Below are 57,671 nucleotides of genomic sequence, written 5' to 3' on the forward strand. Positions count from 1 at the left end.
GGCGGTCGTGGAGGCGGATCAATATGCCTGCTTCTTCGGCTGAAACACATAACCAGTCGCTCGAGTTCGCTCCGGCCCTGGCCGGGCCTGCGCCGGACGGGCTTTTCGCTTCGCTCCAAGCCCGCCGTTCAGCTCGGCGTTAGATGCCACTTCGACGCATGGAAGGGAGGATAAGATGAAAATAAAAGCCGTAACCGTGAATCGGTTTCGAAGCTACTCAAGCCCGGTGACTGTACAGGTTGATGACCTTCTCGTTCTTGTTGGTCGTAACGACATTGGAAAATCAACGATTCTTGAAGCATTGGACATCTTTTTCAATGAAGGTAAGGGATGCGTCAAGATTGACAAGGACGATATAAACAAAGATTGCCTTTCTCAAGGACAGGATTGCATTGAAATCGGGGTCGAATTTACTGACCTTCCTCCAAATATCGTTATTGACGCCACGAACCAAACGACACTGCAGGAAGAATACCTGCTAACGTCGGCGGGAACTCTGCATGTCATAAAGAGATACCCAAATGCAGGAAAGGAGAAGGTGTTTATTAAGGCTAATCATCCCACAAATCCAGAATGTGCTGACTTGCTACTGAAGAAGCACGCTGATCTCAAGAAGATATTGGAAGCCGGTGGTTATGATTGCCCGGATAAAAGCAAAAATGCTGAGCTGCGCAAGGCTATCTGGCGTGGGCAGGAAAATTTGCAGCTAAGCGACTGCGAAATTGAAGTAGCCAAGATTGACGCCAAGAGCATTTGGGAGCAGCTCAAGGCTTATATGCCGCTGTACACGTTGTTCCAATCTGATCGAAAAAATAGTGATTCTGACGATGAAGTTCAGGATCCAATGCGAATTGCTGTTAGAGAAATACTCGGTGATCCGGAAATTCAGGCAGACTTGGCACAGATCACGGACACGGTGAAGGCACGTTTAGATGAGGTGGCTCAGAGGACACTGCAGAAGCTTGGTGAGTTGAATCCTGCCATAGCCAATTCGCTTGACCCTCGGCTTCCTGATTTTGCCAGCTTGAAGTGGACAGATGTGTTCAAGAACGTCTCTATTGCCGGCGATGATGATATACCCATCAATAAAAGAGGGAGTGGAGTAAAGCGCCTCGTTCTGATCAGTTTCTTCCGTGCAGAAGCTGAAAGGAGACAAAATGAGGCCAACTTGCCCAATATTGTATACGCCATTGAAGAGCCTGAAACATCTCAACACCCAGAGCATCAGCGCGCATTGACTGATGCACTTATCGCTCTCTCTGAAGCGCCAAACACCCAGGTGTTGCTCACGACACACAGCCCAGAGATCGTAAAGCGTCTCAGGTTTGAGAACATCATCCTGATTTCAGATCAGGCTCAAGAACGAGTGTCACCCGTTCTTGAGCACGAACTACCTTATCCAAGCCTTAATGAAGTGAATTTTTCGGCGTTTGGCGAGGCTTCCTATGAATATCACAATGAACTATATGGGTTCATTGAGGCAGAAGGGCGCTTGACGGAGTACAAAGCTGGCAAACCTCAGCGTCCGTACATTCGTATTCGGCAGGATGGTTCTACAATATCGCAGCAGATCGTTCTCACCGAATACATTCGCCATCAAATTCATCATCCGGAGAACGACCACAATGTATCGTTTACCGCAGAAGAACTCACAGAGTCGATCGAAGCTATGCGGTTGTTTCTCCGAATTTGAGGCGTTGGGAGAGGCGGCATCTAACAAGGCGCTGCACTCGGACAAATTTTCCGCTGCGCTCCAAATCTGCCGGTGAGCGCGGCGTTAGGCTTACTAAGGAGAGTGTGTGAAATTTCGTATTATAGGTGCAATATTAATTAGTGCTATATCATTTGGTTGTTTCGCTACAGCTCAAATCCCCGATACTATTGAAATTAATGATGTTAAATACCGTTTAAACACAAATCCGTTAAAAAAATACCTAACGGAGATCAAATGGGAAAAACCAGAAAATGCTTCCGTATCATCTGCAAACTGGAGGGGTTATCTAGCGGCTTGGAAAGTCGAGGCCGGAAACTTACTTTTAACAGATATGACAATTAGTGTTCACTCGGAAACTGAAAAGCACAGTTACGATGATGTTAGTATCTTGAAAGATGTGTTCCCAGACAAAAAAGAGATTGTTGCTGTTTGGTACAGTGGAGCCTTAATAGTACCTTATGGTGAAATGACTAACTATGTTCATATGGGTTACGGCTCAAGCTATGAAAACTACATTGTTTTAAGAATAAGCAAAGGAATTGTAATTGAGCACCTAGATATGGTGGCAGCTGAATTCGAAACATATAAAGATCGAAAGTTCCAAACTTTTATGGAAACTAAAGAATTCCAAGAAGAGCTGGAAAATCTAATGAATGGTGAATACAAGTGGACAGAAGAGCAAGCACTAGACTTTATGCAAAGTTTTCATGCCGAATATTATCTATCTTTGTAATAGTAAGCCTAACAAGTTACTCAAAAGGACGCAAAACGCTTGGCTTGTGCTCCTTCGTCGCTAATTTTAGCCAAGCATTTATGCGCCCATTAGTAAGGCGTTATGGCCTAAAGGAGTAGATTTGGAAAGCTTCAATATTTTTAATGCTTTAGCTGGGATGGCCTCTGTAATGGGGGCCGTGGCTGTATACCAATTCAAACTGTCCCAGAGCAAGAAAGCCAGGGCAGATCTCTTAGCCCAATTGGATGACTCGATTGCACAAGAGAAGAAGCACTCGACCGGCGAGCTCTTCTATCTGCTACACGGCTTAAGAATGAACTTTGAGGATATCAAAGCAATCTGCAGTGATGGCAGGAGCGCGAAGATTGTGCACGCACTCAGAAAAACACCAGGAATAGTTACTCACGAGAATGGTCGATTTAAGTATACGGGTATATTTGAGAGACTCTGGGTTCGTCAGATCAATAAATTTGTTATGAGACTGCTTGCTTACGTGATGGCGGCTATTGCTTTGGTTTCGATCATCCTGATGGGTTTTTTGGATGGCACTGAAGCTTTGGCACTACTGATTGTAGTTGCGCCTTTGGCCGCCTTTTTCGGTATGCAGGTAAAAGATATTCGGCATGACGACATGGTAGAGAGTCTAGTGGGTTCGAACGAACCATAACGGGCGGTTAACCGGACACCAAAAGCGTACCGCTTTTGGCTCCCTCCGCTGGCGTTTACCTAAGCGTTTTGGCCTAAGACTAATTAGCATTATTGTACGTCCTTCAAATATTGAAAAAAGGATAATTTTTAGTGTCTATATCATTTCAAAAACTAGCCAGGGGTGGGTACGTTCCTAATCAAGCTCGTAATACTGCCTATCTACAAGCTGATAACTGGGATGATTTTGGATATAAGACGCTATTTAGCCTTACCATTTTTGATGGAGAAGGCAATAAGCACTCAATCGGTAGCGTAAAAATAGGTTTTACCGGCCAAGTTGGAGGCTGGACTGAAGAACAGATTCCTCAAAATTTCAATGTATTGCAGGAAAATTTCTATTCGTTGGGGCAGGACCCCGACTATTATAGAAATCTTTTAGATTTCCTTTCGGCTGAGATGGTAAACAGTGTGCTGATGGCGCTAGGGGACGTTGCTCATAATCCTGACCGTTTGGCGATAGCTGAAAATGAAGGGGCTTTTAATACTTCATTAATGAGGAATGTTAATCGCTCCACTATCGAGCAGCAGTTTCGACGCATCTTGCGCGGAGAAGCACCTCTTACAGACTATGACTTCTTTTATGAAAAGGCTGCCAATGATTACTACTCCGGAATTAAGGTTGAATTTCAAGTAGAGCCAAACGCCAAGCCGTCTTCGAATATTCACATATTGATTGGCCGAAACGGTGTTGGGAAAACAACCCTTTTGAACAACATGGTTGATGCACTTCTCCCTCACAGAGGTGCGGTAGAGGAGACCGGCTATTTTGCCACCAACTCCATATGGGGGGGGGCTTCCGCACTCCAAAATAATTATTTTGCCGGGGTAGTCTCTGTATCTTTCAGTGCATTTGATCCCTTTACTCCACCTGATGATCAACCTGATGCAACTGCAGGGATGCGATATTACTATGTTGGCTTGAAAAAGCGTGTGCCTGAGAACGATCTGAATCAATGGGTTCTGAAAGATAAATTCGATCTATGTCGAGATTTTACTGAGAGTTTAAAGCTCTGTCTTTCATTGACATCCAAAAGTAATAGGTGGGTTAAAGCTGTTAGGAAGCTAGAATCAGACTCTAATTTTGCTGAAATGGATCTATGTCAACTCGTTAACGTGTACGCTAATGATTTTTCCGATTCTAAAGGACAATTTTCTGAAAAGGCGTCCGCACTATTTGAAAGGATGAGCTCAGGACATGCGGTTGTCCTACTATCTGTAACAAAGCTCGTTGAAACTGTTGAAGAAAAAACCTTAATCCTTCTTGATGAGCCAGAAAGCCATCTTCATCCACCACTACTTTCCGCGTTTACAAGAGCGTTGTCGGACTTACTTGTTAATCGTAATGGTGTTGCAATTATCGCCACGCATTCGCCAGTTGTATTGCAGGAAGTTCCTAAGTCATGTGTATCTATTCTAAGAAGAACTCGATTGATTTCCAAAGTAGAAAGGCCGGAAAATGAAACCTTTGCTGAGAATGTAGGCGTTTTGACGCGAGAAGTGTTTGGGTTAGAGGTATCCAAATCCGGCTTTCATGACCTACTGGAAAGCTCAGTGAATGAAGGTAAGAGTTACGAAGAAATTGAGCAGGAATACCAAAACCAACTAGGTTTTGAAGGTAAGGCGATACTGAGATCGATGGTAACTAATAAGATAATGCAGACGAGGGCCGGAGAATGAGAAGTATCTCCGCCCCCAATGAAGACCCCAAAGAAGTTTTTGAGTTATGCGTAAATAGTATTTCAGACAAACGTTTACGCTGTCGTCTCAGTGCCGTTTCTGATGTTGTCGCTGCCGCTGCATATCAATATTGGAAGAATGGTATTGAAAGTACACTGTACAGCCTTCCATCCAATGACTGCAAAAACGAAGAAATAGTCATAGGCTCGGTGAATAAACAAGAACTAAAAGATGTTTATAGCGTTCATATGGTAGGCAGGGCGAAGCCTGCAAGAAAAATATATGACTCCTTGTTATCTAGAGCACCACACGGTAGGTGTCCATTTTGTGGGATCGGGAATGCCTCGACTTTAGATCATTACTTGCCGAAAAGTAGGTATCCAACTCTTTCGGTTGTTCCACAAAACCTTGTACCTTCTTGCAAAGATTGCAACACTGGAAAAAAAGCCAATATTTCTACCGTTGCTGAAAAACAAAGTTTGCATCCCTATTTCGATAATAGTTCTGTTATTAGTGAACAATGGATTTTCGCTGATGTTGAGTCAACATATCCTGAGACAGTCAGGTTTTTTGTTCGCGCACCCGAAGATTGGGATGAAACATTAAAAAAACGCGTCCATTCGCATTTCGAGGACTTTAACCTAGCTAATAGGTTCTCAATTGAAGCCGCCGACGAGCTCGCGAATAAGAGGTACCTGCTAACTGAGTTTGAACGAAAGAATGGAGCTCAAGCACTGATTGATCTGCTCTCAGATGAAGCTGACTCTCATTTTCGTGTACATAAAAATTCGTGGCAGACTGCATTCTATCAAGCGCTCCATGAACACTATATGGTGTCGAAAAAAAGTCAAAACCAAGCAACCAAAGTATGTCCAGTTTGTGAGGGTGAAGGCGTATTCGTCAATTATTTTTGTCCATGCTGTAGTGGAAATGGGATTGTTTCAGGTCATATGGAAATCAATGACTCTGATTATCAGAGGTTAAAGTGCCCAGAGTGTGATGGCCGTCCAGGATGTCGTTTGTGTGCAGGCTCAGGAGTGATTCGAAGGGAAAAAGCACTCCAGTTAGCTCGAAGCAGGCCATAACAATCGGCTGCACAGCGACCGATTTTCCGCCGCTTGGCGGCTCCAAACCGGCGCGTGAGCCGGGCGTTACATGCGTAAGGAAATTGAGATGTATAAGCTACTTCTAACTGTATTTATTTGTTTGGTATTGTCCAGTTGTAGTTCCGTTCCAGAAAGTAGTGCGGAAAGCCAAACTGACACAAAGGCATCACGCACTTGCAAAGAAACAGCGTTGGATATCTATAAAAACCTAGATCAAGAAAGCATCAATACGCTACAAGAAACAGAGAAAGAAGATCTCATACAGTTTCATTTTGGGTGGGGAATGGGAATCNCAATGCCAAGCACTTCGCCCCAGCGAAGCTGGGGCAGGACCTCGCTGCGCTCGGCCTGTGTTGGCGGCGTTATGCATCATGAAACGAGTTCTCGTTCTAGCCATTTTTTGCAGTATTCTGGGATGCTCTTCTATAAAGGAGCAGCCTAAACTATCTGAGTTTGAGCCCCAGCCTTATGCTGATTATTTGGCTACTGGGTGGACACTCTCTGAGCCTTTGACTGTGCTAGGAATCGAAGAAATGGCTATGGATGAGCGCCGCCGCTATCGCGAGCAACCTAATGCTCGAAAAGATGTTCCATTTGTTCCTTTTGGCTTTGCAAACGAAGAGTGGGAAATATTCAAAAATAAAATGAAGGGGGGCGATGAAATCCGCCGTATGTCGTCTCCTCCGGGTTCTTGGTCCAGATTGTCAGGCTGGGAAGGGTATGTATTAATTAGGGGACAAAACATAATTTGGCAAATGGTCACGAGAATAAACTAATGCATAACAAGGTGGTCAAGTTCACTCCGGCCGCAAAAAACGCGGCCTGCGCGGGACAACCTACACTGCGTTTCGGTTGCCCCTTACCACGGCGTTATGTTTCCGCTCTACAGAAAGCTAGGCCAGATATCTAAAGGATATATTATGAGATTCTTCCATATTGTTGTTGAAACTAATGACAAGGATAAAAATGGGCAATTCATTAAGGTTATTGAATGTGACCGTACGGACCTTGAAGAAATTAAGGATGAGGTGATTCGACCTTACGTTCTAAGAGATGAGATTCTTGTTGATGGCGCCTATCTTGAATTTAGCAAAATACGCTCGCTTAAGATTAAGGAAACAGAGGGAGATGCTTCAAAAACCGTTGATGCTGCAAACAACAACATCCCTTCCAATTTCATTGTATTTCTTTCCACCGAAAATGTGATAAGTGGTGATGGATATACCACTGACCTGACGCGTAGTTTGATAAAAGAGGTGAGAGAATCTATCTCTGATGAGTCCAAAAAAGAAGCTCCGCCGGTAAAGCTAGCTTCGGATAATAAGAAAGTATTTGTTGTTCATGGTCACGATGACGCAGCTAAATCGGAAATGGCTCGTTTTCTCGAAAAGGCTGGATTGGAACCAATTGTGCTACACGAAAAAGCAAGTTCAAGTCGAACGATTATTGAAAAAATCGAGGCCAATAGCGATGTTGGATACGCGGTTGTTTTGTATACGCCTTGTGACATAGGTGCTAAAAAATCCGAATCGCCCGAATTAAAATCCAGAGCCAGGCAAAATGTTGTATTCGAGCATGGATATTTTATCGGTCGGCTTGGGCGCCCAAGAGTTTCGGCTTTGTTGGTGGACGGTGTTGAAGCACCCAATGATATAAGCGGTGTTGTCTACATTGATCTCGATCTTAGAGGCGCTTGGAAGCTCGATCTAGCCAAGGAGTTGAAAGAAGCGGGTTATACAGTTGATCCTTCTGCTCTATTGTAAACATAACAAGCGCGTCAATTAGGACGCTCGCAAGCTCACGCCTATTACGTGGGCGTTACTAAGTGTGCTGGTTGGATGCTTACTTTCAGCCTAAGTTTAGGCGCGCTGTAATTGAAAATGCCCGCGCATTCATTGCAGCGGGCGTTTTGTAAGTAGGCCTAGCCCCCTGCTCAGGCTATTTTTTTATGGGACTCTAAAACTTTGGCTTTCATGATATAAGGCTTCATATGCTGAGCGATAGCCGCAAACATAGGTACAATTACTGAATTACCAAACTGTTTGTATGCTTGTGTATCTGAAACGGGAATTTTGAACTCGTTACTATTCGGAGAGCTAAAGCCCATTAGACGAGCACATTCCACAGGTGTTAAACGACGTGGGCGATTAACAAGGTTGGCCTTATCCGTAATTGGTTTATTAAAATCCCAACCTCGATCAATAAGAATTTCTGAGCCATCTTTGTAATAGCGGGCCGATAGGGTTCTAGTTCTATCATTAGGGCCAACTAGGCCAAAACCAAATCCATTTCCTTTTGCTTGGTGTTTTTTAGCGTAGTTGAAAAGGTACTCCCAAAGCTTAGGTGTCAGGATATATTTGTCATCTACTTCAAGCTCTAAAATATCACCAAGCGTAGGTGTGTTATCCGGTATTGGCAAGTCTTTAAGGGTGAAGCCATTATGTACATTTAGGTCTTTGCGAAAACCAACTAAAATAATACGTTCTCTATTTTGTGGTACCCAGCTCGAGCCATTAATGATTTTAGGGTCCTTGACGCCAGTGTGTTCTGAGTCTGCAACCCAATAACCTAGCTCATCAAGCGCCTTCATGATGGTTTTAAAGGTTTTGCCGCGGTCATGACTTTTAAGGTTTTTAACATTTTCAAGCACAAAGGCAGCAGGGCGTTTTGCTGCAATAATTCGCGCAACATCGAAAAAAAGAGTCCCTTGAGTATCACATTCAAATCCGTGCTTAACACCTAAAGAGTTTTTCTTAGATACACCTGCAAGTGAAAATGGTTGGCATGGAAAGCCTGCTAGCAGCACATCGTGGTCAGCAACAACTTGATTGATATTGTCGTACGCTTCTTGCTCTGATATTGATGGATCAGCACTCAAGGTTACATCACGAATATCTTCGTTGAATGTGTGAAAAGACTTATCGCAAGCGAAATTTGCTTTGTAGGTACGGGTTGCGAACTTATTCCATTCGCTAGTAAATACACACAAACCACCTTGGTCTTCAAAGCCTTTACGAATTCCGCCGATCCCTGCGAATAAGTCGATAAACTTAAAATCACAGTTTTCAGGGGTCACAGCAGGCTTAGGTAATAATGCTGTTAGGTGATCGTATTCTGTTTTGCTGAGTTTTGGTGAGGCTTTGCCTTTAACCCAGCGATTAATTGTCTCTCGGGTCCAGTTATTGTTGGGTATTGTATTGAGATAATCAGCTAAGAACTTTTGGTCATAAATGTCCAATAGCTTTGAAATAACTTCAAAGTCAGTTTGCCCATTAAAGCTGACTTCGGGGCAGTCAAATTCTAACTGGTTCATGATTTAATCCTCTGGGTATTTCGTGTGATATATAGTCACACATTCGTTCCTTTTTATCAAGAGGCTGTATTTATATACAGTATAATTTGTTTTTGTAATTTTGCAAAAAATAGATGTTAAAGGCGGTTATTGCTTGTGTGGTTCCCATTGCTGAAAGTGGTTGGTATGCTGTTTGTGCTAATAAATACTATTGATATAAAGGGGGGAGCTTGAGCGAATATCAAATGCTTGTCGATAAAATGATGATTCAAGGTGCGAAGCGAATTTTTATTAAGCCTCTGGCGAATAACGATAACTCTAAGCAGCAAATTTATTTGGGTTCTGACTTTGAAGTGGCTCGTGTTATCCCTTCTGGTAATGTTTCTTCGGCAGGCATGAGTAAAAAAGGCGCTATATTTAAAGCACCACTTGATTTCTACTGGATTAGTCTTGATGGGGCTACAGACTTGGCTCCAAATGCTCAAATTATCCTTTACCCTAAATATCCAGAGACACGATTATCTGGGTTTCTGAGTGGCTGTAGTCGTAAAAAAGCCATTGCGCCTAGTCATTTGATGAAGCCACCAACAGCAGAAGAACGGTCTGCACGTCTTAATACCAAGCGTTACTTAGTTCTTGGCGTAGATGAAAAAACAGTTTGGGCACACTGTAGTGCTTGGGATGGTACTTTGCATGATCAACTTAAAGCGATTGTTGAGAGTGATGAAACACAGTTGGTTGCTTCGGTTTTTTATCAGTATTCAGCGACACGAGAGCCCAGCGAAGAGAAGTTACTAAGAAAATTAAAAGAGATTTACCAGCAAGGACCTATTGAGTCGTGCCGTCTCAACTCTGAAGGTGAGTTGATGACTTATAAAGCACAGAACGGCGCAGGTTATACCTTAGAAGCTCAGTTTGGGATTACGCCAAACGGGTCCTCCGCTCCTGATTTTATGGATTGGGAATTAAAGAGCCACTCTAGTGGTGCGGTGACGCTCATGACACCAGAGCCAAATGTTGGCACCTATCTTGATGATTTAGAGGTGTTTCTTCGTACCTATGGTACCAGGATTGAACAAGAGAGGATGGACTTTGCAAGCCGCCATAATGTTGGCGAGAAAAATAAGACGACTGCCTTAACTATGCATTTTGAAGGCTATGACCCGGACAAAAGAGAAATTCTTGAGCCGTCCGGTGGCTTAATGTTGCGCGATGAGGACGGTGTACTCGTCGCAGGTTGGAAATTTGAAAAGCTCATTTTGCATTGGAAAAAGAAACATGCCAACACTTGTTTTGTGTCGTATACAGCCATTCGAGAAACACCGCCAAAGTACCAGTATGGACCAAAAGTTGTTCTGGGTAAGGGGACAGATCTTAAATTGTTCTTGAATGCTTTGTATTTAAGCACTGTTTACTATGATCCCGGCATAAATATGAAGTTGGTTAAAGGTAAGTGGAAGCCTAAAAAGCGTAACCAATTCAGAATCAGCTGGCGCAATATAGACAATTTGTATGTGGAATTAAAAAACGTAGATTTAGAAGCTTTGGAGTAGCATTTATTAGTACCTACGGAGCGAGAGCAAATAAAAAAGGCGCTACCTTTCGGTAACGCCTTTCTTATTTGAATGTGGTGGAGCTGGGGGGATTTGAACCCCCGTCCGCTATACCGCCACTCTCGGTACTACATGCTTAGCCGTCTCATTTAGTTAACCGTTCAACCGCCGAGGGGCAGGCTATTGAAAGGCGAGCTCGATTAGTTTTAACGGTTCAGCTACGAGCGAAGCATCCGCGCGAGTCTATAATTATGACCATCCGAACCTCTGCTTATAGACGAAGCCTGAGTGGATGGTTAGCGGGTCTTAAGCCGCTAAAGCGTAGTTGTTATCGTTTGCAACTATTAGTTTGAGGCTTTTTACGAGGCCAGCCCCACCTCGGCATGCACCTAAAGCTTTATGTATCTCGTCGAATCCAAATCAGCCCCAGATTTCTTACGTGGTAATTCTAACACATAACAGGCCTGTTTTGCTAGTTATGCTTTCTTACTTAAGTTTTCACGACAAACTTGCTTACACATTATATATGGGGCCTAGGGTTGGTTATTTCAAGGGCAGGATTACTTTTAAGTTAAATAACCTTGGTTTCTACAGCTAATAACCCATTCATAAAATTGGCTTTAAGGGTATCACCTGGTTGCAGTGGGCCTACCCCAGCAGGGGTGCCGGTAATTAAAATGTCACCCGCACATAAGGTGAAGTGGCGGCTGGCGTATTCAATTAATTCAACAATAGGGGTAAGCATATTGGCGCTATGGCCCTGTTGGCGTAGCTGGCCGTTTATTTCTAGGCTGAAGTGAAGCTTGGCAAGGTTTAGGTTATCTACCGGTACAAAGGCAGAAATAGGGCAGCTGCCGTCGAAACCTTTGGCAATTTCCCACGGCAGTCCTTTGTCTTTCAGTGTTTGCTGAACATCACGCAAGGTTAAATCAAGGGCTAGGCCAATGCCGTCGATGGCGTTACTGGCAGTAACAGCGTCGGCATTTTTAATGGTTTTACCCAGTAATACGGCCAATTCAATTTCATAATGCACATTGTCGCCCAAATTCGTAAGGTTTATAGGCTCTTCAAAGGGTACCAAGGCGGTAGCAGGCTTCATAAACAATATGGGTTCGCTTGGTACTGGGTTATTTAGCTCTGCCGCGTGGGCGGCATAATTGCGGCCGACACAAATAACTTTGTTGTAATGCATGTACTGGGTTCCTTGCTGCCCGAAACAATTCACTATTTATACGACATAAGCCGTTGTGTTGCTAGTTATGCTAGTTGAGTTTAACGGTGACTTACGAATGTGTTTGCCGTAGCATTACTGCCGTTTTGTAAATAACAAGAAAAGGTACTTTTCGTGAACCAAAAAGTTGAGTCTCAAAAAGGGTTTATTGCGTTTGTTGAGCGTGTGGGCAAACGCATTCCTGACCCGATCATTATTTTTATCTGGTTTTTTGTTGGCGCACTGTTACTTACGGCGTTAATGGGGGGCATTAGCTTCGAAACCTTCGGTGCAGGGGGCGAACCTACTCAGTGGCAAATTAAGAATATGTTGGCTGCGGAAAACGTGGTGTGGCTATTCGACAACGCTATTTTGGCCAACTGGCTTGGGTTTGGTGGCGGTGTTTTAGGTGTTATTTTAATTGTTATGTTGGGTGTGGGTATTGCCGAACATTCAGGCTTGTTTGGCGCGGTATTGAAAAAAACCAGCCGTGCACTACCAGAAAAGTTATTACCATTGTTATTAGTATTTATTGGCATTATGTCGTCAATAGCTACCGATGCGGGTTATTTAGTACTTATTCCTTTAGCCGGTTTGCTTTATGCAGGTTTGGGCAAAAACCCACTGATTGGTATGGCAGCAGCTTTTGCAGGGGTGTCGGCGGGCTTCAGTGCCAACCTGATTCCGGCTACGCCAATTGACGTTATTATTGGTATGAACGCCAAGGTGTTCGCTGAAGCCCAGGGTATTCCGTTCGTAAATGCTAAGGGTGAAGAATTAACCCCAGCCACTATGAACTACTATTTTATTTTGGTTTCAACCTTTGTGTTGGCGGCTGTGGGCTCGTGGGTTACTTTGAAAGTTGTTGGCCCACGCTTGGCGCAAAAAGAATTTGTTATTCCAGACGAGCTGAAAATAACCGACTTCGATGTAACGCCAGCTGAGCGGCGCGGCTTACGTGCCGCAGGAGTGGGGCTGGTGTTGGCGTTAGTTGCATTGTGGGGCTTAGCGATAGGGCCCATGGCCGATTACACCACGGCTGAAGGGCAAACAGTTAAACCCTTTATTAATAACGTTATTTTAATGATTACCTTTGTATTTGTGGTGGTGGGGGTGTCGTTTGGTGTTGCTAGTGGTAAGTTCCGTTCGATGATGGACGTAGTAACAGCCATGGTGAAACAAATGGACACCATGGGCTACATTTTGGTGCTGACCTTCTTTTGTTATAACTTCCTTGGCTTACTCAGCTACAGCGGGTTAGGTGCGTACATTACCTATTTAGGGGCGTCGTCGTTAATTGCCATGGGCTTGCAAAGCTACCCTATTTTACTACTGGTGGGTTTTGTATTAGTTACCGGGTTAATTAACTTATTTGTGGGTGGCTTAACCTCGAAGTGGATGCTGCTAGGGCCTATTTTTATTCCTATGTTGTACATGGTGAATTCGGAAATGACCCCAGACCTAGTGGCAGCAGCTTTTCGGGTGGCAGACTCAGCCACTAATATTATTACCCCAATGATGAGCTACGCCGGCATTATTTTAGCTTTTATGCGTAAATATAACCCACAGCTTACTTTTGGCGAGATGATCGCCATGATGGTGCCATATTCATTAGCCTTTATGGTGGTGTGGGTGGCGTTGCTGGTTGGTTTCTTTGCCTTTGGTATACCGCTTGGGTTCTAACTAATTATTCGGTGAGCGAGAACGACTATTGCGGCATCTTAAGTGTTAACGTATTGTTAGTAAGATAGTTGGCATATAAGGAAGCGTGCAATGGTTCGTTCTCAGCGTCGTTTGGTTACGTTTGTAGTTTGTATTGGCTTTGCTATCGGCTTAGTGGGCTGTGCGAGTGATCCCGATTCTCAGTTCGGCTCGCCGACAATAGCTGACGGGCCTGCTAAGCTTGAGTTCGAAGGTACCGAGCATATCAATAATCCCTTAATTGGTCGTTTTTGGAGCCCGGTTACGCAAGAGTTCATTAGTTGGCCTGAAGTGGCTAGGCACATGCCGCGCGGTGGCTGGTTAATGGTGGGTGAACAGCACGATCATCCTGATCATCATCAAATGGAAACCTTTTTAACTTATTTTCTAGCCGGTCAAGGAATACTTGGCCACGTGGTCATGGAAATGGTGTCTCCAACACAGCGCAGAGCTATTTATCAGACAAATTATTTCAAACGTGCAGCAGAGGATTTAACAGCCACGAAGTTAAATTGGCCCAGCGATGATTGGCCTTGGGTGCGTTATGAACAGCAAGTTAAAGCGGCTATGCGGCTTTCTAAAGGGTTGAAGTCAGGAAGCTTAACCCAAGTACAAAAAGAAAGCTTGCAAGCTTTTGGTGACGCATTAGCGCTTTACAGTACAGACCATTTACAGTATTTAACCGACCAGGTTGAAACTAGCCATTGTGGCCCCTTCAGTGCGGAAGAAACTATACAGATGGTTAATATGCAGATAGCTGAAGATCAGGTGATGGCGCAGCAAATGATTGCCTACGCATTGCCAGACAAAGTGGGCTTACTAATTGCCGGCTCGGGCCATGTGCGCGCCGACTACGGCGCACCTTTGTGGCTGGCTGACGATGTGCCCGTGCGTACCTTGTTGTTAGTTGGGGTGGGCGCTTCTGAAAATCCAGCTGACTATGTACAAGATACCTTTTATGGCCAGCCAGCGGCACAGTTAGTTTTCTTTGTACCAGGTACAAAGCAAGCTAGCTCTTGTAAACCGTTTGCTTCATAAAAAGCCACTTATTTAACTGGGTAAGCGCACTAAATTCCAGGCTAGGCTTACCCAGCCAGCTATAAAGCATAACCCGCCCAGTGGGGTAATAGGGCCTAACCAACGCCAATTAGTTAACACTAAGCCGTATAAACTACCGGAAAAGAACAAGATACCCGCAATAAACAGAATACCAGCTATTTTTAGCCCAGTAAGTTCTGGAAAGCGCAGTAATAACACACCAATAATAAGTAAGCCAAAGCCGTGCATAAACTGATAAAGCACACCGGTTTGCCAGGTGGCTAGCGCTTGCTCGGTCACTTGTTGGCGCAGTGCGTGGGCACCAAAGGCCCCAAAAATAACGGCGAAGGCAAGAAACAGACAGCCAATGACTAAAAACAGTTTTATTTGCGGCGACATAGTATAGGCTCTCGTGTTGTAAAAGTTAGTTTGTTAAGCTTGTGAGCATAGCAAAAATATAGCTTTAAGGCCTAACCAATGCATTGCCCATGTTCCCCTGACTCCTTGTATGAAAACTGCTGTAAACCATTGCATAATGGCGCTGTAGCTAGTTCGCCAGAACAGTTAATGCGCTCGCGCTTTAGTGCTTTTGCGCTGAACTTAGCCGGTTACTTAGCACAAACCTGGCACTCCAGTACTCGCCCTGAAGTGGAATTAAGTGATAATCCAGCTTGGGTGCAATTACAAATAATTGAAGCTGTGCAGCAGGGCAATAAAGGTATGGTGCATTTTCGTGCTTTTTATAAGACTGACAATGAGCTTGGCATGATGGAAGAAAAGTCTAATTTTGTGCGCGAGCAAGGCCAGTGGTTTTATGTACAGGGCGAAGTGCTTGCCTAAAAATTTAAATGTAAATAATTTATGTAGGAGCCGTTTATGAGTCACGAGCAAATGAGTCAAGAGCAAATAATAGAAGAGCCGTATTTCATAGGTACCCCAGGCACTCCATGGGGCGACATTGAAAAGAAAAACTGGTTTGCTGTTCAAGAAGTAAAACGTAGTTATACCGACGACGTGGTTAGTGTTATTGAAGCATATCGCCAGCGCTTCGATGTAGAGCAGTACGGCACACTTGAATACAGTAATTTAGGTAGTGAAAACTACCCAGTATTTGCGATTAAGAGCCGTAATTGGCAGGTAACTCGGCCGTTATTGTTGATCACTGGTGGTGTGCACGGTTATGAAACTAGCGGCGTACATGGTGCTTTGCGCTTTATTGATCAGCACATGGAGCATTATAGTAAGCACTTTAATATTGTGGTTGCACCTTGTTTAAGCCCTTGGGGCTACGAAACCATTAACCGCTGGAACCCTTGGGCGGTTGATCCTAATCGGTCTTTTTATGAAGCGAGCCCGTCGGCAGAAGCGGCCCATTTAATGACCTATGTACAGAAAATAGAAAAACACAGCGGCACCCAGGTGTTTGCTCATTTTGACCTGCATGAAACCACCGACACCGACAATTCTGAATTTCGGCCAGCTCTTGCGGCACGCGACGCAAAGCCACAAAGCAGTTGGAATATTCCAGATGGGTTTTATACGGTAGCCCATAGTGAAAAACGAGAGTTAGAGTTTCAGTTGGCAGTGTTAGCTTCAGTAGCAAAAGTAACTCATATAGCCCCAGCCGATGAAAATGGCGGCATTATTGGTTCGCCCATGATAGCGGAAGGCCTGATTGAGTATTCGGCCACTGAACTAGGTTTGTGTATGGGCTTTACTAATGCAGCCTATGTAACCACTACAGAAGTGTACCCGGACAGTGCCAACGCCACCCCTGAAGAATGTATTTTGGCTCAGGTGGCGGCGATAACAGGTGGTTTAGACTATCTTATTACTAATCGCAATTAGTAGTTTTTGTGGCGCACTTTGGTAGTAATAGGGGCTTTGCGCACGGTTTCACGGTGGCTAATATAAATGCCGCTGCTGATAACAATGGCAGAGCCTACTACAACCCAAATACTAGGTAGCTCGTTCCAGAAAATATAACCAAGGCCAATGGCCCAAATCATGGCGGTATATTCAAAGGACGATAATAGCGACGGTGGAGCTTTACGGTATGCTTCGGTTAATAAATATTGACCGATGGCGCCAGAAATACCCAGCATTAATAACCAAGGTGCATGTTCCATGGTTACCGGCTTCCAGCTTAGGAACGACAGTAAACCACAACCAATAGTAAGGCTTAAGATAAAGTAGAACATAAGCGACTCAGAGGTTTCTGTGCGGTGGAGAAAACGAACTAGAATCATGCTGCAGCTATAACCCATCATAGAAAGTAAGCCAGCAATAACACCAATGGAAGCAAAGCCCATGGCTTTTGGGTTCAGCATCACTAACACACCAATGAAACCAACAATAACAGCACCGAAACGGTACCTACCAACGGGCTCTTTAAGCACAATGGCCGACAGCAAGGTAATGGCAAGTGGGGCGGCAAAAAACAGCGCGTAGGCGTTTGCTAAGGGTAGTTCGCGTAGGGTTAATACGGTGGTAATCAGAAAACCAATCGAAATTAATCCACGCAGTAAATGTAAGTCGATACGTGTTGCCTTTAAGCGCGAAAGGTTTTTACTGACTAAAATCCAACCGAGTACAAAAGGTAATGAGGTTGCACCACGAAAAAAACTAATTTGATAGCTACTTAAGTCGGTAGCAAGTTGCTTCATGGACACGTCCATGAGGGCGAAGCAAAACACAGCCAAAATCATAAATATTATGCCATGCTTAATATTTTCAGATTTAGCATGGCTTTTGAAACTTTTTTCGGACATAAACAAACTCCGTTATTTTTTGGCAAGGAAAAGAACAAACAATTAAGGGGAAATACCATGACCACCCCCACATTAACGCTATTTTACGATGGCCAATGCCCACTGTGTGTGCGTGAAATGAGCCAATTAAAAAAACTCGATAAGCATGGCCGCTTATGTTTTGAAGACATTTTAGCCCCCGACTTTAACGAACGCTTTCCGCAGCTTTCAATTCAGCGGGCGAATCGTATTATGCATGCCCAACGGAGCGACGGAGTGATGCTTGAAGCGCTCGACGCGGTTCATGCAGCGTGGTCGTTAGTAGGCCGTGGCTGGCGTACAGCGCCATTACGTTGGCCTATTATTCGCTGGTTTGCCGACCAAGCCTATTTGCTGCTTGCTAAACACCGCTATAAGCTTTCTAAATTACTAACCGGTGAAGCTCGCTGCAAGCGTTGTTCACTCGACTAATTTCACTTATTTAAGCCTGCTTCAACATAGTCGCGAATAGTACTATTGGTAAGTATTTGCGGTAATACTTGGGGCTCTTGGCCTGGAAAGTACAATACATAAAGCGGTACGCCATTACGACCAAATTTAGCTAAATATTCGGTAATGTCAGGATCTTGCATGGTCCAGTCGCCTTTAAGCTGGGCTATATTGTATTCGGCAAATAAAGCTTGGGTGGCGTCCGTATGTAAGGCTACACGCTCGTTGGCTAAGCAAGTAATGCACCAGTCGGCCGTCATATTTACAAATACAGGCTGTTGCTGGCGCAAAGAGTCGAGCTTGGCTTGCGACCACTGATTATCGGTTGTTGCTAAGCTTGGTTGTGTATTGGCTGTTGTTTGCATGCTAAGTGCTTGAAAAAAACTAAGCCCTGCCAAGGCTAAGAATACCAACACAATGGAGCCTTGTACTCGGCTACGTGTTGCTTGAAGCTGTTGCTTGCCCCACCACCACAAAGCCGTTGCAAATAACACCACAGCAAGTAGCAACAAGGTTAAGCTGTCGATACCCGTTTGGCGACCAAACACCCACAGTAGCCACACGGTGGTAATGTACATAGGTACAGCCATCCATTGCTTGAAGGTTTCCATCCAAAGGCCGGGTTTGGGTAGAATTTTGGCAAAGCCAGGCACGAAGCCAAACAAGAGGAAAGGCGCGGCTAAACCTAAACCCAATACGGCAAAAATAAGTAAGGCTAAAGCAGGAGGTTGGGTAATGGCATAGCCCAGCGCAACGCCCATAAAAGGAGCGGTACAAGGACTAGCAATAAGAACGGCCAACACGCCGGTGGCAAAAGAGCTTTGTGCGCCGCCTTCAGGGTTAAGCAGGTTGGAATTCTGCCCTACACCCATTAAACGGGTGCCAATTTGAAACGCACCAGTTAGGTTTAAACCAATAGCCACAAACAAAAACACTAAAGCACCGATTAACCATGGGCTTTGTAGTTGAAAGCCCCAGCCCAGTGCCTGACCTGCCGCCCTAAGGGCGATGAGCGTACCGGCAATTAATAAAAAGCTAAGAACTACGCCGGCGGTGTACCACAGGCTTTCGCTACGCTGTTTATGGCTTGAGCCACTGTTAGTCAAGGCCATGGCTTTAAGTGACAGCACCGGAAATACGCAGGGCATTAAGTTTAAAATAAGACCACCAAGAAAGGCGAAAACAAACACCACTAACAGCGACAGTTCGGTTTGGTAGTCAGCACCAGAGCTTGCTGGCTCAGGTTGAACGGCAACAGCGAGAAATTCTAAACTGTGCTGCTTCGCATTAGTTGAACTGTTTGCTAATGCCAGTTGCACAGGAAAAGACTCGGGTAAATGTTTTGGGGTAAAGCCCGCAGCTTGGCTTTGTAATGGCTGGCGGATAACTACAATGTCGTCGATGTATTCAATGGTTTGTGCGGCGTTATTGGTAATTAAACCGGGCGCGCCCATATAGGCATAGGGTGCGCTAGTGGTGCTGGCTGCTTGCACTAAACTAACCGCAGCGGCCGACTCTATTAGTAAGGTGAGCTGCTCGCCCTGAATATCAAAGCGGGCTTGCCAAGGTGCAAGCTCAGGTAACTGTTGGCGAGCAGCTAAAAAATGACGCCGATGTTGTTCGAGTGCGGGGCGAGCGCTTTGTTCGCTACTGCGCGGTGCTATATTTAAAGTGACACTATGTTGTGCGTTGTTATTGACACATTCAGTGGCCGCAGTGTTGTGGCATAGTTGTAATTGAATGTTAGCGGTTAGGGTGGCGGTGATTGCGAACTCAGATGTTGCTAGCAAGGTGTCGGCATAGTCGCTAGGAATAGAAAAGTCGGTTAATAAATAGTGGTGCCCAGTAAAACCGTAGCTAGCGGGACTATTAAAACGTTGCACCGTGGGCCATTGAACGTCGTCGAAATAACTACCCTCAGGGCCTTGCCACTGCACCGTAAAACCAGCATCGGAATTAAGCCACAAGGTATGCCATTCAGGGTCTGTTTCGACTTCAATGGCAAGGGTGTAAATATGCCCAGGGGTAATGGTGGCAAACTCACTTAATAGGCGAGTTTGCACCAGGGGTTGTTGCTGCCAAGCAGAGGCTGCGTTGGCAAAACCGCTATTTTGAGTAGCCGCATGCAGCGGGCTAGAGAGCAACACTAACAGCAATAAAGGTAGCGCAACCACAGCTGATAGCCTAATGAATACGGTGTTAAAATAACGGTGCATAATTTCCCATATAGTTGTTAATCGTGTTTTCTAAGCAAGCCTTCTTGGGCAGTAGAAGCAACCAGATCACCGTTGCGATTAAATATTTCACCACGCACTAGCCCCCTAGCGTTACTGGCACTGGGCGAGTCAATAGCGTACAGTAGCCAGTCATCCATGCGAAATGGGCGATGAAACCACATGGCATGATCAAGTGACGCCATTTGTAATTTCGGGTTAGCAAAACTTTCGCCATGGGGCTGCAAGGCCGTAGGTAAAAAGTTAAAGTCGGAAGCATAGGCTAACAAATATTTATGCACTGTTTGGTCGTCGGGTAGGGCGCCATTGGCTTTAAACCATACGTATCGCTTGGCATCCATTTTGGTTGGTTCGAATGGGTTATAAGGTGTAACCGAACGCATTAAAATAGGCTTTTCGCTGGTGAACTTGTCGCGTAGGTCGTCTGGAATAAACTTCGCATAGTTTCGATGCACATCAAGGTCGGAAGCCAACCCTTCTGGGCCAGCCACTTCAGGCATAGCAGACTGGTGGTTAAAGCTTTCTTCTTCGCCATGAAATGATGCTGTCATGTGAAAAATAACCTTACCATGCTGAATGGCTTTAACTCGGCGGGTGCAAAAACTTCTACCGTCGCGAATATGCTCAACGTCGTACACCACCGGATGATTGGCATCGCCAGCCCGTAAGAAGTAGCAATGAAAAGAGTGTACTCCGCGAGCAGGTTCAACAGTTTCACGGGCGGCCGATAAAGACTGCCCCATAACTTGGCCACCAAAGAGGGCAACAAAGCCTAAATCTTGGCTTTGGCCGCGGTAAATGCCTTGTTCAATAGTTTCTAAATTCATTAACGCTAATAGTTCGTTTAATACTTTACTCATACCAATACCTTTGACTACCAACTACTTTGTTTCTAATAACATGGGGATAACCGCTGGGTTGCCATCATTAGCGGCGGCGGTTAAACCAAGAATTTTGGCCATAACTTGGTATACGTCAACCATTTCAAAACCGCTCACTTGGGTTGCATTTTTAAAATGCGGCCCGTGGGCAATAAAGATACCAAACATGTTGGTATGTTCATTGTCGTAGCCGTGGGTACCAATCATTTGGTTTAAGTCGGCTTCGGTTAGTTGCTCTAGCCACCGCTGACGGGCCCAAACATTACCTGGGTTAGCTAGTAATATAATGTCGGCAATACGACGGTGGTTAGTATATTGGAAACGCTCGGGCATGCTGTCTTTGCGTAATATTTGGCCAAATTCGGCTGGTATAGCAGCGCTTAACTGTTGATACAGCACATCGGTTTGACCAGGTAAAGGGTAAATGCTGATGGTTTCACGAGAATACACCACTTGCTGTGTAAGAGCTTTATCGAAGCTACCGTCAATAACAAAATGATTGCGTGGGTTCACTTCTTCCATACCATGGTCGGAAGTAATCATAATATTGATCTGGTCGCTTAAACCACGTTCGGCTAAGCCGGCAAGCAATACGCCTATTTCTGCGTCAATTGCTTCAAAACTAGCTTCTACTTCAGCAGAATTTGGTCCGAAGCGATGGCCAGCGGTGTCCACGTCGCTAAAATAAAGGGTAATTATGCGTGGGCGTTCAGCGGCAGGCATATCCAGCCAGCTGAGCACTTGTTCAACACGAGTACGGTTAGAAATGGAACCGTCGTAGTTAAACCAATAGCTAGGGCGTACGCCTTTTACTGCGGTTTCTGAACCGGGGAAAAAGAAAGTGGCCGCCGTTACGCCCTGTTGCTCGGCGGTAACCCAAATAGGCTCGCCGCCCCACCAGCGTGGATTTTCAACTTCTTCACGTTTACTCATGGTAAAAACTACGTCGTATTCAGGGTCGTACATATTATTATTTACTAAACCATGACTTTCGGGACGTAAACCTGTTACTAATGAATAGTGATTAGGAAAGGTTTTACTTGGAAATACAGGTTGTAAGTAGTCTGCACGGACACCGCTACGAGCTATACTTTGTATATTTGGTGCATTAAAGCGGTCAATATAGTCGTGACGGGCACCGTCGATAGAAATAAGAATGATGGTAGGCTCTAATTTATTTGTTAGTGTTGCTTCAGTAGACGAGCAAGCGCTAACAAATTGCAGGGTAAAGAGCAGAACAAATAAAGTAGGAAGAACACGAAGGGTCATGAATAAATTCCTGTGCCACATTAATTATTAGAAAGTGGTCAGTATAGCCGAGCAAAGGCAGGATTTCTCACTTATTTAGACAGGGCTTTTACTGATATAAATTTAAAATTGTGGTATTTGCTTGAATTATTTAACGACTGAGTCAAGCTTATACCGACACACGTTGTTTAAAATGGAGACGCATATATGTCAGCCAAAGATAGCTACAACACACTCAGCCAACTCGAGGTTGCAGGGGCAACGCTGAATTACTTCAGCCTTCCTAAAGCAGCAAAAACCTTAGGCGATATTGATAAGCTACCTATTTCATTAAAAGTGCTATTAGAAAACTTACTGCGCCACGAAGACGGTATAACTGTTACCAAGGAGCAAATACAGGCGGTTGTGGGCTGGTTGAAAACCAAATCATCGAGCCAAGAAATTGAATATCGGCCCGCTCGAGTATTAATGCAAGACTTTACCGGTGTACCGGCAGTGGTTGATTTAGCCGCCATGCGCGACGCGGTGGCTAAGGCTGGTTTACCCGCCAATAGTATTAACCCACTGTCGGCGGTTGACTTAGTAATAGACCACTCGGTGATGGTCGATAAGTTTGCTACGGAAACTGCTTTTGCAGAAAACGTAAAAATGGAAATGGAGCGTAATAAAGAGCGCTACGAGTTTTTACGTTGGGGCCAAAAAGCCTTTAATAACTTCCGTGTGGTACCACCAGGTACGGGAATTTGTCACCAAGTAAACCTAGAATACCTAGCTAAAGTGGCTTGGACCAGCGAGCACGACGGTAAAACCTTTGTTTACCCAGACACCTTAGTTGGCACCGACTCGCATACCACCATGATTAATGGTTTAGGTGTGCTCGGTTGGGGCGTGGGCGGTATAGAGGCAGAAGCAGCCATGCTTGGCCAGCCCATATCCATGCTAATTCCAGAAGTAGTGGGTTTTAAGCTTGAAGGTGCGCTAAAAGAAGGCGTTACCGCCACCGACTTAGTACTAACAGTAACCCAAATGCTGCGTAAGCATGGGGTGGTGGGTAAATTCGTAGAGTTTTATGGCCCTGGGCTGAAGCACTTACCACTAGCAGACCGTGCCACCATTGGTAATATGTCACCAGAATACGGTGCTACCTGTGGCTTCTTCCCGGTTGACGAAGAAACCATTACCTACTTACGTTTGTCTGGCCGTTCAGAAGAAACCATTGCTCGGGTTGAAGCCTATTATAAGGCGCAAGGCATGTGGGGCTCGGCAGAAAACGAACCTGAGTTTACTTCTACTTTAGGTTTAGACATGAGCACCGTAGAGCCTTCTTTAGCAGGCCCTACTCGGCCACAAGACCGGGTTTCAGTACCACAACTACCAGCCGCCTTTGATTTGTTTTTAAATTCACAGGGTGTTGCTTTTGGCGACGAAATGGGCGGTCCACGCCTTACGAAGGCCGATGTAAGCCCGTCGACATTAATGTGTATTGAAGGCACCGATCACGAGCTTTCGCATGGCGACGTGGTGATTGCGGCAATTACTTCATGTACCAACACCTCGAACCCCAGTGTTATGTTAGCTGCGGGCTTAGTGGCTAAAAAGGCGGTTGAACTTGGTTTACAACGTAAACCTTGGGTGAAATCGTCGTTGGCGCCAGGCTCGAAGGTAGTTACCGATTACTTGAAAGCAGCAGGCCTTGACAGCTATTTAGACCAGCTTGGCTTTGACCTGGTAGGTTACGGCTGTACCACTTGTATTGGCAACTCGGGGCCGCTTATCGACGAAGTTGCCCATGCGGTTGATAAAGGTAATTTAGTGGTGTCGTCGGTACTTTCTGGGAACCGTAACTTTGAAGGTCGTATTCACCCGCAAGTGAAAGCGAACTGGTTAGCGTCGCCACCTTTAGTGGTTGCTTACGCGCTAGCGGGAACGACCCGTATGGACATAAGTACTGCAGCGCTAGGGAACGATAAAAACGGCAACCCAGTGTACTTAAAAGACATTTGGCCAAGCAACGCCGAAATTAGCGAAGCCGTTAAAAGTGTTACCAGCGATATGTTTAAAACCCAATATAGTGCCGTTTTTGATGGCGATGAACACTGGCAAGCACTGGAAATACCCGACAGTGAAACCTATGAGTGGCGTGCTGATTCTACTTATGTGGCCAATCCGCCATTTTTTGAAGACATCGATAAACCTGCACCGGCGCCAGCAGATATTAAAGGCGCCCGGGTGCTAGCAATACTTGGCGACACTATTACTACCGACCATATTTCACCTGCGGGAGCAATACAAAGCGATTCGCCAGCCGGCAAGTACTTAAAAGAAAACGGTGTGGCGGTAAAAGACTTCAACTCCTATGGCTCACGCCGTGGTAACCATGAAGTAATGATGCGCGGTACCTTTGCTAACATTCGAATTAAAAACCTAATGTTGCCAGGTACAGAAGGGGGTATTACCCAATACCTACCTGACGGTGAACAAATGTCTATTTACGATGCTGCCATGCGTTACCAAGCTGAAGGTACACCGCTTGTGGTGCTGGCCGGTAAAGAATATGGTACCGGTTCAAGCCGCGACTGGGCCGCAAAAGGTGCACGCTTATTAGGTATTAAAGCCGTAATTGCCGAAAGCTACGAGCGTATTCACCGTTCAAACTTGGTTGGTATGGGGGTGTTGCCGTTGCAGTTTAAAGCAGGTGAGTCGGCCCAAAACATTGGTTTAACCGGTGAAGAAACCATTGATATTGTGGGCCTAAGCGCCGACATTCAAGTGGGGCAAACTTTGCAAGCTGTGGGCACTAAGCCTGATGGCAGCACCGTGAAGTTCGAGGTTATTTGTCGTATTGATACGGCCAATGAAATTGCATACTTCCTTAGCGGTGGCATATTGCACCATGTGTTACGTCAGTTAGTAGAGGCGTAAAGCCGCTAAAATAGTACATTCTAGAACCAGCAAAGAAGCACGCCCCAGCTGCCAAATAAGTAAAACGGCAGCTGGGGCGTATTTGCAAATGAAAAGCTCAGTTGTTACGGTGTTCGTTTAGTTACTCCCCAGCGCGTTACTAATAAAATTTAGTAGGTGCTTGGCAAGAGGACTCGTATGAGTAAAGCAAGGTTATGGAAAGTGCTGCTTGTGAGCAGCGTACTATTTGTCTTTATTGCTTCGGCCGCAAGCCAAGAATTGCAGCTGAAGGGACCTCCAGAGCCAGTAACAGCAGGCTTTTTTCAACTCAGCTTTACTGGGGCTGAAAACCCTAGAAAAGTAATTATTCAACGTTCGGTTACTGCCGACTTCACCGACATTACCTCGCATTATTCCCCCATGGGGCACTTCAATAAGCTTGCTTTAAGCGGCTTTTCTTCGGGCGAATATTATTTTCGCGCACAAGAACAAGGCCACACCAGTAATATTGTGGTGGTTAGTGTTCAACATCATTCCTTACTTCAAGCATTCATATTGTTTTTTATTGGTGCCGCCATGTTCGTGTTATTGGTAGCTACCCTGGTGCGCTATCAGCTTGCAAAACATGCCAGCAACATAAGGAGGTTGCATGCCTAATAGTTTAGAGCCTGGCGGTTTTGCTCTTAATAGCACGATAGGCCTTAGTATTGTGGTGGTGTTTGGTATTGTTTGGATTGTGTTTGGTTGGTTTATAGGCCGTTCAAATAAAACCCACGAAGACTTTGCTCTAGCAGGCCGAAATGTAGGCTTTGCCTTTGCCACAGCCACAGCTATGGCTACCTGGGTAACCAGCAACACCACCTTAGTGGCACCGGAACTAACCTATCAGTTTGGTATTTGGGGCATGGTAGGCTATTCCTTTGCTGCCCTAGGGTTAATTCTATTTGCACCACTTTCCTCACGTATTCGCGAATTATTACCGCAAGGCTACACCAGTGGTGACTTTATTCGGTTGCGTTACGGCCATTGGGCCTGGCGTATATTTATTTTCATTTCTTTGGTGTATGCCATGGGCTGGCTGATTAGTTTAGGTATGGCGGGCGGTATTTTGCTGCAGGCGCTAAGTGGGCTTGATTACCATATAGGCATGACTGCCATTTTATTTATTTGCGTTACCTACACATTATTTGGTGGCTTAAAAGCAGTTATAGCCACCGACTTTATTCAGGCCATTATTATAATTATAGGTATTGTTCTAGTGGCCTTTTTGCTGTTATCAAATAGCGGCCTTGAGCCAATCCATAGCCACGTTAGTGTGGAGCATCCGCAGTTACTCAGCTTGCTATTTCCTGCCGCTATTATGTTTCTTTTCAACAATGTTTTTTTTGGTTTAGGTGAAATATTTCATTCCAATGTATGGTGGTCGAGGGCGTTAGCGTTTCGTAAAAAAGTAGCATTTAAAGCCTTTTTATTGGGCGGTATTTTATGGCTGCCTATTCCTATTGTGGCGGGCTTTGTAGCTTTAGCTGCACCGCAACTAGGCATTTTCCCACCTAGCCCTGATATGGTTGGCCCTAGTGTTGCCGCTCATGTGCTGGGTACCTTTGGTGCGGTGGTTGTGTTTGTAGTGGTTTTTTCAGCATTGGCGTCGAGCTTAGACTCATTGCTGGCGGCCACGTCAGACTTCGTTACGCGAGACTTATATCAAAAGCATTTACGGCCAACAGCTAGTGATACAACGTTACTGAAAGTAAATCGGCGCTCAATTATTGGGCTAGGACTTGTAACTTGGTTGTTTTGCTTGCCCCAAATAGCCACTTTAGGTGCTTTGCTTAACTTTACAGGAGCTTTTGTAGCAAGCACTATTTGGCCCATTGTAGTGGGGCTGTATAACCCTCGGCTAGCAGGTAAATGGGCCGCCTGGGCCATGGCATTAGGCACTATTGTTGGCCTAACATTTTATTTTGTGGTTGGTTTTTATGTGGCAGCGCTTAGCTCGTGCGCCGTGTCGGGCTTAATTACCTGGCTAGGCCTAAAGCAGAGTAAAACGCATTTTAATTGGAGTGCGTTAAATGAAGAGGAAAGCCTATGATTTCCTTAACCGGTTTAACCGGACTTGTAGCGATAGCACTTATATTAACAGCGCTAGCACCGCTTATTTTACTGGTGTTATTTTTTATTGATTTGAAAGCAAAAGAGATTTGGTAATTCTATGACCGTAAGTGATGCGTCTTTTAATCGTGAACGACCTGATGTGTACGGCGACGCCCACCCCAAGGCGTTGCTTCGAGCTATTCAGGAGGACGGCGATTATTTGTTAAAACTGTCGAACGAACACATTGTGTCGTCTGATCAGCTGTGTAAAAACACCCTGAAGCAACTGTTTCGATTAGCGGCAAAATATGAAAGTAACCCCACCAGGTTTAGTACACCGTTGCAGGGTAAAATTCTTATTAGTGCATTTTACGAGCCCAGTACCCGCACCCGACTCAGCTTTGAAAGTGCCTGGCACCGTTTAGGTGGCGACATTATGTCGATCACCGATAGGGCCACTACCGGTATTGCTAAAGGTGAGTGCCTCGACGATGTGGCGGAAATGTTTAATAACTACGGCGACTGCGTGGTGTTACGCGACAACAAAGAAGACTCGATTAATATTATGATGGACACCCTGCGTATTCCTATCATTAACGCCGGTAACGGTAGCGACGAACACCCTACCCAGGCCATGTCTGATTTGTATGCCATTTTCAAATGGCGGCCCGACTTGCTTGAAGGCAAGCCAACTGAAGACCAGCGTATAACCATGGGAATAGTAGGCAGGCCAGCCAAAATGCGCACGGTGCGTAGTTTATTAAAAGCCCTTGCGGTGTTTTCCGACTGTTTTAAAGAAATAGTTATTATTCATGACACCAGTTCAGACGACGCATTATTTAGCGAAGGGCAGCGAGAAGAGCTTGAAGCACAAGGTTTAAAGCTAACCTTTAGTGGCAACTTAGACCAAGAGCTGCCACGGCTTGATGTTACTTACATTAATGCAATTGCCTGGGAAGGTGACGGTTTTGAAACCTATGGCTCTAAGTTCAACCTGAATGCGAGTTCACCGCTTAAAGAAGACGGAATAATTTTACACCCCTTAGCGCGTGGTGATGAATTAGATAAAGATCTCGACGGTACGCCGCATAATTGGTATTTCAGCCAAGCACGTGGTGCCGTATTTTTACGAATGGCGTTACTAACCTGTATGGTTCAGCGCGCCGGTCGTGTTATTGATGTTGTATAAAAGGAGTCTCATTAGTTATGTGCGGAATTGCCGGTGTATTTTATGTAAACCCGAACAACATGAGCGACTCGCAACAACAGGTGTCTCAAACTTTAGTAAATATGGCTGCTATTATGCAACACCGTGGGCCCGACGGTTTTGGTTATCAGGTAATGCCTGAAGCTGGTGTGGGCTTTGGCCATGCGCGGTTATCCACCATTGACTTAAATGAAACCCGTGGGCGCCAACCCTTTGTGTCGGCCGACAATAACTTAATGTTGGCCCATAATGGCGAGTTTTATGACTTCAACCGAATTCGAGCAGACTTAACCGCGCAGGGGGCTCGCTTTGCCACTAAAACAGATTCCGAGTTGGTACTGGCGTTATACCCACACTTAGGTTTAATGAACATGCTGCCTGAATTAAGGGGCGAGTTTGCTTGTTCTATTTACGATAAAACCGCCGACACACTACATTTGGTGCGTGATCGTTTTGGGGTAAAACCACTGTATTACACTGAAACCGATAAGGGTGTGGTGTTTGGTTCGGAACTAAAAGTGTTGTTTGCTCACCCAGAGGTTAAGCGAGAGTTTAGCTCGGCAGGAATTTACCATCAGCTTATTCAAGTAATGGTGCCGGGTACCACTGCCTTTGTAGGTATTAAACAAGTACCGCCAGGGCATGTGGTTAGTGTGTCTAGAATAAATGGTAAGTTAGAAGTTAGCCAAACGAAATACTGGGACGTGAACTTTCCTCTGGCCCATGAGCATGATCAAAACCCGAATGAAGAAACCTACATTCGCGAGGTGCGGGCGCAGTTGCTTGAAGCTGTACAGCTGCGGTTGAACGCCGATGTGCCTGTAGGTTGCTACCTTTCCGGTGGTATCGACTCTTGCTCTATTTTGGGCTTAGCTGCTGCTATTAGCCAGCAGCCTATCAAAGCCTTTACAATTGGCTTTGATTCGACAGATTATGACGAAACACCTATAGCAGAAGAAATGGCTGCAGCTACGAATGCAGATCACCATATTATGACCTTAAATGGTGATGATCTTTATGATCACTTTGAACAAACACTATGGCATACGGAGCGCACCTTTTATAACACACTGGGTGTAGCAAAATACCTAATGAGTAAACAGGTTAACGCAGCAGGCTATAAAATAGTGCTAACGGGCGAAGGCTCAGATGAACTTTACGGTGGCTACCCAGCCTTTCGTAAAGACATGTTCTTACATGGCCTAGACCATTTACCGCCGGAAGAGCGGGCAGACTGGCAAGCGTTGTTAGAACAGAGTAATAAACTAGTAAAAGGCGCTATGCTGGCGCGCGAAGAGTTTGTGAGTGACGCTTTCGTGGAAAAAATGGGTTTTACACCAAGCTGTGTGCAGCCTTGGCTGTCTTGCGCTACCTATGCCGATAAATTATTAGCAGCGCCACACCGTGAAGCGCTTGGTCAGTATGATGCCGGAGCTGCCATTGCAGCCACTCTCGACCAAACCATGCTTACTGATCGTCATCCGCTCGATAAAGCCCAATATGTTTGGATAAAAACTATGTTAGAAGGGCAAATACTTACCTGGGGTGGTGATCGGGTTGATATGGCACATTCAATGGAAGCACGGCCTGCGTTTCTCGACCATCACTTAGCGGAACACGCATTTACCATTCCGCCGCACTTACGTATTAAAGGCAATAAAGAAAAGTGGGTGTTACGAGAAGCAATGAAAGGGCTGCTGCCAGAAACTCTGTATAAGCGAGAGAAGTTTGCATTTATGGCACCACCAGCTCATACAGACACGAAGAAATGGCAAGCAATGATGGTACTCGCCGAGCGTCATTTAAGTAAAGAAGCTGTTGAGCGGGCTGGTTTGCTTGATTATTACGAAGTGGAAAAGTTGTTTGCTATGCATGACGACCCAGCCATTACTGCTGAAGTGCAGGTGCAGCTTGATGCGGTGGTGAACCATATGCTCGGAGTACAAATTCTACATCAGTTCTTTGTGCAAACCGATGTGCCAGCCGACGCTGCGAAACGTGCTGCTACTTTGGGCTGGGTTGCTTAAGCTAGCGGCGCTGTGACAATTCGGTACGACGAACTTCTACCAGAACACCGAATTTAGGATGATCGAAGTAGTGTCTTTCATGGCTAATTACGCGGCGTAATTGTTTTAAGTGATAGGCCCGTAAGAAAGGCACTTCTTCCACTTCACCTTGTAGCCAGGTGTCGGCTTGGTCTTCAACACTTGAAAGTTGTTGCGAAATACTTTCAGGTTCGCGTAGGTTAAATTCCGTATCAATGTGTAAATAATTACCCACTAAGTAGACGCGTAGTAGGCCGTCGAGCTCCCAAACATTTTTTGGTAACCCGCGTGGTGGGTTGCTTGGTGCTTTCGTTAATAACTGCTCGCCTTCAGCGGGCCGCACAAAGCGAAATTTACCTTGCTCAATTGCATTTAGTAGCTCTTTTAAACGACTCAGCTGCTGCTGGCTAGGGTTTTTGTCGATCAAAAGCATAGGCGTTGGATGTGCGTCGTCGTAACTTTCGTGTTCAGGTTGCGTGGCAAAACCAAAGTAGTCGAATTCACTAGTGAAGTTATGACCACCAAACAAACGTAAATATTGGCTAGCATTACGATTAAATACCGGCTGACGCCAACTAGTGTGCAGCATAGTTCGAGCAAGACCACGCCGTTCTAATTGGTTTTTTAATTGATTAAAAGTAAGGCTTTCTTGGGTAAGTAAAAAGGGTGCAGTTTGTTCATGTATGTCGCCGCCAGCCCCAAGAATAACCTTTGGTGTTTGCTGCCAAATTTCCATGCCAGGAGCGGGTGGCGTAGGAGAATAAAGTCGATCAGTAATAATGGCATGCTCGTGATAACGGCAAAAAACATCCTGTGGAGCTAAACTAGGTAAGGGCGCAAACATTGGTTTAGTTTGATTAAGTTGGTATTCACCAACGCCATCAGGTAAGTCGCGCACCCAAGAGCACAATGGTAAGGCAGCAATAATACCACGAAGTTTATTTGGGCTTAACTGAGGAGTAATTAAGTCGAGAGCACCTTGGACAGAAATAGGCGTAATAGCATTAGGAAAAAGCTCTTCGTCGGTGTCGGGAGCACTTAAATGCCGAAACACCAATACCTCTACTTCAAACCAACGGTAGTCGCTGCTGTTTGCATTGGCGGTGGGTGTTAGTGCTACAAAGGCACTTACGGCTACGGCGAAGGCTAGGCCAACAAGGTTTGCCCCGTGATACATACGAAAATTTCCCATCAATATTTTTGTCGCCTATTGGTTCTTAATTTAGCCATGGTTAAACAGGTAGCAGCGTATTAAATAACGACTGTACCAGTTTTATTCGTGCTTGAGTATCGTCTACGACGGCTTTCACTTTAAGCCGCGTAGCCCCTTCCATAGCATAGGTTTGTGGCTCAGACTGTAATAACTTAATAATGGTTACGGGCTCTACTTTAGTGTCGGGATTAAATTCTACGTAGCCACCAAGTGGGCCAAGCTCTATTTTACGAATACCAAGCTGGCTGGCACTAATGCGTAATTCACCTAGCCGAAATAGATTCTTTGCCGGCTCGGGTAGCAAGCCAAAACGGTCAATTAATTCTACTTGCAGTTGGTCGAGTTCATGCACGCTTTGTGCTCCGGCAATGCGTTTATACATAGACAAGCGAGCATTTACGTCGTGAATGAAATCGCTCGGCAAGAGAGCCGGAATGCGTAAATCAATTTCTGTTTGTTGCTGCAATAATGCATCAAGTGAAGGTTCACGGCCTTCACGTAAGGCGGTTACAGCTTGGTCGAGCATATCCATGTAGAGCGTAAAACCAATACTTTCTATTTGGCCGCTTTGCTCGTCGCCAAGAAGCTCACCAGCGCCACGAATTTCTAAGTCGTGGGTTGCCAGTACGAAGCCTGCGCCTAAGTCTTCAAGCTGAGCAATTGCTTCAAGCCGTTTGAGCGCGTCTTTGGTCATACGCTTTGGGTTTGGTGTTAATAAATACGCATAGGCTTGGTGGTGAGAACGGCCCACTCGGCCGCGTAGCTGGTGCAATTGAGCGAGGCCTAGTCGGTCGGCTCGCTCCATAATAATAGTGTTGGCACTTGGTATGTCGATACCTGTTTCTATAATAGTGGTACACATAAGGACATTAAAACGCTGGTGATAAAAGTCGGCCATAATGCCTTCAAGTTCGCGCTCACCCATTTGCCCGTGGGCAACACGTACGGTGGCTTCGGGCACCAGTTCACGTACCTTATCGGCGGCTTCGGCTATGGTGTCAATATTGTTATGCAGGAAGTATACTTGCCCACCACGTAATATTTCTCGTAATACGGCTTCGCGAACAGTAGCTTTGTCGTATTCTCGCACAAAGGTTTTTACCGCTAAACGGCGAGCGGGTGGCGTTGCAATAATCGACAGGTCGCGAATACTGTTCATGGCCATATTTAACGTTCGCGGAATGGGCGTAGCAGTTAGGGTTAAAATATCTACTTCTGCCCGTAAACGTTTGATTTGCTCTTTTTGCCGTACGCCGAAACGGTGTTCTTCGTCGACCACTAATAAGCCCAAGTCTGCAAACTTTACATCGCTTTGTAGTAATTTGTGCGTGCCAATAACAATATCAACCTTGCCTTCTTTAAGTGCGGCAAGGGTTTCTTTGGTTTGTTTACTAGAGCGGAATCGAGACAGTACTTCAATGCGTACGGGCCAGTCGGCAAAGCGGTCTTTAAAATTATCGTAATGTTGCTGGGCCAGTAGTGTGGTGGGTACTAATACCGCTACTTGCTTGCCGCCATGCACAGCGGTAAATGAGGCTCGCATAGCTACTTCGGTTTTCCCAAAGCCTACGTCGCCACACACTAAGCGGTCCATAGCACGCGGTAATTGCATGTCGGCTAATACAGCGGCAATAGCATTAAGCTGATCGTCGGTTTCGGTAAAAGGAAAGCCGGCTGCAAAGCGATCATGCTCTTCTTTGTCTATTACAAAGGGGAAGCCAGGTTTAGCTTCCCGTTGGGCGTAAACTTCGAGTAACTCTGCAGCCACGTCACGAATTTTTTCAGCCGCTTTACGGCGCGCTTTTTCCCAATTATCACTACCTAGCTTATTTAATTGTACTTTGTCGCTGTCGCCACCGCTGTAGCGACTAATTAAATGCAAGCTGCTGACCGGTACAAATAAGCGCGTGTTGTTGGCATAACCTAAAGTAAGAAACTCCACTGCCACGCCGCCAGTGTCGAGAGTAGTAAGGCCTTGGTATTCACCAACGCCGTGTTGTAAATGCACCACTGGTTGGCCAAGCGACAGCTCGGCAAGGTTGCGGATCAGGGCGTCGGCATGCTGTTGCTGACTTTGTTCGCTGCGTCGGCGCACGTCGGGGCGCGAGCCTAACAATTCAGATTCGGTAATAACCCATAGGGGTTGCGGCTGGCCGTGCTGCTCAAGTTCGGCAATAAAAGAATGGCTTAAATTACCAATAACAATACCAATGGGAGCTTGGTCGGCTATAAAGCTGTCGAAGTGGTCGAATTCTACCGGGTGTATAGCGTGCTCACTTTGGTCTTTTTGCAGTAGCGTTAACACACTTTCACGCCGCCCTGCGGTTTCTACGACAAATAAAATGCGGGCCTGCTTTTTTTGTGCTGTTTGTAAGGCTGCATGTAATGCACTTAGGGGCTCTTTGTGACGTGGCTCCACGCGAATGTCGGGCATTGCTTTGGTGCCAAAGTGTACTGGGCCACGGGCCCGTTCAGCGGTGGGAATATCAACCCGAATACGGCGCAAGTTTTTAAAGGCGGCGTTAACTTGATCGGCCAATAAATAAATATGCTGCGGTGACATTATAGGCCGTTGTTTGTCCCAGCGGCGGTCTTCATAACGATAGTTAATGTCGAACCATAAACTGTCGAGTTGTTTTTGAATGTCGCCTTGTGTAACCAAAATACAGTCGCTAGGTAAATAGTCAAAAACCGTGGCCGTTTGTTCAAAAAACAAGGGGAAATAGTATTCAATACCGTTAGGCATAATGCCTTCGGTAACTTGTTGATAAATGGAGTCGCGAGCGGTTTGGGTTTCAAACATTTCGCGAAATTGGCGCCGGAACAGCTCAATACCTTCAGGTGTGGTAGGGAATTCACGGGCGGGCAACAGGTCAATAGCCGGCACCGTTGCTAACGACAATTGAGTTTCAGGATCAAAGGTACGAATGCTGTCTATTTCGTCATCGAAGTAGTCAATCCGAAAAGGGCTGCTGGCACCCATGGGGAAAAGGTCGAGAATAGACCCGCGTACACTGTATTCACCATGCTGCATAACTTGGTTAACGTGACGGTAGCTTGCCCGTTCAAGCCGAATACGTAAGCTTTCAACACTAACTTGCTCACCACGTTTCAGCTCTAGCGCATGGCCTTGAATAAAACTGGCCGGCGGGCAACGGTGAATTAAGGTGTTAAGAGAAACAATTAGCATACCCTGGCGCATAGCGGGCAAGCGCGCCAAAATACGTAAGCGTTCAGATATAATGTCTTGGTGAGGCGAAAAGTTATCGTAGGGCAAGGTTTCCCAGTTGGGAAGCACATGCACTTGGGCGTCGGTGTCGGCCAGAAAAAAACTTACCTCTTGTTCTAAACGGTAAGCTGCCGGAGCGTCGGCCGTTACCATAAGTATAGGCTGGGCAGAGGTTTTAATAAGCGACGCTAGGGCGAGTGCTAGGCTACTACCCTCTAGTTCTCTCCAAGTTTGGTTTAAAGTTGCCGATTCGGGAACAGGGGGCGTAACTAAAGTAGAACGTTGCATAACGAGTATTCTTTGGCCAAGACAATAAAAAAGAGGTGCTGATTATACCCCAAAGAACAGGCTTTGGTTTACTTATCCCGTTCTTGCGCACGCTTTTTAAGCAGCCGCGTTTGAGCATGCAGGCTGGCGCGAACAATTATTTCCCGATCGCTGTCGAGAATACGGCTAAAGGCGAGGGTAACTAATTGCCCTTTTTCAGTGGCTTCTAGGGCAGCAACTTCGGCATAGGCATAGATGGCCGCTGCCTGGCTGTGCTGGGCGCTGGTTAAAAATAATTTTAGTTGCACCTGCTGACCTACCACTAGCTCGCTATTATGATTAAGATAGCGAACCCCACCACCACCTAACTCAATAGTTTGTTGGCGTTGTTCGGGGTGGTCTTCATTGCGTAACACATAACCAAGCAGCAGGTTTAATTTACGGTTTTGTTGTTGTATGACTTGAGCAATAAGTTCGGCAGCTTCACCCATATGTCGTAGGGCTGCCATCGAGCTTGTTTCGGCGCTGTGTAATTCGGAAGCGAGCCGAAACACATCGGGAATTTCTTGGTTGAAAGTGTCCCAGTCGGGTAGCGCTTGCTGTAGTGCTAATGGTTGTACGTTTATAGGAACCACATCAGCAATGCTGTAGTATTCCTGATAACGTTCAAGCGCTGTGAGCTGAGGTGTGCTCATAAATTACTCCGTTTGCTAACCAGCCGTTGTGTCTGCGGCCCGTTGTCATTATCCTTAAAGCATCCTGTATCGCAAGCAATCTGTCAAAGGTTGTGTGCATGTGAATTCGGAAAAATATATGTTTCAGCCTACGGAGTTGTTTTTAGCTCTGCGCTATAGTCGCACCCGCCGCCGAGGTGGCTTTGCGGCTTTTATCAATAGAGTGTCAATGCTAGGTATATTACTAGGAGTGATGGCGTTAATCGTGGTGACTTCAGTAATGAATGGTTTTGAAAACGAATTGAAAAAACGCATTTTAGGGGTGGTGCCCCATGTCACAGTAACAGCACCCGAGCGGGGTACAATAGCAAACTGGCACGCATTAGACAGCGCCATAGCGTGGCCAACGCAAGTGGTTGGGCGTAGCCCTTACGTGAGTGCTGAAGGTGTTATTCAGGGCGAGTCAAGTTTAAAGCCAGTGTTGTTACAAGGCATTTATCCTGAACAAGAAGCCGCCGACAGTTTAATTAAAACTATGATGGTGCAAGGTCAACTCGAGTATTTACGGGCAGGTGAATACGGCCTTGTTGTAGGGCGTTCGCTCGCACGGCAGCTTTCGCTGTGGCCGGGCGCTTCGGTACGAATTATGGCGGCTGAAGGCCAGCGTTACACGCCACTAGGCACCTTGCCAGCACAGCGCCAATTTCGAATTGTAGGTTTGTTTGAAGCAGGCTCGGAAGTTGATCAGCAACTGGTTTTTTTACACGCTACCGACGCCGCCAAATTATTTCGTTATGCGCCACAGCATGTAACGGGCATTCGCCTGTATTTAAACGATGCTTTTGCGGCAGGGCAGGTGGCAGTGGCAGTACGAAATGCACTACCGGCGCCAGCCGCGGGTGAACAACCCTATGTTGTAGACGACTGGCATAGTCGCTATGGGCGCTTATTTGCTGCGGTGCAAATGGAAAAAACCATGATGATGATTATGCTCGCCTTGGTGGTCGCTGTGGCGGCATTTAACGCGGTGTCGGCACTGGTTATGCTAGTGCAAGATAAGCGCGGCGACATGGCGGTATTACAAACATTAGGCTTAACTCCGCGCCGTATATACATAGTGCTGGTGCTACAAGGCATGTACACGGGCGGGCTAGGTGCTACCTTGGGCTTGGTGTTTGGGGTACTGCTAACCCTATTACTGAACCCACTATTAAGTACCCTTGGGGTGAATGTATTTGGGTATGGGGAAACATTACCCTTTGCTTTTAATGGCCAGCAAATTATTGCGGTGTGGTTACTTGCCCTTGGTTTAAGTTTATTGTCGACCTTGTACCCTGCGTGGCGTGCTGCGCAAATTCAACCTGCTGAAGCGCTTCGCTATGAGTAAACAACATGAATAGTTTAGTTAAAGTTTCTAATTTATGCCGTAGTTTTGGCGACGGCGAAGACAATGCCTTGCCCGATGCCACCACCACGCCTAGGGCCGGCTCAAAAGCCTTGGTACAAGAACAAGCGCGCCGTTTACAAGTACTAGACCAAGTGTCGCTAAAGGTTAATAAAGGCGACATGGTTGCCATTATTGGCGCTTCAGGTTCGGGTAAAAGCACCTTGTTGCATTGTTTAGGTGGGCTAGATACACCCGATACAGGTGATATTCAGGTGGCGGGTGAAAATGTTGTTACTATGACCGCCAACCAAAAGGCTAAATGGAGAAATCAGTCGATAGGTTTTATCTATCAATTTCATCACTTGCTTGCTGAATTTACCGCTTTAGAAAATGTAGCCATGCCGCTGCTGATTGGTGGGGTTAGTAAAGCTAAAGCAGAAGCGCACGCTAAAAACTTACTCGGCCGCGTGGGTTTAAGTGCCCGCGCCACTCACTTACCGTCGCAACTATCGGGCGGTGAACGCCAGCGAGTGGCTATTGCGCGCGCTTTAGCTAACAAGCCAAAACTAGTGTTGGCCGATGAGCCAACAGGAAACCTAGACGAAGAAACCGCCACACTTATTTATGAATTAATGTTAGAGCTAAACCAAGAACTAGGTACGGCATTTATTGTGGTAACACACGACCACGCCTTAGCAGCCAAGTTACCAAGGCAATTAACTATGCAACAAGGCAAATTAGTTGAGGGGCGGGTATGAGCTTGGCCCTGTTACTGGCGACACGGTTTCGGCGGTTTAAAAATGTAAGCGGCTATTTAAGTTTTATCTCCCGTTCGTCTACGGTGGGTATTGCCTTAGGCTGTGCCATTTTAATTATTTTATTGTCGGTTATGAATGGTTTCCACAAGGCCTTAGAAGACGACTTGCTCGCAATTGTGCCGCATGTGGAGTTTGAAGCCGTAAGCGGCTCATTAAAAGACTGGCGGACGGTGGTGGAATTGGCCGAGCAGCATGAACAAGTTATTGCTGCTGCTCCAGTTATTCGCTTAACGGCTATGGTGCAGCAGCAACGGCGTTTTCATGGCGTAGACATTCGTGCCATAGAGCCAGAATTAGAATCTCGAGTGTCGCGCGTGCAAGACTTTGCTAGCAGTAGCGACTGGCAAGACTTTTATAATGATCCAGACAGCATTTTACTTGGCGCAGGTTTAGCGGCCACCTTGGGTCTTGAAAAAGGCGACGGACTGTTATTATTGGTGCCACAATTGGGCCATGAGACAAATGCCAATCGGGCGCCGCAACGGTTATGGGTTACCTATGCTGGCAACTTTTCTTTCGGTGGCGAACTTGATTACCGCCAAGCTTATATGCATTTAAGTAAAGCGCAGCAACTTACTGGCAGTATTGATGGTGCCAATGCAGTGCGGTTGCGGATAAGCGACGTATATGCAGCTCCGCATATAGCCGCCGAGCTTGGTTACCAACTAGAAGAATACGCCTATATGCACGACTGGACCCGCACCGAAGGGCACTTGTATCGCGATATTCAATTGGTACGAACTGTTATGTATATCGTGTTGGTACTGGTGCTGGCGGTGGCGTCGTTTAACATAGTAGCCACCTTAATGATGCAGGTAGAAGAAAAACGAGCCGCAATAGCTATTTTGAAAACCATGGGCGCCAGCGACGGTTTGATACTGCGTACTTTTGTTTGGCAAGGGGCGTTAAACGGTATTCCTGGCGCCTTAGTGGGGGCAGGGCTGGGTTGGCTTTTGGCTTTGCGTTTGCCAACTATATTGGCTTGGTGGGAACAGTTGCACGGTAGCGCTTTACTTGCTAGCGACATTTATTTTGTCAATCGTATTCCAGTGCATGTTTTGTGGCAAGACGTGGTGCTGGTTACTTTAGTAGCACTGCTGATGAGCTTAGTCGCAACCTTATACCCAGCGTATCGGGCGTCGCAATTAGCGCCTGCAGAGTCATTACGGCAGGCGTAATGCATTACTTGTTACGTGCGCGCTCAGCACGGCTTTCGCTACGTTTTTGCCAAGCGGTGCGAACGGCTTGGCGCCATAAAGTGCGCACCGTAATATAACCCACCACCGCAGCAACGGTGCCGAAGAAAACACTACCAACCAATATTGGCGGCAGCACAGTTGCAAAACCCGTATGTAGCCATTCAAAGCTCCATTCGAAATGAAACGGCTGCGGCGGATGTTGTAACAGCGCCGAACCAACCCGATAAGCCGCATACATAATGGGGGTGATAGTTATTGGGTTGGTAATCCATACCAATGCCACCGATAAAGGTAAGTTAACCCGCAACAAAATAGCCAAGCTTGCTGCAATTAGCATATGTGCAGGTAACGGCAAAAAAGCCACAAATAACCCTACCGCAAAAGCCCCCGAAGCACTTCGACGGTTTAAGTGCCATAAATTGGTATTTTGGCTAAGGCGTCCAAAAATACGCAAAGACCAGCCCTTTTGTAGCTTGCTTGGATCGGGTAAAAAGCGCTGAATAAACTTCTTTGGCATGAATGTGTACTCACGGATGAAACAACTATTTGCATATTGGGCTGCAGGTGCTGTTGGCGGAACCTTAATGTCGCCTTGGCTGCAACCAGAAATGCCGCTTATGGCATTAACCTTAGCGGCCTTAACTATAGCTGCTTTAACGGCAAAGTTGGTGCAACGTTGGCAGCAGCCTAGCGTTGCATTTCTAATATATGGCCTATTGTGCGGTATGTGGTGGGCTTTGTTCAATGTTAAAGCAGTAAATACTTGGAATATACCCAACAGCCAATGGCGAGAGCCAAGCCATATTACGCTGCGGGTAACCAAGCTAAGTGCCAGCCAGCCATTTCGAATACGAGTGGAAGGTTGTGTGCTAATGGCGCCTAATACATGGCAGTTACCCAAGGGGCGTTGCCCAACCAAAGCACGGCTGTATTGGTATGGCGAACAACAGCCTAAAACCCTGAATACAGCTCCTAAGCCAGGTGAATTGTGGCGGCTTGAGGTACGAGCTCGGCCTGCCACCGGTATGTTAAACGACGGTGGCTACGACTATCAGAAGTATTTAATGCGCCATGGTATTCGCGCAACAGGCTCTATTCGTACAGGCACACGGCTGGCAGCAACTCCAAAATGGCACTGGCAATACTGGCGCTTTAAGTTATTTGCTTTGTTTCAATACCAACAAGAGCAAAGCGAAAAGCAACAAACGGCAGCGCCAGGCAATGAGCAGGAAAATACGTTCTGGCAGGGGTTGCTGGGGCCGCCTATGCAGTCGTTGGACATACTTTTAGCCTTGTCGCTAGGGGAAAGGCAGTGGATGAGCCCTTCGCGTTGGCAGGCCTTGCAGTACACAGGGTTGGCGCATTTAATGGCTATTTCAGGGCTGCACCTTACCTTGGTGTTTGGGGGCGTTTGGTGGCTAATGCGCTATGTGCTGATAGGCAGTACTTGGCTATTAGAAAAAGTGTCGCCTTGGCCTTTAGGTAGAACTTTTTTGTTAGCACCAGCTGCCTACCTGAGTGCCTGGCTAGCGGCCTTTATTTATGCTGTGCTAGCCGGGTTTTCCGTTTCCACAATGCGCGCGCTAGTGTTAATTAGCTTGTTTGTGTTGGCGCGATTAACGCAACTTACAATTCCGGCTGGCCAGTTGTTTCTTTACGCGGTGCTATTAGTTTTTTTATTTGATCCTTTTGCCTGGCTAGACGTGGGGTTTTGGCTTTCCGCAGGTGCTGTTTTTGCAATTTTTGTTTGGCAGTGGCGTAGCCCAGGTCCGCAAACAAGAAAGCTATGGCGCTTTGAACTAATGCTGTTAGTGGCATTGGCGCCTTTGTCGCTATTGTTTTTTAATGGTTTAGCTTGGTTGGCGCCGATTACCAACTTAATTGTTATCCCTTTATTTACGTTTTTAGTATTGCCCTTGTTATTGCTGTCGTTGTTACCGGCCTTACTTGGTAGCAGCAGTTACTTGCCCTTATGGCAGCTGGTTGATGCCATTGTTACACCGTTATTAAATATTGTTGAGCGGGTGTCGCACTGGCCTTGGGTGTGGTTAAGCGGTTACCACCCTTGGCCCACAATGTATTTTAGCGCTTTTATTGTTTGGTGGTTTTGGCCCGGTAAAGGCTGGCACCGTTTATTGTTAACGGCAATTTTCATGTTGTTGCAATTCCCAGTTTTTTACCGCCCGCCGGCAGCAGAATTTGCTTTGCATGTGCTTGATGTAGGGCAAGGTGCTGCCATTGTTATTCAGCGAGGCCAGAAGGCATTGTTGTTCGACGTGGGGCCAGCTTATCTTGGCGGTTTAGACACAGGTGCCAGCGTGGTAGTGCCCTTTCTTCATTATCATAATATTCAGCCCGAATGGCTGGTGCTAAGCCATGCTCATAATGACCATGTAGGGGGCAAGCGTGCCGTGTTGCAGGCCTTTCCGAATTTACAAACAATGGGTAGCAATGTGGGCGACTGGCCCTGCAAAATGGGTCAGCAGTGGCTTTGGCAAGGAGTTCGAATACGTATGCTAGCCCCTATGCCTGGGCCCTCGTTTGGGCCTAATAACGACAGCTGTGTAATGTTGCTAGAATACCAAGGGCAGCGAGTGTTACTGCCCGGCGACAGTGAGTGGGAAAATGAAATACGCTTATCGGGGCGTTACGGCGATGGCTTGCGGGCAGATATTTTAATGGTGCCGCACCATGGTGGTAAAAGCTCGAGTCAAGCGCGATTTTTAGCCCATGTGCAGCCACACACTGCGGTGGTTAGCCGTGGTTTTGCTAACCAATTTGGTATGCCGGCTGCGGAAGTATTAAAACGTTATGCTAACCAACAAATAAACCTTTACGACACCGCCTTGGCGGGGCAGGTGTCGCTTACTTGGCAGGCAGCTACGGGGTGGCAGGTAACGCAGCAGCGACAGCCACAAACAGGGCGAACAGCACGGCGGTGGTATCACCGAGTGCCCCACTAATTATGCGGCTGCTAGTAAAGCAAGCGCAATTAACGGTACAATAGCCGCAGTTCGTCTAGAGATAATGGTTCGCATGACAGCAGAAACGATCAAACTATCAAATTTTAAACGCTTGCTTAAGTACATTAAGCCCTATCGAACTGCCTTTTTTGTGGCAGTGGTGGGCATGATAGGTTACGCCGGTGTCGACACTTTCTTCTTTTACCACATTGAAACTCTTATTGATGATGGTTTAGCCGCCAGCAACCCAAAGATATTGCTCTATGGCGCTATTTTTGTGCCTATCGTATTCATTTTGCGGGGTATTTTTAACTTTGTGTCGAGCTATTTTCTTAGCTATGTAGGCTTTCAGGTGGTTACCAACCTACGACAAGAGTTATTCGAGCATTTAATGCGGGTACCCGTGGCCTACCACGATAAAATGTCTACCGGCGACTTAATTTCAAAAATAACCTACGACACCCAACAACTGGCAGAAGCCACCAGCCGAGCTATTCTTACCTTAGTGCGAGAAGGAGCGTTTGTGGTGGGCTTGCTTGGCCTTATGATGTACCACAGTTGGCAACTAAGCTTAGTGTTTTTACTGATAGCTCCTTTAGTGGGAAAAGTTGTTGCGGTGGTGTCAAAAAAATTTCGCCATGTAAGTGGTAATATTCAAACGGCCATGGGCAATGTAACGACAACCGCAGAACAAATGCTAAATGGTCATCAAGTTGTGGTGATGTTTGAAGGGCAAAAGCGTGAAGCGAAACGCTTTAGTGAAATTAACCAGCGTACTCGTAGGCAAAATTTAAAGTTGGTAAATATTCGCACTATTAGTACTTCTGTAATTCAGCTAATTGCATCGTTTAGCTTGTCGATGGTTCTAGTTATTGCCAGTTTCCCGAGTATGTTAGCCGACCTAACGCCAGGGGCATTTACCACGTTACTTACGTCTATGATTATGTTGTTACGTCCGTTAAAACAACTCACGAACGTTAACTCAGACTTTCAACGGGGTATTGCCGCTGCTGGCAGTGTGTTTACGGTACTTGACCAAGCGCCAGAGCCCGATGCCGGTAAGCTTAAGTTAGAACGCGCCAAAGGCGATTTACGCTTTGATAAAGTAACCTTCCGTTATGCCGAAGGCGATGAGCCAGCATTAACAGACATTAGCTTTCATGTAGAAGCAGGAAAAACAGTTGCTTTAGTAGGGCGTTCGGGCAGTGGTAAGTCGACCATTTCTAGTTTGCTCACACGCTTTTACGACTGGGACGAAGGTAGTATTCAGCTCGATAATATTGATATTCGCGAATACAGCTTAAAAACCCTGCGCCGCCAGTTTGCTGTGGTGTCACAAAACGTCAGTTTATTTAACGACACCATTGCTAACAATATTGCCTATGGTGCCCGGGGTAAAGTAGCCCGCGCAGATATTGAGCGTGCGGTAAAACTGGCGTATGTAAATGAATTCACCGACAACTTGCCTAATGGGCTAGAAACCATGGTGGGTGAAAATGGGGTAATGCTTTCGGGTGGGCAGCGACAACGTATTGCTATTGCACGTGCTTTATTGCGAAATGCGCCACTGTTGATTCTCGACGAAGCCACCTCGGCGCTTGATACCGAGTCGGAGCGACACATTCAAAAAGCGTTGGATAATTTACAGCAAGATCGTACTTCGCTAGTAATTGCGCATCGGCTTTCTACCATTGAAAATGCCGATGAAATATTAGTGCTTGAACAAGGTAAAATAATTGAGCGTGGCACTCACGCAGACCTATTGAAGCAAGAAGGCGCTTACGCCCAATTATATCAAATGCAGTTTGGTGGTTTAGAGTGAGTGATAAGCTAGTTGTTTGGTGGTATCAGCGCCGTTTAGCCTTTCCGTTGTGGTTTTTAACACCGTTAAGTGCCTTGTTTACAATGCTTGCGGCGGTGCGCAGAATGTTGTTTGTGCTACGGCTGAAAAAAAGTTGGCAAGCACCGGTGCCGGTTATTGTAGTGGGTAATGTTACAGTTGGTGGTACCGGTAAAACACCAACGGTATTGGCTTTAATTGAGCATTTACAACGCCTAGGTATGCGCCCTGGCATTGTGTCGCGTGGGTATGGCGGAGCAGGGACATTTCCAGCGCTGGTTGGTGCTACGTCAACCCCAGATTTGTGCGGCGACGAACCTATTATGTTAGCGCGGTTAAGCGGTGTGCCGGTGGCGGTAGCGCCTAAACGCATAGAGGCGGCCAAGTTATTATTGGCTAGCAAAGACATTGATGTAATTATCGCCGACGATGGCTTACAGCATTACGCTTTAGGGCGCGATATTGAAATTGGCATTGTTGATGGTGGCCGTGGCTTTGGCAATAACTGGCGGTTACCTGCAGGGCCCCTGCGGGAAAGTGCGCGGCGTTTAAAAAAGGTCGACTGGGTACTTACCAACGGGCCTTTGGCTGCAGAGCATAGCTTGCCTAAGGGTATTGAAGCGCAGGAAATGAATTTGCAAACTATTGGCTGGCGCCAAGTAGGCGACAGTTCTGAAATTGAAGTACCCGATGGTGAAACTGCATTGGTTATTGCCGGAATTGGTAATCCACAACGGTTTTTTGCCATGGTGCGTGAACAAGGCATTACAATTTCAGAAACACGGGTTTATGCCGACCATTATGACTTTAAGGCCACTGACTTTTATCATGTAAGCAATGAATACCCAGTGTTAATGACAGAAAAAGACGCCATTAAAGTACGCGCTTTTGCTCGACCACATTGGTATTATTTAAAAGTTGCTATGGCCTTACCAGAAACCTTTCTACAACAATTTACGGAACGGGTACAAGGGGTTGCGGCAATGAAAAAAGCATCCGCTCAAGCGCCTGTTTCAACCCGTTCGCAGTTACCAAACGAGGCACCTAATTTATGAGCATACCAGCCAATCTTCTTAGTGTTTTGGCCTGCCCTTCATGTAAAGGCAAGTTAGTTTGGGGCCCAGATAAAACAACCCTAGTTTGTCGTGGCGAGCAGCTGGCCTACCCAGTGCGTGATGGTATTCCGGCAATGCTTGCGCAAGAAGCAAAAACCTTAAGCGCCGAAGAAATGAAACAGGTTGATACCTTATGAGTTTTACCGTAATTATTCCAGCCCGTTATGCGTCCACTCGGTTACCTGGCAAACCCTTAGCAGACATTAATGGCAAGCCCATGATTCAGTGTGTGATGGAGCGGGTGCTAGCTAGTGGTGCGGCTGAGGTGGTGGTAGCAACAGACGATGAGCGTATTGCCACCGTGGTTCGAAAATTCGGTGGTCGGGCCATGATGACCTCGACCAACCACCAATCGGGTACTGAGCGGCTAGCTGAGGTGGTAGAGCGTTTGGCGCTTGATGAGAATGAAGTGGTAGTTAATGTGCAGGGCGACGAGCCCATGATTCCTTCTGAAATTATTCATCAGGTTGCCGAAAATCTAAGGGCACAACGTTTAGCACCTATGGCAACCCTAGCCGTACCGCTGACTTGCCGTGATGATATATTTAACCCGAATATTGTGAAAGTAGTGCAAGACGCCTCTGGCTATGCCTTATACTTTAGCCGCGCGGCTATCCCTTATGATAGAGACGGCTTTCAAACTGAACAGAATATGGTCGACTTTCAACCATGGAAGCGGCATATTGGTATTTATGCTTATCGCGCTGGTTTTATTACCCGCTATGCGGAATGGGAAGCTAGCCCACTCGAGCGGATTGAACAATTAGAGCAGCTACGTGTGTTATGGCATGGTGAACGCATACATGTTGCAAACGCCATTAAAGTACCACCCAGTGGTGTCGACACACTGGAAGACTTAGAAAGCGTACGCACGGCTTTGCTACAAGGGCGTTAACGCCTTTCACCAGCACGAAAAATGCTGCCGCAGAGGGCTGCTTTAAATATCCGTAAAACTATTATAATAATATGGAAAGTTATTATGCCTCTTGAAAAAATGAGCCCGCCCAAAAAAACAGTTGCCTCACAGCCCTCGGTGTGTGTTGAAACTCTTTATTTACTTCAAGATATTGTTCATTCGGCACCCGCTACCTTATACCGTTTGAACCTTCCCGACACCTCTGTTGCTGCTTTTATTTCACCTAATATACAAGAAACCCTTGGCGTTACTTTCGAACCGCCGAATAGTACAGAAGCTTGGGTAGAGCGCATTCATGCTAACGATGTAGATAATGCCTTGAGTGAGCTAGCGACCTGGATAAAAACATCAGAGCAACGGATATTGAAACGCGAGTATCGCGTACGTGACGACAGCGGCCGATACCGCTGGGTTGCAGATACGGCTAAAAAGAAATTCGTTAATAATGAAGCCGTCGCTATTATTGGTTGCATTGCCGACATTAGCGCGTCACGTATTGAGCACGAACGCATCAAAAAAATTGCCGCAGTGTCGCCTGGGGTAATTTACCAGCTAAAGCAAAGTGCCAACGAGCATTTCAGCTTCCCCTATATTAGCGATAAAGTAACTGAAGTGTATGTGGTGCCCAAAAAAGGCTTAGTGGACGATGCCACCCCCGTGTTCGATCGCATTCACCGTGAAGATATTAAAATGGTGTTTGACACTTTAGCTTTTTCCAAAGCAAATTTAACTGAATGGAATTGTGACTATCGTATCGTAGTGAACGGGGTTGTACGGTGGCTGAGTGGTACGGCAATGCCGGAACAAACCGTTGACGGCGCGGTGCTGTGGTCGGGTGTGGCTACTGATGTTACCCAACAAAAAAATATTGAAGAAGAACTACGCCAATTAAGCTTTACCGACAGCTTAACGCGGTTAGCCAACCGGCGTCATTTCATGTTGGAAGCGGAAAGGTTGATAATAGCAAGCAGGCGCCATGGGCGACCTTTTTCCATGCTGATGTATGATCTTGATCACTTCAAACGCGTGAACGACACCTATGGACACGAGGTCGGCGACCAAGTGCTGGTTAAAATATCGGAGCTGGTGCAAGGGCGCATGCGGGCCTGCGACATGGTGGCAAGAATTGGCGGTGAAGAATTTGTGGTACTGCTACCAGACACAGAATTAAATGCGGCCAAAAGGGTTGCCGAAGAGCTGCGTAAAAGTATAGCTGCGCTTAATTTTGAAGCGAACGGCGAAACCTTTAAAATTACTGTAACATTTGGTGTTACCCGTTATAACGCAACGGACCGCGCCCCTGACGACATATTAAGGCGCGTAGATAAGCTAATGTATGAAGGTAAACAAGGTGGGCGTAATCGAGTGGTTGCGGCTACTTAGTGTAATTATGAAAGGGAGAAACAGTTATGTTGTATAAAAAAACCATCTGGGTACTGGTTGTTACTGCGTTCATGCTGATTGTGCCCATGGCCCATAGTGCCGACTTAACTAATCGTCAAATTGAAGGCTATATTGCCACGCTGGAAGAACTTAATGTAATGGAAGACGAGTCCACAATGTTTGACGACGATGACTATACTTTTCATGAGTTCAAAGACGGGCTACCGAAAATGTCGGTACTGATTGAACGTAGTAAAGGCCACCCAGATTATGCCAAATTTGTCGCTGTAATCAAACGCCATGGCTTTAGCAATGAGAATGAATGGGCAGAAGTGGCAGATCGGGTAAATGCTGCCACTATGTATTTAATGATGGATGAAAACGACGATGAGGTTATGCGCGAGCTCGAAAATGCCCGTCGAGAAATAGAAAATATACCTAGCTTAAGCGACGCTCAGAAAGAGCAAATGTTAGCCATTGCTACGGGTAGTATCCAGTTAATAAAATTTTGGGTGGGCGATGTACCTGAAGCCGACCTTAAAGCCGTAAAGCCTTATTTGCAAAAATTAATGGCCGCGATGGACCCAGACGAAAGCTAAGGCTATGTGTCTGGGCTCAAGCCGGGCAGGCTCAGTTGATCGTTAAAACTAAACTCAGCCTGCTCTTCGCGCGCTAAGTTTGCCAAGAATGCACTTTTACGGCGTTGCCGATGACTTAATAATTTTAAAATACGGGCTTTTTCAACCTCTGATTTTTTCAACCAGTTAAACCGCTCTTCTCGTGAACGTAAGCAACCGATGCAATAGCCACGAGGCCCTGTCTCGCATACATTAATGCAAGGGTTGGGAAGTGGAAATAACTCAATTTGCTCTACGGCCATAACCTTACTCGCTTTGCCCACAACGTTACGAAGCTAAATTACCATATTTAGCCAAAGTTTTGTCGATAAAAGCTCGGCGCTAGGCCTTGGTGCTTCTTAAATAACCGACTAAAATAATAAGGATCGTCATAACCTAAGGTTTGGCTTATTTGACGAATGGTTTGTTCGCCTTCACGCAGCATTTGCGCCGCTTGATTTATTTTCATACGAGTGAAGTAGTTGAGCGGGCTGTCGCCGGTTACTTGACGAAACTTTTTGCTAAAGTGATAGCGCGACAACCCCGTAAACTGGGCAAGCTCGTTTAGCTCGAGCGACTTATGGCTATTGTCGCGCATAAAGCGTTTTAGTGAGTCTAAATCAAATTCTTTACGGTCGGCTGGTTCAGGCCGAGCCATTAACGGTAGCTCGCTTAATAGCTTACGTAATAACGCGGAAGCAAGTACGCCTTTATCTAAATTCAACCGTTCATGTTGTAAGTTAAGCAACTGGGTTACGTCGGTCAGCAAGGCGCGCCAATTTCGTAGTGTAAGCACTGGGTTACCATGGGGGTGAGCGGGTTGCTTACTGGCTGCGGAGATACCAAGATAATCCATGAAATCGGTTACTTGCTCACCGGCAAAGTGAGCCCAATAAATACTCCATGGCTGAGCGCTGTCGGACTGGTATATATGCGACACGCCTTTGGGTAAAAAAAGCACTTGGCCAGGCAGTAAGTAACCTTTGTGCTTACCTGCACGATACCGGCCTCGGCCCGCATGGCAAAATATAATTAAATGGTCGGTATGTATGTGGCGACGCACTCTATGCCCAGTGGCATTGAGATAGTGGCCATAGGCAATTGGATATAAACCGCGCGTGAGTGGGTGGCGCTGCAATTGTTCCACCAGCGGCTGCGGCATAATAAGTCGAGTACTACCGGCGGGAAGGGGCCAGTTCGATGGTTGGCTCACAATATTACTCTATTAAATAACAATATAGTCCATTGTAGCGCCAATTTAATCGATTCTAAAGTAGCAACCACTCTGGTTTAATAGGAACATAAGAATTTTGGGGTTTGCTATGCTGTCAGACAAAATGACAACAGTGGTGAACAACACGTGCTAAACGCACCACACAACAAATAGGTTGAGTTATGACAAAGACAGTTAAGTTATTTATTGATGGTGAGTTTGTTGAATCAAAAGCAACGCAAATGATTCCTGTAACAAACCCAGCAACGCAAGAAGTGATCGCAGAAACACCGTGCGCCACCAACGAAGAGATGGTAGCCGCCGTAGAAAGCGCAAAAGCAGCTTTTAAAACGTGGCGTGAAGTGCCAGTTCCAGAGCGTGCCCGCTTAATGATGCGTTATCAAGCGTTGTTAAAAGAGCACCACGACGAACTAGCTACAATTCTTGCTGAAGAGTCGGGCAAAACCTTTGAAGACGCCAAAGGCGACGTATGGCGTGGTATTGAAGTAGTTGAGCAAGCCGCTAACGTGCCGTCATTAATGATGGGCGAAAGTGCTGAAAACGTTGCCCGTGGTATCGATACTTATAGCTATATACAGCCTTTGGGCGTGTGCGTAGGTATTACCCCGTTTAACTTCCCAGCTATGATCCCGCTATGGATGTTCCCACTTGCTATTGCTTGTGGTAACACCTTTATTTTAAAGCCTTCCGAGCAAAACCCTTTAACCCCAACACGTTTAGCAGAATTGTTTGCTGCAGCGGGTGCGCCTAAAGGTGTGCTACAAGTTGTCCATGGTGGTAAAGAGCAGGTTGATCACTTACTGAATGACAAAGACGTAAAAGCCATTTCATTTGTTGGCTCGGTGCCAGTAGCACAATATATTTACCGCACCGGTACCGACAACTTGAAGCGTGTGCAAGCCTTTGCTGGGGCAAAAAACCATAGCGTTATTATGCCCGATGCGAACAAACAAACGGTTATTAACAACTTAGTAGGTGCCTCGGTTGGTGCTGCAGGCCAACGTTGTATGGCTATTTCGGTAGCGGTTTTTGTGGGTAAATCACAAGAGTGGATCGACGACTTAGCGGTAGAATTAGCCAAGGTTAAACCAGGGGTATGGACCGACAAAAACGCCGCTTATGGCCCATTGGTAAGCCCTGAAGCCAAGCAGCGGGTAATTGACATGATCGCCAAAGGTAAGGCCGAAGGCGCAGACTGTTTAGTAGACGGTACCAACTGTACCGTTGAAGGATACCCAAATGGTAACTGGGTAGGCCCAACGTTATTTAATAACGTAACCAAAGAAATGAGCATTTATCAGCAGGAAATTTTTGGCCCGGTGCTCTGTGCTATGTCGGTTGACACTCTCGATGAAGCCTTAGAAATTGTAAACAGCAACCAATATGGTAACGGTACGTCTATTTTCACCACTAACGGTGCCGCGGCGCGTAAATATCAGCACGAAGTAGAAGTAGGCCAAGTGGGTATTAACATTCCAATTCCAGTGCCATTACCGTTTTTCTCGTTCACTGGTTGGAAAAACTCATTCTTTGGTGACTTGCATGCCTATGGTAAACAAGCCATTCGTTTCTATTCAGAAACTAAAACCATTACCGCCCGCTGGCCAGAAAGCGAAATTGATAATGGTCCAAATATGACCATTAAACTGCAGTAATTGGCAATTAATAGGAGCGCGTAATGAACTTTAATTTAACCGACGATCAACAAGCGTTTGTTGCTACGGCTCGGGCCTTTGCGGAAAAAGAGCTGGCCCCGTTTGCAGCGCAGTGGGACCAAGAACACCACTTCCCTATTGACGTATTTCGCAAAGCCGGTGACATGGGCTTTATGGGTATGTATACACCAGAAAGTGCCGGTGGCTTTGGCATGACACGGCTCGACAGTGCCCTTATTTTTGAGCAGTTGGCTATGGGTTGTACTGCCACCACCGCCATGATGACCATACATAATATGGTCACTTGGATGATTGGCTCTTTTGCCAAGCAAGAGGTAATCGACCAGTGGTGTCCCGACATGGTGATGGGGCAAAAGCTAGGCTCATATTGCTTAACCGAGCCTGGTGCTGGCTCAGACGCAGCAAGTTTACGTACTACCGCCAAAAAAGATGGCGACGAGTATGTGATTAACGGCTCGAAAATGTTTATTTCTGGCGCCGGTGAAACCGACGTTATGGTGGTGATGGCGCGCACCGGTGGCGAAGGCCCTAAAGGCATTTCCGCCATTGTGGTGCCTGCCGATGCCGCGGGTATTCACTACGGTAAAGCAGAAGAGAAAATGGGCTGGAATGCGCAGCCAACCCGCTTAGTTACTTTTGAAAACGTGCGTGTGCCAGTGGCCAATTTACTTGGCGAAGAAGGCGAAGGCTTTAAGTTTGCCATGATGGGATTAGACGGCGGGCGCATTAATATTGCCGTGTGTTCGGTGGGTACAGCGCAAGCCGCGTTAAATACAGCCCGCGACTACATGCACGAGCGTAGCCAGTTTGGTAAGCCGCTAGCGGCCTTCCAAGCCATGCAATTCAAGTTGGCCGACATGGCTACTGAATTAGTGGCGGCACGGCAAATGGTGCGGTTAGCGGCTTTTAAAGTAGACACCAACGACACGGACAAAACCACCTACTGCGCCATGGCGAAACGTTTCGCTACCGACGTGGGCTTTCAAGTGTGTAATGAAGCCTTACAAATTCATGGCGGCTACGGCTATATTCGTGAATATCCTTTAGAGCGTTATGTACGTGACGTGCGTGTGCATCAAATTCTAGAAGGTACCAACGAAATTATGCGTTTGATTATTGCCCGCCGTTTATTAGCAGATGGAGCAGCAGAATTAATATGAGTAACCTTGACGATGTAGTTTTGTTTGATACCCGCAACGCAGGTAACGGCTACAAAATAGGTGTAGCCACATTAAATTCAGAGCGTTCATTAAATGCTTTAAGTATTGACATGGTTGAGTTGTTAGAGCCGCAACTGGAGGCGTGGGCAAACGACAACACTATTGCCTGTGTGTGGTTGCAAGGGGCTGGGGAAAAGGCTTTTTGTGCCGGTGGCGACATTGTGTCGATGTACCAAGCAGCGCAAGCACAGCCGCAAGCAATGGTGCCTGAGGTGGTCGACTTTTTTACTCGCGAGTATCAGCTTGACTACAAAATACAAACCTACCCTAAACCTTTGGTGGTTTGGGGCGACGGTTTTGTTATGGGTGGCGGGCTTGGATTAATGATTGGTGCTAGCCATCGTATTGTAACTGAACGTTCACGCTTGGCTATGCCGGAAATTACCATTGGCTTATATCCAGATGTAGGCGGTACTTATTTTTTAAGCCGTTTACCTGAAGGCATGGGATTATTTCTTGGCTTAACCGCTGCCCACGTAAACGCTGCCGATGCTTGCTGGCTTGGCATGGCCGATGTGGCATTAAATGCAGAGCAAAAAGAAAGCACCTTGCATTCCTTGGCAGCCATACCATGGACTGAAAGTGCCGAAGTGAACTGCGGATTAATTAGTGCGGTACTTGAAAAGTTAGCCAGCTATGCGCACGAATTACCAGCACCGATATTAAAGCCTTTGCACACCACCATTAAAAAGCTGATGGCTGGCGCTAACGTGAATGCCGTGGCAAAACAGTTTTTGGCCTTTAAAACGGAAGACAAAGTGTTGCTTCGTGGCCAGCAAACCTTAGCCGCCGGTTGCCCCTTAACGGCCCATATTGTATGGCAACAACTTGCCCATGGACCCAGTTTAAGCTTGGCCGAGGCATTTCAACTCGAGCTTACCTTGTCGGTAAATAGCGCTGTAAAAGGCGACTTTATTGAAGGTGTGCGGGCCTTGTTGATCGATAAGGATCGCAACCCTAAATGGCAGCACAGCGCTATTAGTGAGGTAACTGATAAAGACTTAGACGCTATGTTTAGTTCGCCTTGGGCGGAAAACGAGCACCCATTACGCGATCTAGGCAACAACCAATAAGGGCGAGGGTTTTATGACCGCAATTGCATTTATAGGGTTAGGAAATATGGGTGGCCCCATGGCTACCAATTTAGTGAAAGCAGGCCATGCGGTAACGGTGTTCGACTTGTCGGCCGATGCGCTAGCTGCGTTAGAAGCAGCTGGTGCGCAGGTGGCATCGTCGGCTATAGCAGCGGTACAGAACGCCGAAATAGTATTTTCAATGCTGCCTGCAGATAAACATGTATTAGGCCTGTATTTTGGCTATGCCGGCGCCGACGCTAAGGGCATTGCCGGGTTTATTCCTAAAGGCGCGCTGGTGGTTGATTCCAGCACCATTAGTGCCGAAGCCGCGCGTGAATTAGCCCAAGGCTTAACCGCAGCGGGTGTGCGCTGTATTGACGCGCCAGTGTCGGGTGGTGTTGGCGGCGCTAAAGCAGGTACTTTAACCTTCATTTGTGGTGGCGATAACGCCGACGTTGAAGAAGCACGGCCGTTACTTGAATGCATGGGCAAAGCGGTATTTACCGCCGGTGCCCACGGTGCTGGGCAAGTGGCTAAAATCTGTAACAACATGTTGCTTGGTGTACTTATGTCGGGTACTGCGGAAGCATTAAAGTTGGGTATAGACCATGGTTTAAACCCACAAGTGTTATCGGAGATTATGCTGCAAAGTTCTGGCCGCAACTGGACTTTAGAAGTATATAACCCATGCCCAGGTGTAATGGATAATGTACCTTCGAGCAATGATTATAATGGCGGTTTCTTGGTTGACTTAATGCTGAAAGATTTAGGCTTAGCCTTAGCAACAGCGGAGCAAACCAATTCTTCCACGCCAATGGGAAATGCTGCGGCTGCCTTATACCAACAGCACAGTGAGCAGGGCTTTGGTAAAAAAGACTTTTCCAGTATTTTCAAATGGTTTGAACAAGGGAAATAGAATATGCAAGTTTCAGATTCAGTAATAGTAATTACCGGCGGTGCGCAGGGCTTAGGCCGTGCCATGGCAGAAAACTTTGCCACTCAAGGCGCGTCGCTAGCATTGCTAGACATGAATGCAGAACAACTAGCTGAAGCTCAGCTAGCCTGTGAAACCGCGGGCGCTAAAGTGGTACGCACTTATGTGGTCAACGTAACCGATGAAGCAGCTGTTGAAGCAACCTTTACCGCGTTAGATGCAGACTTCGATGGTATCGACGTATTAATTAACAATGCCGGCATTTTACGTGACGGTTTATTGATTAAGTGCAAAGACGGTGAAGTGACCCATAAAATGCCTCTTCAGCAGTGGCAGTCGGTAGTAGATGTTAACCTAACTGGCACATTTTTGTGTGGCCGTGAAGCAGCAGCTGCAATGGCCAAAAGTGGTCGTAAAGGCGTGATAATTAATATCTCTAGCGTGGCGCGTTCGGGTAACTTTGGCCAAACCAACTATGCAGCAACGAAAGCCGGGGTTGTGGCCATGACAGTCACCTGGGCGAAAGAGCTAGGCCGGTTTGGCATTCGCTGTGGTGCCATTGCCCCAGGCTTTATTGAAACGCCTATGACTGCAGTTATGAAGCCAGAAGCAGTTGAGCGGGCTTTAGCAATGGTCCCTTTATCGCGTTGGGGGCAGCCAAGTGAAGTGGCCGACGCTGCACGCTTTATTATTGAAAACGACTACTTCAGCGGCCGCGTGGTTGAAATTGACGGCGGCGTGAGGCTGTAATTGCTGGGGTCAGAACCAAGGCTAGACAATCGCTGAAGTGTGTAAGCTTTTAGCAACGGTTGGTTCTGACTCCAATGTTTAAGACAGCAAAAGTTAGCTGGTTAAAAGTATCTGAACAAGGCGGCCGCTACAACGCCACAGGCAATAGCCAGCAATGGTTTTTTGAATACCAGCATAACGCCTGCGGTGGTTAATAATGCTAACCGAGCAGCGGTATCGCCAGCGACAGCCATGGGGGCTAGCAGCGCCACCAGGACCGAGCCTGACATAGCTTGAATAAAGCGTTGTACACGCGGCCGTATGGGCACAAACGACATGGCGTATACGCCCCCCCAGCGAGTAGCAAGGGTAACTAATGCCATAGCAATGATAACCCCTAAAATACTTAGGGTAGTGGCTTCAATGCTCATTTTTTTCTTCTCCTAATGATTCTTCAGTAGGCGTTTTGTCAATCACCATAGTACCTGCAATGCCCCCGGCTAAAGCGCCAACAATAACGTGACTATTTTCTGGTAAATACCAATAGGCGAGTAACGATGCGGTTGCAGCAACCACCCAGGTAATAAAAGTGGATAGGCTTTTTTGGGTGTCGAGTACTAAGGCAAGTAAAAAGCAAGCCATAACCATATCGATGCCAAATGCCTTAGGGTTGCTAATAACATTACCAAAATAAACCCCAAGCCAAGTACCGAGCACCCAGTACAGCCACAGTGCGATACCACCACCTAATAACACCCCAAGCCCTGGCTCTTTGCGGTTAAAGGTTTGCATGGCCATGGCCCAGTTGGCATCGGAAACCACTAACATAACGCCATAGCGCTGCGCTGGTGGCAAGTGCCGTAGCCAAGGGTAAAGGGTGGCCCCCATAAGCAGGTGACGTGAATTAATAGCAAAAACCGTTAGTAAAATTGTGAATAGTGGCAGTTCAGGACCCCATAGGTCTAAAATGGCAAATTGGGCGGTGCCGGTAAACACTAGCATGCTCATGGTAAGCGTGGTTGAGTCGGCTAAGCCAGCTTGTGTAGCAGCTAAGCCAAAGGCGGCACCAAAGGCTGCGACAAACATGCCAATGGGTGCAAGCTGTTTGAAGCCCTGCCAAACCAATAATTTATTGAGTCGGTACAACTCGGAGCCGACAACTGCCATGTGTATTCCTTCTAAAACGAGATAGATAACCTGCATGCAACACAACCAGCGGAATAATGTTAGCTAGCTACTTATTAAGCAGATGTTTTGTTATGATATAACACTAAGGTTAAAGTGAAATGAGTCGTAAAGCTATAACGACTTTAGCAACCAAGGAGTAAGTTATGAGTAATGAGCAAGGGCGCGATCGCATTTATCAAGTTTCAAGCAACCGTAGTAGTGCCAGCCATAAAGTACGCTACGTGGAAAGTTCGGCGCCAGCTGAAGGCGAGTGCCGTTTGTGCGTGGGTACATTACCTGCACGCAAGTTTTCTAATGCTGCTGAGAATGAGGCCACTTTGACAACTACAACGGCTGATTCATAACAAAGAGCTTGTATGCGCAAACTACCCCCATTGAACGCGCTCAAGTCATTTGAGGCTGCAGCGCGCCACTTAAGCTTTACTAAGGCTGCCGCTGAGCTTTTCGTTACCCAAGCGGCAGTAAGCCACCAAGTAAAAGCGCTGGAAGAATACCTTAACTTACCATTGTTTTTGCGTAGAAACAGAAACCTACTGTTAACGGAAGCTGGCCAAGCCTACTATCTTGAAATTCGCCAAATGCTTGATCATCTTACCTTGGTAACGGGGCGTATTATGCTGGCCAGTGAGCAGGGCTCATTAACGGTTTGTGTACCACCTGGTTTTGCTATTATTTGGTTAGTGCCACGTTTAAGTAGGCTGCATGAAGCGCACCCTGAAATGGATGTACGAATAAAGGCCGTTGACGAGGTGACAGGTTCATTAACTGACTATGTTGATGTGGCTATTTACTATGGCGCTGGCCGCTGGCAAGGGTTGCGGGCTGACCGATTACACAATGAAACATTAATACCAGTGTGTTCGCCACAGTTACTACAAGGTGAAACCCCGCTGCAGGTACCGGCCGACTTGCATAACCATAGTTTATTACACGAAGAAACCCGTAACGCTTGGAAAGATTGGTTTGAAATGGTGGGTGAACAGCCCCCAGCAGTTAAAAGTGGTCCTATATTTAGCCACTCTGCCTTGGCTTTAAAAGCTGCTGTACACGGCCAAGGAGTGGCGCTTGCTAATAATATATTTGCTAAGCCCGAGATAGATGCAGGCCATTTAGTGCAGGTTTTTCCGCAAGAGTTACCTACCAATGACGCGTTTTTTATGGTGTGTCGTGAGTCGCAAGCCGATGCCGGTAAAATTGCCACTTTCCGCAATTGGTTACTAAGTGAAGTGGCCCGCGACGAAACCGAGCTGGCTAAAGCGGAGCTTACGAGTGTCAAACAATCTAACTAAATGCCCCATTGTGTTTGCGCATGGGGCGGGGGCAGGGCCCGACAGCCCATTTATGAGCACGGTTGCCAAGGCACTTGAGCAGGCAGGGCACAAGACATTTGTGTTTGAATTTCCCTATTGGCA

At 46.5% G+C, this 57,671-nt stretch carries 51 protein-coding genes and 1 other RNA gene (1 of these 52 running past the window's edge); 36 read left to right on the plus strand and 16 right to left on the minus strand.

Annotated features, from left to right (window positions below; all coding sequences use genetic code 11):
• The first annotated feature begins 175 nt into the window (after positions 1-175).
• The 7 genes from M1L23_RS02655 to M1L23_RS02685 all read left to right on the plus strand — a co-directional run bounded on the left by M1L23_RS02655 (position 176) and on the right by M1L23_RS02685 (position 7,701).
• A complete protein-coding gene (locus M1L23_RS02655) occupies positions 176-1,693 on the plus strand; it encodes an ATP-binding protein (protein ID WP_252625455.1) in 1,518 nt (505 codons plus the stop codon).
• Positions 1,694-1,799: 106 nt separating this feature from the next.
• Positions 1,800-2,447 (plus strand): hypothetical protein, encoded by a 648-nt coding sequence (locus M1L23_RS02660; RefSeq protein WP_252625457.1) that lies wholly within the window; start codon positions 1,800-1,802, stop codon positions 2,445-2,447.
• Between the two features lie 121 nt (positions 2,448-2,568).
• A complete protein-coding gene (locus tag M1L23_RS02665) occupies positions 2,569-3,114 on the plus strand; it encodes a hypothetical protein (protein WP_252625458.1) in 546 nt (181 codons plus the stop codon).
• A gap of 131 nt (positions 3,115-3,245) precedes the next feature.
• Positions 3,246-4,832 (plus strand): AAA family ATPase, encoded by a 1,587-nt coding sequence (locus tag M1L23_RS14985; protein WP_252625460.1) that lies wholly within the window; start codon positions 3,246-3,248, stop codon positions 4,830-4,832.
• Entirely contained in the window at positions 4,829-5,917 is a 1,089-nt protein-coding gene (locus M1L23_RS02675; protein ID WP_252625461.1) for an HNH endonuclease, read from the plus strand. Before M1L23_RS14985 ends, M1L23_RS02675 begins: the two co-directional genes overlap by 4 nt.
• A 392-nt stretch (positions 5,918-6,309) precedes the next feature.
• Positions 6,310-6,714, plus strand: coding sequence for a hypothetical protein (locus M1L23_RS02680; protein WP_252625463.1), 405 nt, complete (start codon positions 6,310-6,312; stop codon positions 6,712-6,714).
• A gap of 144 nt (positions 6,715-6,858) precedes the next feature.
• Positions 6,859-7,701 carry a TIR domain-containing protein gene (locus tag M1L23_RS02685; protein ID WP_252625464.1) on the plus strand — a complete coding sequence of 281 codons (843 nt, stop codon included), beginning with the start codon at positions 6,859-6,861 and terminating at the stop codon, positions 7,699-7,701.
• 170 nt (positions 7,702-7,871) lie between these two features.
• Here M1L23_RS02685 and dcm read toward each other — a convergent pair whose 3' ends face one another.
• Positions 7,872-9,251 carry a DNA (cytosine-5-)-methyltransferase gene (gene dcm, locus M1L23_RS02690; RefSeq protein ID WP_252625465.1) on the minus strand — a complete coding sequence of 460 codons (1,380 nt, stop codon included), beginning with the start codon at positions 9,249-9,251 and terminating at the stop codon, positions 7,872-7,874.
• A 209-nt stretch (positions 9,252-9,460) separates the two neighbouring features.
• Between dcm and M1L23_RS02695 the strand changes: the two genes are divergently transcribed.
• On the plus strand, positions 9,461-10,783 hold the full coding sequence (locus tag M1L23_RS02695) for an MvaI/BcnI family restriction endonuclease (protein ID WP_252625467.1): 1,323 nt from the start codon (positions 9,461-9,463) through the stop codon (positions 10,781-10,783).
• 75 nt (positions 10,784-10,858) lie between these two features.
• Here M1L23_RS02695 and ssrA read toward each other — a convergent pair.
• Positions 10,859-11,211: a transfer-messenger RNA gene (ssrA, locus tag M1L23_RS02700) on the minus strand.
• A gap of 143 nt (positions 11,212-11,354) precedes the next feature.
• Entirely contained in the window at positions 11,355-11,975 is a 621-nt protein-coding gene (locus tag M1L23_RS02705; protein WP_252625469.1) for a fumarylacetoacetate hydrolase family protein, read from the minus strand.
• A gap of 153 nt (positions 11,976-12,128) precedes the next feature.
• On the opposite strand from M1L23_RS02705, the gene M1L23_RS02710 reads away from it, so the two are divergent.
• Both M1L23_RS02710 and M1L23_RS02715 read left to right on the plus strand, forming a co-directional pair.
• Positions 12,129-13,676 (plus strand): AbgT family transporter, encoded by a 1,548-nt coding sequence (locus M1L23_RS02710; protein WP_252625471.1) that lies wholly within the window; start codon positions 12,129-12,131, stop codon positions 13,674-13,676.
• A 90-nt stretch (positions 13,677-13,766) separates the two neighbouring features.
• Positions 13,767-14,732 carry a ChaN family lipoprotein gene (locus M1L23_RS02715; RefSeq protein WP_252625472.1) on the plus strand — a complete coding sequence of 322 codons (966 nt, stop codon included), beginning with the start codon at positions 13,767-13,769 and terminating at the stop codon, positions 14,730-14,732.
• Between the two features lie 12 nt (positions 14,733-14,744).
• On the opposite strand, the gene M1L23_RS02720 is transcribed toward M1L23_RS02715, so the two are convergent.
• A complete protein-coding gene (locus M1L23_RS02720) occupies positions 14,745-15,131 on the minus strand; it encodes a DUF423 domain-containing protein (protein ID WP_252625474.1) in 387 nt (128 codons plus the stop codon).
• 78 nt (positions 15,132-15,209) lie between these two features.
• Here M1L23_RS02720 and M1L23_RS02725 point away from each other — a divergent pair, with 78 nt between their 5' ends.
• Both M1L23_RS02725 and M1L23_RS02730 read left to right on the plus strand, forming a co-directional pair.
• On the plus strand, positions 15,210-15,572 hold the full coding sequence (locus M1L23_RS02725) for a YchJ family protein (RefSeq protein ID WP_252625476.1): 363 nt from the start codon (positions 15,210-15,212) through the stop codon (positions 15,570-15,572).
• 36 nt (positions 15,573-15,608) lie between these two features.
• Entirely contained in the window at positions 15,609-16,580 is a 972-nt protein-coding gene (locus M1L23_RS02730) for a M14 family metallopeptidase (RefSeq protein WP_252625478.1), read from the plus strand.
• Here M1L23_RS02730 and M1L23_RS02735 read toward each other — a convergent pair.
• A complete protein-coding gene (locus M1L23_RS02735; RefSeq protein WP_338021825.1) occupies positions 16,577-17,503 on the minus strand; it encodes a DMT family transporter in 927 nt (308 codons plus the stop codon). The genes M1L23_RS02730 and M1L23_RS02735 overlap by 4 nt on opposite strands.
• A 57-nt stretch (positions 17,504-17,560) precedes the next feature.
• On the opposite strand from M1L23_RS02735, the gene M1L23_RS02740 reads away from it, so the two are divergent.
• Complete coding sequence (locus tag M1L23_RS02740) at positions 17,561-17,953, plus strand: thiol-disulfide oxidoreductase DCC family protein (protein WP_252625480.1); 393 nt, start codon at positions 17,561-17,563, stop codon at positions 17,951-17,953.
• Between the two features lie 2 nt (positions 17,954-17,955).
• Here the strand turns inward: M1L23_RS02740 and M1L23_RS02745 are convergent, their stop codons facing one another.
• Genes M1L23_RS02745 through M1L23_RS02755 form a run of 3 tightly spaced genes read right to left on the minus strand, consistent with a single transcriptional unit; the run spans position 17,956 to position 22,355 of the window.
• Positions 17,956-20,187, minus strand: coding sequence for a protein-disulfide reductase DsbD family protein (locus M1L23_RS02745; RefSeq protein ID WP_252625484.1), 2,232 nt, complete (start codon positions 20,185-20,187; stop codon positions 17,956-17,958).
• 17 nt (positions 20,188-20,204) lie between these two features.
• Entirely contained in the window at positions 20,205-21,065 is an 861-nt protein-coding gene (gene tesB, locus M1L23_RS02750) for an acyl-CoA thioesterase II (protein ID WP_252625485.1), read from the minus strand.
• Positions 21,066-21,086: 21 nt separating this feature from the next.
• Complete coding sequence (locus M1L23_RS02755) at positions 21,087-22,355, minus strand: alkaline phosphatase family protein (protein ID WP_252625487.1); 1,269 nt, start codon at positions 22,353-22,355, stop codon at positions 21,087-21,089.
• Positions 22,356-22,541: 186 nt separating this feature from the next.
• On the opposite strand from M1L23_RS02755, the gene acnA reads away from it, so the two are divergent.
• The 5 genes from acnA to asnB all read left to right on the plus strand — a co-directional run bounded on the left by acnA (position 22,542) and on the right by asnB (position 30,563).
• Positions 22,542-25,256, plus strand: a complete 2,715-nt coding sequence (gene acnA, locus M1L23_RS02760; RefSeq protein WP_252625488.1) for an aconitate hydratase AcnA — start codon at positions 22,542-22,544, stop codon at positions 25,254-25,256.
• A gap of 177 nt (positions 25,257-25,433) precedes the next feature.
• Positions 25,434-25,892 (plus strand): hypothetical protein, encoded by a 459-nt coding sequence (locus tag M1L23_RS02765; RefSeq protein ID WP_252625490.1) that lies wholly within the window; start codon positions 25,434-25,436, stop codon positions 25,890-25,892.
• Complete coding sequence (locus M1L23_RS02770) at positions 25,885-27,327, plus strand: sodium:solute symporter family transporter (protein ID WP_252625492.1); 1,443 nt, start codon at positions 25,885-25,887, stop codon at positions 27,325-27,327. The genes M1L23_RS02765 and M1L23_RS02770 overlap by 8 nt, the downstream gene beginning before the upstream one ends.
• Positions 27,328-27,447: 120 nt before the next feature.
• A complete protein-coding gene (locus M1L23_RS02775) occupies positions 27,448-28,518 on the plus strand; it encodes an aspartate/ornithine carbamoyltransferase family protein (RefSeq protein ID WP_252625493.1) in 1,071 nt (356 codons plus the stop codon).
• Between the two features lie 17 nt (positions 28,519-28,535).
• Positions 28,536-30,563 carry an asparagine synthase (glutamine-hydrolyzing) gene (gene asnB / locus M1L23_RS02780; protein WP_252625495.1) on the plus strand — a complete coding sequence of 676 codons (2,028 nt, stop codon included), beginning with the start codon at positions 28,536-28,538 and terminating at the stop codon, positions 30,561-30,563.
• Between the two features lies 1 nt (position 30,564).
• Here asnB and M1L23_RS02785 read toward each other — a convergent pair whose 3' ends face one another.
• The 3 genes from M1L23_RS02785 to M1L23_RS02795 form a co-directional block, all read right to left on the minus strand.
• Positions 30,565-31,773, minus strand: a complete 1,209-nt coding sequence (locus M1L23_RS02785; protein ID WP_252625497.1) for a CsiV family protein — start codon at positions 31,771-31,773, stop codon at positions 30,565-30,567.
• Positions 31,774-31,813: 40 nt separating this feature from the next.
• Positions 31,814-35,311 (minus strand): transcription-repair coupling factor, encoded by a 3,498-nt coding sequence (gene mfd, locus M1L23_RS02790; RefSeq protein ID WP_252625499.1) that lies wholly within the window; start codon positions 35,309-35,311, stop codon positions 31,814-31,816.
• A gap of 68 nt (positions 35,312-35,379) precedes the next feature.
• Positions 35,380-35,985: a PilZ domain-containing protein gene (locus tag M1L23_RS02795; protein WP_252625500.1), complete on the minus strand. Its 606-nt coding sequence runs from the start codon at positions 35,983-35,985 to the stop codon at positions 35,380-35,382.
• Positions 35,986-36,103: 118 nt separating this feature from the next.
• Here M1L23_RS02795 and M1L23_RS02800 point away from each other — a divergent pair, with 118 nt between their 5' ends.
• From M1L23_RS02800 to M1L23_RS02810, 3 genes are read left to right on the plus strand one after another with little or no spacing between them, the layout of a single operon-like run.
• Positions 36,104-37,351 (plus strand): lipoprotein-releasing ABC transporter permease subunit, encoded by a 1,248-nt coding sequence (locus tag M1L23_RS02800; protein WP_252625502.1) that lies wholly within the window; start codon positions 36,104-36,106, stop codon positions 37,349-37,351.
• Positions 37,352-37,356: 5 nt separating this feature from the next.
• The gene (gene lolD / locus M1L23_RS02805) at positions 37,357-38,109 is read left to right on the plus strand and encodes a lipoprotein-releasing ABC transporter ATP-binding protein LolD (RefSeq protein ID WP_252625504.1); all 753 of its coding nucleotides are present in this window, start codon (positions 37,357-37,359) and stop codon (positions 38,107-38,109) included.
• On the plus strand, positions 38,106-39,347 hold the full coding sequence (locus M1L23_RS02810; protein WP_252625506.1) for a lipoprotein-releasing ABC transporter permease subunit: 1,242 nt from the start codon (positions 38,106-38,108) through the stop codon (positions 39,345-39,347). The genes lolD and M1L23_RS02810 overlap by 4 nt, the downstream gene beginning before the upstream one ends.
• 4 nt (positions 39,348-39,351) lie before the next feature.
• On the opposite strand, the gene M1L23_RS02815 is transcribed toward M1L23_RS02810, so the two are convergent.
• Entirely contained in the window at positions 39,352-39,885 is a 534-nt protein-coding gene (locus M1L23_RS02815; protein WP_252625508.1) for a DUF2062 domain-containing protein, read from the minus strand.
• A 16-nt stretch (positions 39,886-39,901) separates the two neighbouring features.
• Between M1L23_RS02815 and M1L23_RS02820 the strand changes: the two genes are divergently transcribed.
• The 7 genes from M1L23_RS02820 to M1L23_RS02850 all read left to right on the plus strand — a co-directional run bounded on the left by M1L23_RS02820 (position 39,902) and on the right by M1L23_RS02850 (position 48,184).
• Complete coding sequence (locus M1L23_RS02820) at positions 39,902-42,331, plus strand: DNA internalization-related competence protein ComEC/Rec2 (RefSeq protein WP_252625509.1); 2,430 nt, start codon at positions 39,902-39,904, stop codon at positions 42,329-42,331.
• 73 nt (positions 42,332-42,404) lie between these two features.
• The gene (gene msbA, locus M1L23_RS02825; RefSeq protein ID WP_252625510.1) at positions 42,405-44,153 is read left to right on the plus strand and encodes a lipid A export permease/ATP-binding protein MsbA; all 1,749 of its coding nucleotides are present in this window, start codon (positions 42,405-42,407) and stop codon (positions 44,151-44,153) included.
• Positions 44,150-45,226, plus strand: a complete 1,077-nt coding sequence (lpxK, locus tag M1L23_RS02830) for a tetraacyldisaccharide 4'-kinase (protein ID WP_252625511.1) — start codon at positions 44,150-44,152, stop codon at positions 45,224-45,226. Before msbA ends, lpxK begins: the two co-directional genes overlap by 4 nt.
• Entirely contained in the window at positions 45,223-45,423 is a 201-nt protein-coding gene (locus M1L23_RS02835) for a Trm112 family protein (RefSeq protein ID WP_256473580.1), read from the plus strand. Before lpxK ends, M1L23_RS02835 begins: the two co-directional genes overlap by 4 nt.
• Positions 45,420-46,181: a 3-deoxy-manno-octulosonate cytidylyltransferase gene (gene kdsB, locus M1L23_RS02840; protein ID WP_252625517.1), complete on the plus strand. Its 762-nt coding sequence runs from the start codon at positions 45,420-45,422 to the stop codon at positions 46,179-46,181. Before M1L23_RS02835 ends, kdsB begins: the two co-directional genes overlap by 4 nt.
• 84 nt (positions 46,182-46,265) lie before the next feature.
• Positions 46,266-47,585, plus strand: coding sequence for a sensor domain-containing diguanylate cyclase (locus M1L23_RS02845; protein ID WP_252625519.1), 1,320 nt, complete (start codon positions 46,266-46,268; stop codon positions 47,583-47,585).
• Positions 47,586-47,611: 26 nt separating this feature from the next.
• A complete protein-coding gene (locus M1L23_RS02850; RefSeq protein ID WP_252625521.1) occupies positions 47,612-48,184 on the plus strand; it encodes a hypothetical protein in 573 nt (190 codons plus the stop codon).
• Positions 48,185-48,186: 2 nt separating this feature from the next.
• Here the strand turns inward: M1L23_RS02850 and M1L23_RS02855 are convergent, their stop codons facing one another.
• A complete protein-coding gene (locus M1L23_RS02855; protein WP_252625522.1) occupies positions 48,187-48,465 on the minus strand; it encodes a DUF1289 domain-containing protein in 279 nt (92 codons plus the stop codon).
• 47 nt (positions 48,466-48,512) lie between these two features.
• A complete protein-coding gene (locus M1L23_RS02860) occupies positions 48,513-49,415 on the minus strand; it encodes a helix-turn-helix transcriptional regulator (RefSeq protein ID WP_252625524.1) in 903 nt (300 codons plus the stop codon).
• A gap of 182 nt (positions 49,416-49,597) precedes the next feature.
• Here M1L23_RS02860 and M1L23_RS02865 point away from each other — a divergent pair, with 182 nt between their 5' ends.
• From M1L23_RS02865 to M1L23_RS02885, 5 genes are read left to right on the plus strand one after another with little or no spacing between them, the layout of a single operon-like run.
• Positions 49,598-51,091: a CoA-acylating methylmalonate-semialdehyde dehydrogenase gene (locus tag M1L23_RS02865; protein ID WP_252625525.1), complete on the plus strand. Its 1,494-nt coding sequence runs from the start codon at positions 49,598-49,600 to the stop codon at positions 51,089-51,091.
• Positions 51,092-51,114: 23 nt separating this feature from the next.
• Positions 51,115-52,272, plus strand: coding sequence for an acyl-CoA dehydrogenase family protein (locus M1L23_RS02870; RefSeq protein WP_252625527.1), 1,158 nt, complete (start codon positions 51,115-51,117; stop codon positions 52,270-52,272).
• Positions 52,269-53,405: an enoyl-CoA hydratase/isomerase family protein gene (locus tag M1L23_RS02875; protein WP_252625529.1), complete on the plus strand. Its 1,137-nt coding sequence runs from the start codon at positions 52,269-52,271 to the stop codon at positions 53,403-53,405. Before M1L23_RS02870 ends, M1L23_RS02875 begins: the two co-directional genes overlap by 4 nt.
• 13 nt (positions 53,406-53,418) lie before the next feature.
• On the plus strand, positions 53,419-54,324 hold the full coding sequence (gene mmsB, locus M1L23_RS02880) for a 3-hydroxyisobutyrate dehydrogenase (RefSeq protein ID WP_252625531.1): 906 nt from the start codon (positions 53,419-53,421) through the stop codon (positions 54,322-54,324).
• Between the two features lie 3 nt (positions 54,325-54,327).
• Positions 54,328-55,092, plus strand: coding sequence for an SDR family oxidoreductase (locus tag M1L23_RS02885; RefSeq protein ID WP_252625532.1), 765 nt, complete (start codon positions 54,328-54,330; stop codon positions 55,090-55,092).
• Positions 55,093-55,193: 101 nt separating this feature from the next.
• Here the strand turns inward: M1L23_RS02885 and M1L23_RS02890 are convergent, their stop codons facing one another.
• Both M1L23_RS02890 and M1L23_RS02895 read right to left on the minus strand, forming a co-directional pair.
• A complete protein-coding gene (locus M1L23_RS02890) occupies positions 55,194-55,502 on the minus strand; it encodes an AzlD family protein (protein ID WP_252625533.1) in 309 nt (102 codons plus the stop codon).
• Complete coding sequence (locus M1L23_RS02895) at positions 55,492-56,238, minus strand: AzlC family ABC transporter permease (protein WP_252625536.1); 747 nt, start codon at positions 56,236-56,238, stop codon at positions 55,492-55,494. Before M1L23_RS02895 ends, M1L23_RS02890 begins: the two co-directional genes overlap by 11 nt.
• A 164-nt stretch (positions 56,239-56,402) precedes the next feature.
• On the opposite strand from M1L23_RS02895, the gene M1L23_RS02900 reads away from it, so the two are divergent.
• The 3 genes in view from M1L23_RS02900 to M1L23_RS02910 are tightly spaced (at most 12 nt apart) and all read left to right on the plus strand, a layout consistent with a single transcriptional unit that may run on beyond the window.
• The gene (locus M1L23_RS02900; RefSeq protein WP_252625537.1) at positions 56,403-56,603 is read left to right on the plus strand and encodes a hypothetical protein; all 201 of its coding nucleotides are present in this window, start codon (positions 56,403-56,405) and stop codon (positions 56,601-56,603) included.
• Positions 56,604-56,615: 12 nt separating this feature from the next.
• Positions 56,616-57,548: a transcriptional regulator GcvA gene (locus M1L23_RS02905; protein WP_252625538.1), complete on the plus strand. Its 933-nt coding sequence runs from the start codon at positions 56,616-56,618 to the stop codon at positions 57,546-57,548.
• Positions 57,529-57,671, plus strand: partial view of an alpha/beta family hydrolase gene (locus tag M1L23_RS02910; RefSeq protein WP_252625539.1) — the 5' end (the start) only. It continues 469 nt past the right edge of the window; 143 of the gene's 612 nt are visible here — the first part of the coding sequence; it begins with the start codon at positions 57,529-57,531; its stop codon lies off the right edge, out of view. The genes M1L23_RS02905 and M1L23_RS02910 overlap by 20 nt, the downstream gene beginning before the upstream one ends.

Origin of the sequence: Aliidiomarina quisquiliarum, assembly GCF_023922585.1 — a bacterium.
Taxonomy (GTDB): Bacteria; Pseudomonadota; Gammaproteobacteria; order Enterobacterales; family Alteromonadaceae; genus Aliidiomarina; species Aliidiomarina quisquiliarum.

Excerpts from the sequence above, each read along its gene's own strand:
- M1L23_RS02655 (WP_252625455.1), top strand. The coding sequence starts at position 176 with ATGAAAATAAAAGCCGTAACCGTGAATCGGTTTCGAAGCTACTCAAGC.
- M1L23_RS02675 (WP_252625461.1), top strand. The coding sequence starts at position 4,829 with ATGAGAAGTATCTCCGCCCCCAATGAAGACCCCAAAGAAGTTTTTGAG.
- M1L23_RS02680 (WP_252625463.1), top strand. The coding sequence starts at position 6,310 with ATGAAACGAGTTCTCGTTCTAGCCATTTTTTGCAGTATTCTGGGATGC.
- M1L23_RS02685 (WP_252625464.1), top strand. The coding sequence starts at position 6,859 with ATGAGATTCTTCCATATTGTTGTTGAAACTAATGACAAGGATAAAAAT.
- dcm (WP_252625465.1), bottom strand. The coding sequence starts at position 9,251 with ATGAACCAGTTAGAATTTGACTGCCCCGAAGTCAGCTTTAATGGGCAA.
- M1L23_RS02705 (WP_252625469.1), bottom strand. The coding sequence starts at position 11,975 with ATGCATTACAACAAAGTTATTTGTGTCGGCCGCAATTATGCCGCCCAC.
- M1L23_RS02715 (WP_252625472.1), top strand. The coding sequence starts at position 13,767 with ATGGTTCGTTCTCAGCGTCGTTTGGTTACGTTTGTAGTTTGTATTGGC.
- M1L23_RS02720 (WP_252625474.1), bottom strand. The coding sequence starts at position 15,131 with ATGTCGCCGCAAATAAAACTGTTTTTAGTCATTGGCTGTCTGTTTCTT.
- M1L23_RS02725 (WP_252625476.1), top strand. The coding sequence starts at position 15,210 with ATGCATTGCCCATGTTCCCCTGACTCCTTGTATGAAAACTGCTGTAAA.
- M1L23_RS02730 (WP_252625478.1), top strand. The coding sequence starts at position 15,609 with ATGAGTCACGAGCAAATGAGTCAAGAGCAAATAATAGAAGAGCCGTAT.
- M1L23_RS02735 (WP_338021825.1), bottom strand. The coding sequence starts at position 17,503 with ATGTCCGAAAAAAGTTTCAAAAGCCATGCTAAATCTGAAAATATTAAG.
- M1L23_RS02740 (WP_252625480.1), top strand. The coding sequence starts at position 17,561 with ATGACCACCCCCACATTAACGCTATTTTACGATGGCCAATGCCCACTG.
- M1L23_RS02745 (WP_252625484.1), bottom strand. The coding sequence starts at position 20,187 with ATGCACCGTTATTTTAACACCGTATTCATTAGGCTATCAGCTGTGGTT.
- tesB (WP_252625485.1), bottom strand. The coding sequence starts at position 21,065 with ATGAGTAAAGTATTAAACGAACTATTAGCGTTAATGAATTTAGAAACT.
- M1L23_RS02755 (WP_252625487.1), bottom strand. The coding sequence starts at position 22,355 with ATGACCCTTCGTGTTCTTCCTACTTTATTTGTTCTGCTCTTTACCCTG.
- acnA (WP_252625488.1), top strand. The coding sequence starts at position 22,542 with ATGTCAGCCAAAGATAGCTACAACACACTCAGCCAACTCGAGGTTGCA.
- M1L23_RS02765 (WP_252625490.1), top strand. The coding sequence starts at position 25,434 with ATGAGTAAAGCAAGGTTATGGAAAGTGCTGCTTGTGAGCAGCGTACTA.
- M1L23_RS02770 (WP_252625492.1), top strand. The coding sequence starts at position 25,885 with ATGCCTAATAGTTTAGAGCCTGGCGGTTTTGCTCTTAATAGCACGATA.
- M1L23_RS02775 (WP_252625493.1), top strand. The coding sequence starts at position 27,448 with ATGACCGTAAGTGATGCGTCTTTTAATCGTGAACGACCTGATGTGTAC.
- asnB (WP_252625495.1), top strand. The coding sequence starts at position 28,536 with ATGTGCGGAATTGCCGGTGTATTTTATGTAAACCCGAACAACATGAGC.
- M1L23_RS02785 (WP_252625497.1), bottom strand. The coding sequence starts at position 31,773 with ATGGGAAATTTTCGTATGTATCACGGGGCAAACCTTGTTGGCCTAGCC.
- mfd (WP_252625499.1), bottom strand. The coding sequence starts at position 35,311 with ATGCAACGTTCTACTTTAGTTACGCCCCCTGTTCCCGAATCGGCAACT.
- M1L23_RS02795 (WP_252625500.1), bottom strand. The coding sequence starts at position 35,985 with ATGAGCACACCTCAGCTCACAGCGCTTGAACGTTATCAGGAATACTAC.
- M1L23_RS02800 (WP_252625502.1), top strand. The coding sequence starts at position 36,104 with ATGTTTCAGCCTACGGAGTTGTTTTTAGCTCTGCGCTATAGTCGCACC.
- lolD (WP_252625504.1), top strand. The coding sequence starts at position 37,357 with ATGAATAGTTTAGTTAAAGTTTCTAATTTATGCCGTAGTTTTGGCGAC.
- M1L23_RS02810 (WP_252625506.1), top strand. The coding sequence starts at position 38,106 with ATGAGCTTGGCCCTGTTACTGGCGACACGGTTTCGGCGGTTTAAAAAT.
- M1L23_RS02815 (WP_252625508.1), bottom strand. The coding sequence starts at position 39,885 with ATGCCAAAGAAGTTTATTCAGCGCTTTTTACCCGATCCAAGCAAGCTA.
- M1L23_RS02820 (WP_252625509.1), top strand. The coding sequence starts at position 39,902 with ATGAAACAACTATTTGCATATTGGGCTGCAGGTGCTGTTGGCGGAACC.
- msbA (WP_252625510.1), top strand. The coding sequence starts at position 42,405 with ATGACAGCAGAAACGATCAAACTATCAAATTTTAAACGCTTGCTTAAG.
- M1L23_RS02835 (WP_256473580.1), top strand. The coding sequence starts at position 45,223 with ATGAGCATACCAGCCAATCTTCTTAGTGTTTTGGCCTGCCCTTCATGT.
- kdsB (WP_252625517.1), top strand. The coding sequence starts at position 45,420 with ATGAGTTTTACCGTAATTATTCCAGCCCGTTATGCGTCCACTCGGTTA.
- M1L23_RS02845 (WP_252625519.1), top strand. The coding sequence starts at position 46,266 with ATGCCTCTTGAAAAAATGAGCCCGCCCAAAAAAACAGTTGCCTCACAG.
- M1L23_RS02850 (WP_252625521.1), top strand. The coding sequence starts at position 47,612 with ATGTTGTATAAAAAAACCATCTGGGTACTGGTTGTTACTGCGTTCATG.
- M1L23_RS02855 (WP_252625522.1), bottom strand. The coding sequence starts at position 48,465 with ATGGCCGTAGAGCAAATTGAGTTATTTCCACTTCCCAACCCTTGCATT.
- M1L23_RS02865 (WP_252625525.1), top strand. The coding sequence starts at position 49,598 with ATGACAAAGACAGTTAAGTTATTTATTGATGGTGAGTTTGTTGAATCA.
- M1L23_RS02870 (WP_252625527.1), top strand. The coding sequence starts at position 51,115 with ATGAACTTTAATTTAACCGACGATCAACAAGCGTTTGTTGCTACGGCT.
- M1L23_RS02875 (WP_252625529.1), top strand. The coding sequence starts at position 52,269 with ATGAGTAACCTTGACGATGTAGTTTTGTTTGATACCCGCAACGCAGGT.
- mmsB (WP_252625531.1), top strand. The coding sequence starts at position 53,419 with ATGACCGCAATTGCATTTATAGGGTTAGGAAATATGGGTGGCCCCATG.
- M1L23_RS02885 (WP_252625532.1), top strand. The coding sequence starts at position 54,328 with ATGCAAGTTTCAGATTCAGTAATAGTAATTACCGGCGGTGCGCAGGGC.
- M1L23_RS02890 (WP_252625533.1), bottom strand. The coding sequence starts at position 55,502 with ATGAGCATTGAAGCCACTACCCTAAGTATTTTAGGGGTTATCATTGCT.
- M1L23_RS02895 (WP_252625536.1), bottom strand. The coding sequence starts at position 56,238 with ATGGCAGTTGTCGGCTCCGAGTTGTACCGACTCAATAAATTATTGGTT.
- M1L23_RS02900 (WP_252625537.1), top strand. The coding sequence starts at position 56,403 with ATGAGTAATGAGCAAGGGCGCGATCGCATTTATCAAGTTTCAAGCAAC.
- M1L23_RS02905 (WP_252625538.1), top strand. The coding sequence starts at position 56,616 with ATGCGCAAACTACCCCCATTGAACGCGCTCAAGTCATTTGAGGCTGCA.